Genomic DNA, 56973 nt, shown 5'->3' on the forward strand with positions numbered 1-56973 from the left:
GGCGGGGTGGCTCAGGTTGCGGGGGACGGCGCAAGTACGTCCATGTAGCCTCGGTCGCGCCATCCATGGCGCTCACGCCCCCGCAACCTGAGCCACCCCGCCTTCGACAGTTGGTCGCCGCTGCAGGTAGGTGTCGACCTTGGTAGGTAGATCCACGCCATGCGTGGATGAGACTTTCCGGGGAAGAATTGCCTTGGATCTGACGTGCTCTGCTTGTGGTGGGTGACGACCGTCGGTCGTCACCAGAGCAAGCGCAGCGAGGCGACCCGCTTTTGCTTTTCTTTCTTTTTCCGTGGCTGGACGCACACGGAAACTGTCAGGGGCCGGGCGGGGTGGGCTGCGCAGGGGCGTGAGCCGCATGGATGCGGCGACCGAGCTTACATGGACGTACTTGCAGCGTCCCCTGCGCAGCCCATCCCGCCCGGCCAAGCAAGGCTTCTGCTCTGAAGACGTCCAACCACGAGGGGCTCAGCCGTTCGCGGCCAACTCAACGTCCAGCGCACGCAGGCGATCAACAGTGCCAACATCCGTCCAGAGACCGCGATGATGCTGACCGCTGATCCGCCCCTGCGCCATGAAATGCTTCTGCAACGGCACCACCGAAAACTTCGGTGGCACGCGCTCGCTGCCAGGTGCCTCGCCGATCACCGCGCGCCAATCGGCCACGATCGACGGACGATAGACGCCGATGCCCGCATAGGTCAGGCACGGACCTTCGCGGTCGTGGTGCAGCACGCCGTGCGCGTCCAGCCGGTAGTCGCCGGCGGGGTGCTGTGCCGGGTTGTCGACCAGCACCAGATGCGCTTCGCCGGCCGGTTCACGCGGCAGCGTGGCGAAATCGAAATCGGTCCAGATATCGCCGTTCACCACCAGAAACGGATCGTCCCCCAGCGCCGGCAATGCATTGAGGATGCCGCCACCGGTTTCCAGCGGGGTATCGCCTTCGTGCATGAAATGCAGCTGCAGGCCCCATTGGCGGCCATCGCCCAATGTGGCCGGAAACTGCGCGGCGAGCCAAGCGGTGTTGATCACCACGTCGCGGATGCCGAATGCAGCCAATCGCTCCAGGTGCCACACGATCAGTGGTTTGCCGGCCACTGCCAGCAGCGGCTTGGGCGTGTGCAGGGTCAATGGACGCATGCGCTCGCCCAGGCCGGCGGCGAAAATCAGTGCCTTCATCGACGCGACCTTCAGCGCAGCACGCGCATTGGCGCGGCCAGCTCGGCCAGTGCCGGCTTGATCCGCATTTCCAGCAACTGCTGCAACGGTGCCAGTTCGCGGTAGCGCGGCAGCACTTCATCCAGGTAGGCGATGAAGCGCGGTGCGTCGTCCAGGTAGTGGCCCTTGTTGTCGCGGTAGCGCAGGCGGCAGAACAGGCCGAGGATCTTCACGTGGCGCTGGATGCCCATCCAGTCGGCATCGCGCAGGAAGGTGGCACGGTCGGGTACCGGCAGGCCGGCATCACGCGCGCGCTGGTGATACTGCGACAGCCATTCGTCCACGCGCTGCAGCGGCCAGCTCAGGAAGGCATCCTTGAACAGACTCACCGCGTCGTAGGCGATCGGGCCACGCACCAGATCCTGGAAATCCAGCACGGCCGGGCCGCCGTCCACCGGCATCAGGTTGCGCGGCATGTAGTCGCGGTGGGTCATCAGCTGGGCCTGGCCCAGCGCGTTGTCCATCAGCCGGCGGTGGACCAGCTGCAGGCCTTCGATCTCGCCGCAGTCCAGTTCAAGGCCAAGATGGCGCTGCAGGAACCACTCATCGAACAGGCCGGCATCACGCTGCAGCAGCGCTTCGCCGAACTGGCCGAAATCGGCCGGCACCGGGATGGCCTGCAGGCGCAGCAGCTGCTCGATGGAGCGGCTGAACCACGCGTCGGCATTGCGTTCGTCGAGGATCTTCGCCAGCGTCGGGCCGCCCAGGTCTTCCAGCAGCAGGAAGCCGGCGTCGAGGTCCTGGGCGAGCAGCGCGGGCACGCGCAGGCCGTGATCGTGCAGCAGGCCGCGCATGCGCAGCCACGGCGTGGGGTCTTCCAGCCCCGGCGGAGCGTCCATCACGATGTGGCTGCCGCGCTGGCTGGTGGTGCGCCAGTAGCTGCGCATGCCGGCGTCGACCGAGGCGCGTTCGACCACGGCGTTGCCGTCGTCGAGCTGGGTACGGGCCCACTGCAGGCGCTGTGCGCTGCGCTGGGGATCAGAGGCGGGTTCGGTCATGCAGGCATATCCGGGCGCGCCGGGCGCGCCAACGTCGGGGCAGAATGAAAAAGGAGGTGGCGGCTCAGCGGCGGCCGCTGAACAGGCGCAGGATCGCCAGCACGACGACCGCGCCTACGACCGCGCCGAGGAAGCCGGCCGGTTCACCGGGTGCGTACCAGCCCATGTACTGGCCGAACCAGCCGGCCAGCAGCGCGCCGATGATGCCCAGCACGATGGTCAGCAGGCAGCCCATGCGGTTGTTGCCGGGCATGAAGAAGCGTCCCAGCAGGCCGACGAAGAAGCCGACCAGGATGATGTAGAGCCAGCTGGTGCTGCCAAACAGACCGTTCATGCCATCAGTGCTCTCGAAGGATGGACGCAGCCTAGCAAGGCCGGGCTGCGTCCGTCACTGCGTGCTGGATCAGCAGCAGCCGTGGTCGCCGTTGCGGGTGCCACTGTCGGCGGCCACCGGCGAACCGCTGGTCTCGCCACGCAGGCTTGCCGCGTAGTGCTCGCTGATCACCTTGGACACGCACGAGGTGACCTTCTTGCCCATCGGAATGTGCAGGAACTCGTTCGGGCCGTGGGCGTTGGAGTGCGGGCCGAGCACGCCGGTGATCATGAACTGGGCGCCCGGGAACTTCTCGCCCAGCATGCCCATGAACGGGATCGAGCCGCCTTCGCCCATGTACATCGCCGGCTTGCCGAAGAAGGTCTGGCTGGCATCGTCGATGGCCTTGGTCAGCCACGGTGCCATCGCCGGCGCGTTCCAGCCGGTGGAGGCCTTTTCCAGGTCCAGGGTGACCTGCGCGCCGTTCGGCGGATCGCGCAGCAGCGTTTCCTTCAGCAGCTCGCCGCAGGTCTTGCCATCGGCAGTCGGCGGCAGGCGCAGCGACAGCTTCACCGCGGTATGCGGGCGCAGCACGTTGCCGGCCGATTCCAGCGGCGGCATGCCGCCGATGCCGGTCACCGACAGGGCAGGGCGCCAGGTACGGTTGAGCACCAGTTCGGTCAGGTCGTCGTTCATCGGCTTGAGGCCGTCGACCAGTGGGAATTTCTCGAAGATCGCGGTATCGACCACGTCGGCGGCACGCTTGGCCTGTTCCAGGCGCTCGGCCGGGATCTCCACGTTCATGCCCTCGATCAGGATGCGGCCGGTGTCCTGGTCCTCGATGCGCGACAGCAGCTGGCGCAGCAGGCGGAAGCTGGACGGCACCACGCCGGAGGCATCACCGGAGTGCACGCCTTCGTTGAGCACCTTCACCGAGAAGTTGCCGCCGGTCAGGCCGCGCAGCGAGGTGGTGCACCACAGCTGGTCGTAGTTGGCGCAGCCCGAATCCAGGCAGACCACCAGCGACGGCTTGCCGATGCGGTCAGCCAGGTGGTCGACGTAGGCCGGCAGGTCGTAGCTGCCCGACTCTTCACAGGCTTCGATCAGCACCACGCAGCGGGCGTGCGGCAGGCCCTGGGCCTGCAGCGCCAGCACCGCGGCCAGCGAGCCGAAGATGGCGTAACCGTCATCGGCACCGCCACGGCCATACAGCTTGTCGCCGCGCAGGACCGGAGTCCATGGGCCCAGGTCGTCGTCCCAGCCGGTCATCTCCGGCTGCTTGTCCAGATGGCCGTAGAGCAGGATGGTGTCGTCGCCGGTTTCGGCGCCGGTAGCCGGAATTTCCAGCAGAATCAGCGGGGTACGGCCTTCCAGACGCACCACCTCGACCTTCAGGCCGGGCAGCTCCTGCGCCTTGGCCCAGGTTTCCATCAGGGTGACCGCCTGCTCCATGTAGCCGTTCTGCACCCAATTGGCGTCGAACATCGGCGACTTGTTGGGGATGCGGATGTAGTCGACCAACTGCGGGACGATTTCGCTGTCCCACTTGTCATTGACGAATTGGCCGAGCTTGGCGCTGTCCATCTGAAACTCCGGTTGCATGGCTGATCCGCCCATTCTACGCCTCGGTCAAGGGTAGGGTTTTCCCTACATCACGTCGGGTATTTGGCTGGCTTTTAGAAATCCGTGAACCCGATACGCTGTGTGCATGTGGTGACGGACACTGTTTCGACCGACGGGATTGCCGGTCGGGACGGTCAGAACCACAAGGAGATACACGTCGTGCCTTGGTTTGTCGTGTTGAGGGCGCTGGTGCTGGGAATGTGGATCACGGGAGCGCAAGCTGCCGAGCCGATCGACATCAACCGGGCCGATGCCCAAGCGCTGCAGCAGGGATTGACGATGGTCGGGGCCACCAAGGCAGCGGCGATCGTCGAGCACCGGCGCAGACACGGCCCGTTTCACCGCGTCGAGGACCTGACGCAGGTGAAGGGGATAGGGACATCGATCGTCGAACGGAATCGACGGCGGATCACCGTTGGCAGCAGGATGTTGCCCGCGGATCCGGTACCCGGATCGGTACCGGTGCGAACCGTACCCAGGCGCTGACAACAGGAAACGTCGGGACCGGCAGGATGCAGGTTCATTGGCTACGGACAGGATGCCCGTAACCACCGACCGTCGCAGGGATGCGACACCAATCACCAGGATGGTGGCATCACAGACCTGTGGAAGGGGCTGAGATACAAACAGGACAGACGCGGCCGCGTGCAGGATGCAACGCCGCCCCCGCTTCGCAGGATGCGAGGGGGTGGCAGCAGGCCGACAGGGACGTGACGATTGCCCGGTACGACACATGGCTGTGTCGCCGGGCAATTTCTTTTGGCGCAGCCACCACGCGCCCATGGTGTACGGTGAGGCCTTCGCATGGAATGGAACCTGCTGGATGCACCTCCACCGTTTGACCCTGATGCTCGCCGTTGCCCTGGCACTGCCCTGCGCTGCACACGCGGCCGCCCCCTCCAAGCCGGTCGCGGCGACGGCTTCCGACGTACGCGGTCCGACCGACCTCAAGCCTGGCGAGTACCTGTGGCACCCGGAGGTTTCGCCGGCCGGGCCGATCGTGCTGGTGGTGAGCCTGGATGAGCAGCGAGCCTATGTGTACCGCAACGGCATCGCCATCGGCCTGACCACGATCAGCTCGGGCAAGAGCGGCCATGAGACGCCGACCGGTGTGTTCACCATCCTGCAGAAGGACAAGGACCACCGTTCCAACCTCTACAACAGCGCACCCATGCCGTACATGCAGCGGCTGACCTGGGACGGCATCGCGCTGCACGGCGGCAGCCTGCCCGGGCACCCGGCCTCGCATGGCTGCGTGCGCCTGCCGCAGGCCTTCGCCCAGAAGCTGTTCAGCGAAACCAAGCGCGGCGATACGGTGGTCGTGGCCGATGCCAAGAGCGCGCCGATGACGCTGGCCTATCCGGCGGTGCTGGCACCGGTGAATGCACGCGGGCAGGCCCTGCCGGAAGGCGAGGCCGGCGCCCCGGACAAGGCGTGGTGGGATGATGCGGCCGCCCCCAGCGGGCAGGTCGGCATCCTGGTCAGCCTGCACGACCAGCGCCTGTACGTGCTGCGCGACGGCGTGATGATCGGTGAGTCGCCGTTGAAGGCCGATGCGCTGCCGGCGTTCCAGGGCACCACTCTGTTCGTGATGGGCCAGGGCTACAGCGATACGCCCAGCCCGCTTGACGCACAGCAGCGCCTGCACCAGTGGACGGCCTATCCGCTGCTGGGCCAGGACCGCGCCCAGGCCACGCCGGACCTGCTGGCCACCCCATCGCTGCCGATGGCGTTGCCGGCCGATTTCGCCCGACAGCTGTACCAGGTGCTGGTGCCGGGCACGACCCTGCTGGTCACCTCGCTGCCGGCGGTGCGCCCAAGCGCGGCTGAATCGGGTATGCAGCCGGTCTTGGAATCGGAGCCGCCAGCGTCCACCCTCAAGGGATCCTGAGACCTCCCTGCGTGCCCATGTCCACTTCCCGCTCGTGCTGGCTGGCTGCTGTTGGCCTGTTGGCGACTGTTACCAGTGCGTCGGCATGGGCACAGACGCCTGTTGCCGCGATCAGTGCAGACGACCTCGCTGCACAGCTGGCACGCAGCGCGCCCAAGGCGGACCGCCGGGTGCTGCAGTTGGCCGCCCACGCCATGCGCTGCGCGCTGCAGCGGCCGGAACTGGGTGTTAGCGGCGAACGCCTGAGCGTGATCGACTACTCGCGGCCGTCCACCGAGCCGCGGATGTGGGTCTTCGACCTGGCCCGCCAGCGGCTGTTGTTCGAGGAGTGGGTAGCGCACGGCCGCAACAGCGGCGAGAACCGCACCGAGCATTTCTCCAACCGCGATGGCAGCTTCATGTCCAGCCTCGGCGCGTTCACTGCGCAGGAAACCTACATGGGTGGCAACGGCTATTCGCTGCGCCTGGCGGGGTTGGAGCCGGGTTTCAATGACCGCGCACGCGAGCGCGCCATCGTCATCCACGGGGCGCCGTATGTGAATCCCTCCACCGCACAGTTGCAGGGACGATTGGGGCGCAGTCTCGGCTGTCCTGCGGTGCGGTTGTCGGTGGCCAAGCCGCTGATCGACGCGCTGCGGGGCGGCACGATGGTGTTCGCGTACTACCCCGACCAGGATTGGCTCAAGCACTCGCAGTTGCTGGGTGGCGATTGCGGTACGGCCGCGGGTCTTGCAACGCGTTGATGCGTTGTGGCGCGCGGCATGATGCAATGCGCGCATGAACATCGACTCCCTGCTGCACACCCCGAGCCAGGTGATTTCCAGCCTGGATTACCGCCGCGAACGCTGGCGCAACGGCCTCGGCTGGACCCGCGAGATCCTGCGGTTGCCGGCGCAGGGTGATGACTGGGCGTTGCGCCTGTCAGTGGCCGAAATCGAACAGGACGCTGCGTTTTCCGCGTTCCCCGGTGTCGAGCGCGAACTGGTGCTGCTGCAGGGCAATGGCGTGCGCCTGCGATTCGAGGACGGTCGCGTCTCCGAAGTGCTGCCACCGCATGGGCGCGTGCGTTTTGCCGGCGAGGCCGCGTTGCATGGCGAACTGGTCGACGGCACCACTCACGATTTCAACCTGATGTGGAAGCGCGAGCTGCTGCAGGCCGAACTGCTGCATCGGCCACTGGTCGGCCCGATGTTCTTCTTCTGCGAGCCGGGTGTGGCGTGGGCCCTGCACCTGCTGGGTGGACAGGCCACGTTCGGCGCGGACAGTGGATTGCCTGCGATGCAGAGCGGCGATACCGCATGGTTGGCCGCCGGTGAGCGCCAGCGTCATGCGCTGCAGGGTGGTGGAGAGCTGCTTGCGATACGGGTAAGCGCCGCGGGCGGCTGAGCCATCGTCAGCGCCCGGAGGCAATCATCCACGCATGGCGTGGATCTACTGAAAATGCGGTCGCTGTGCTCCAGTAGATCCACGCCATGCGTGGATGCAGTGGCCGATACCGCAGCATGGTGCGAACCAAGGTGCGCACCCACCAGAAGTCGGTGCGCACCCACCTGGAGACGGTTCGCCTCAATACACATCGCGCCGGTAGCGACAGGCCAGCAGCAGCGCTTCCTTGCCGTCGGCACCGAGCACCTGCTCGATCACCGCATCCACTGCCGGGGCCATGCCCTGCAGGCTGCCGCAGACCAGGATCGTTGCGCCTTCATCGACCCACTGCCGCAGCGTGGATGCTTCGGCCAGCAGGCGATCCTGCACGTAGCGGTGCGCGCCGCCATCACGGCTGAATACCGTATCCAGGCGGGTCAGCGTGCCGTTGGCGAGCATCGCCTGCAGCTCATCGCCGAAGTGGAAATCATGCGCAGCCGAGCGTTCGCCGAACAACAGCCAGGTACGGCCGCTGCCAACATGTGCGCGTTCGTGCAGGTGTGCGCGCAGGCCAGCGATCCCGGTACCGTTACCGATCAGCAGCAGCGGAACGTCGGCGGCGACGCCGTGGAAATTCTCGTTGCGGCGCAGGCGCATCTGCACCGGCTCGCCAATGGCGGCGTGGTCGCACAGCCAGCCACTGCCGACGCCCGGTGTGCCATCGGCACGCAGCTGACGGCGCAGCAGCAGCTCCACCGCGCCGTCGTCCATCACCGAGGCGATGGAGTACTCGCGATGCGGCAGTGGCTGCAGTGCCGCCAACAAGCCAGGCAGGTCGCCCGCAGCAACCAAGGACGGCAGATGCGAGCGGGCGACGCGGGCGAGCAGCGTGTTGCCGTCGTCCAACACGGTATCCGCATCGAAGCCCTGCGCCTGCAGCCAGTCGCGCGTGCTCTGTTCGGCGTGCTGCGGACCGACCTCGGCGATGTCGCCCGCCTGCCAGTGCGCGCTGCTGTCGGTCGGTGGCTGCAGGCGCAGCCAGTAGACAGGACCACCGACGCTGCCGGGGTTGAGGTGGATGCGCTGCAGCAGCGTCCACGGCTGGTACTCGGCCGGTGTCCAATCGGGTAGTTCGCTGGCGTCGCCGCCGAGCTGGCCGAGCAGCTGCTGCCAGTGGCGCAGGGCGGCTGGATCGGCGTTGTCGACTTCAATGGCATCGAACAGCGGATGCGCGCCGTGCTGGCGCAGCCAGTCGTGCAGCTGGTGGCCGAACGCGCAGAAGTGGCCGTAGCTGCGATCACCCAGTGCGAGCACGCCGTACTGCAGGTGGCCCAGAGGCGGCGGCGTGGTCATCACCCGGCGCAGGAAGGGCAGGGCGTGGTCGGGTGCATCGCCTTCGCCGGTGGTGCTGACGATGAACAGTGCACGCGCGCTGCCCGCAAGCAGGGGCGCATCCACGTCGTGCAGGCCACGCAGGCGCACCGGCACGCCGGCCGAGCGCAGGGCCTGCGCACTGCGCTCGGCCAGTTCGCGGGCGAAGCCGGTCTGGCTGGACCAGACCAGCAGCATCGGTTGGTCGCTGCCTTCGGCCGTGTCATCGCGTGGACGGCTGCGCCACCACACCACGGTGCACGCCAGTGAATACAGCGCGGTGGCGGCCAATGCGATGCCCCACTGCCGCGACGGCGGCGCACCCTGCCACCAGGCTTCGCCCAGGTGCAGGCGCAGCAGGGCCCCGCCGATCACTGCCAGCAGGACCAGCACTACGACGTTGCCAAGGGTTGCGCGCGAGAAACGTGTGCTCATGCGGCCTGCTCATCCAGCAGCCGCTGGAAGGCGCTGCTGAGGGTTTCGCGTGGGCCATCGGCGGCGCGTTCGAGGTAGCGCGCGGCCAGCCCTTCGCGCTCTGCCAGCGCGATGCCCGCGTCGCGACCGAGCACGGTCAGTGCGGTGGCCCAGGCGTCAGCGTGCATCGCGTCGTCGGCGACCACGGTGACGGCGGCTGCGACCTGTCGCACCGGCGTGCCGCTGCGTGGGTCGAGGCTGTGACTGTAGGCAACGCCATCGTCCTGATACTGGTGCCAGCGATCGCCGGAGGTGGCCACTGCCTTCCCTTCCAGCGCGAGTACACGCGGTGGCATATCGGTGTGGGCATCTTCTTCCGGCGCCGACTCCACCAGCACGCGCCACGGTTGGCCGTCGGGCTTGCGGCCGTAGCCCGCCAGCTCGCCACCGACTTCAATCAGTGCGGCATCGACACCTTGGCTGCGCAGCCAGGCGGCGACGTGGTCGACACCGAAGCCCTTGGCGATCGCCGAGAGGTCCAGTTCCAGGCCGCCGGGTTGCAGCAGCGCATCGTCCTGCCAGTGCAGGTGTTGCCAGCCGCAGCGTGCACGGGTTGCCTGCAACGTGGTGGCATCGGGGGCACGCCGTGCGCCGGCATGCGCGCCGAAGCCCCACAGCGCCACCAGTGGGCCGATGGTGGGGTCGAAGGCACCACCGCTGGCGGCGGCGATGGCCTGCGCGCAGGCCAGTACATGGAGGGTTTCGGCCGGCAGCACGCAGTAGCGACCCGCGTCGGCGCGGTTGTAGCGGCTCAGGTCAGAGCCCGCTTCCCACGTGCTCATCTGAGCGACCACTTCATCCAGGCGGGCCTGGATGCCCGCATGCAGCGGATGCAGGTCGCGCTGACGCGGTGCCACCAGCGACACGCTCCAGGTGGTGCCCATGGTGGTGCCGCCCAGCCGGGCGATGTCGAGTGCGGTAGAGGTCATGGGCATGCGTGGCGGGCTGCGATACCCGGGCGCGCCGGGTATCGCAGCGATGCGTTTACTGCGGCAGTACTTCCAGCGTGGCGACATAGCTGAGGCGACGCTTGGCGGCTTGCTTGACCGACGTCTTCTTGTCCTCGGTGCCGGTTTCCAGCCAGTACATGCCGGCTTCCGGCCAGGTCACCTTGATCTCGCCCTTGGCGTCGCTGGTCAGTTTCTGCTCGTCCTGCGCATTGCGGTAGCGGGTGCCACCGCGCACGATCTCGAACTCCAGGCCAGCGGTCGGCTTGCCGTCGACCAGTACGCGGAAGGTGGCTTCCTCGCCGGCAAACAGGTCGTTCGGGTGGCCGACGGCCACCAGTTCGATGCCGCGGTTGGTCGGCTTCAGCGCGGTGTCGTTCGGCGCGCCGTTGGTGACGAAGGTCTCCACGCGGCCGACCGACTGGCTCACTTCCAGCTTCTTTGCATCCTTGGGCAGTTCGCCGAAGGTGGCGGCGGTGCCGCGCCAGCGCTTGCGCTCGCCATTCAGTTCATAGGTTGCCGACAGGCCGTCGTTGACCGAGGCGATGCGGTAGGTGCCCTGCTGTTTCAGTTCGACGTCGAACACGCTGCGGTACTTGCCGGTGGACGCGTTCTGCGCCTGCACGGTGCTGCCGTCCGGGGCGGTGATCACCACCGATTCCAGGCGCAGCGGCACGTGGTTGAAATAGAACAGGTCATTGGAGACCGCGCCATCGACGGTGATCCACGGCGCGTTGCCGGCGATCACGGTCTGCGACGGAAGCAGCCAGGCCTTGTGGGCCAGGGCAGAGAAGGGAAGGGCAGCGGCCAGAGCGGCGGCGAGGACGAGCGTGCGCTTCATGCGGAAGACTCCAGTTGGAAGGGGTCGGATCCCTTTCCAAAGGAAAGGGCTCTGACCCCGAGGATATGGCGATGGGGTCAGAGCCCTTCCTGCGGAAGGGATCCGACCCCGCTTGATCAAGGCTTGACGGCCAGGGTGACCTGGCCCAGTTCGGTGGCGCCCTGCGCGCGGCCGTTCTGTGCGGCGGTGGCCGGCCACGTGAAGGGGATCTTCAGCAGTTCACGGCCGCCGACTTCGCGCACCGCTTCCACCACCAGGGTGTAGTTGCCCGGGGCCAGCTGCTTCAGCGCCGGCTGCTTGTCGTTGAACGACAGCGCGTGCTTGCCGGCGGGACGGGTCGGGCCGGTCACGCCGTCCACCGGCACCTGCAGGGTGCGGCCGCTCTTGCGCCACCACTGGCGCAGGTCGGGCAGCCACTTGGTGCCATGGCCTTCGCTGTTGCTGGTCTGCTGGTACCAGACCGACAGGTTGGCGGCGACCTTCTGGTCGGCGCCTTCCAGCCACACTGCCACATACGGGCGGTGGTACTCGGCCACGTTGAGCTTGGGTACTTCGACGTTGATGTCGAGGGTGGTGGCGTAGGCCGGGGAGGTGGCCAGCAGGCCGCTGAGGGCGATGGTCAGGGTGACGCGCATGGGGCGGCTCCGGAGAAACGGATGGAAATCACGGTGGAAGTTCAATGGATCAGCAGCAGGGCGATCAGCAGCGGAATCATCAGGCCCAGGCCGACCAGCGGCCAGGTCATGCGTCGCTGCCGCGCATGCAGGTGCAGCAGGAACAGACCGGTGATGCAGAACACCAGGCAGGCCACGGCGAACACGTCCAGGAACCAGCCCCACGCGGGGCCGGCATTGCGGCCCTTGTGCAGGTCGTTGAGGTAGGACACCGCGCCGCGCGAGGTCGATTCGTACTCGACTGCGCCGGTTTCGCGGTCGATGCTCAGCCAGGCGTCGCCGCCGGGGCGTGGCAGCGACAGGTAGATTTCCTCGGCCGACCATTCGGCGGGTCGGCCGCCGATGGAAATGCCCAGCTGCTCGTCCAGCCATTGCCGGGCCGGGCGCGGGATCGGCGCGTTGCCGTCCTCGCGTGTGCCGAGCTGGCCGCGCACGTCGGCCGGCAGTTCCAGATGCTGGTTCTGCACCTGTGGCTTGGCTTCGATCTTCGCCGCGTGATTCAGCGTGAGCCCGGTCACCGCGAACAGCAGCATGCCGATCAGGCAGACCGCCGAGCTGATCCAGTGCCACTGGTGCAGGGTACGCAGCCAGAAGCCGCGGCTCTGTTGCTGCTGCACGGTGGAAGATGCGGGACGGCTCACGGCACGGTTCGGGACGGATGAATACCGGGCATTACATCATTGATGAGAATTGCTCGCAATTAGATGTCGTTGTGTATCTCTGAAGGGGAGTGCCGGCCGCTGGCCGGCAATCCCATGACACCTGAAAACATCGTGCGGTTGCCGGCCAGCGGCCGGCACTACCACTGGGCAGTAGATCCACGCCATGCGTGGATGGAGCGCCGTCCAGGTTCGGTATGGGCAGTAGATCCACGCCATGCGTGGATGAAGTGGTGCCGACCAAGGTCGGCACCCACCAAGTCAGGGCGGTGTCGACCAAGGTCGGCACCCACCAGAGCGACGATCAGAACTTCGCGTTGAGCGAGATCCAGTAGCTGCGGCGCTGGTCCTTGGTGGCGTAGTCGTCCACGCAGTTGTATTCGCTGGGGCTGGTCAGCAGGCACGACTGCGAGACGAAGTTCTTGTCGAACAGGTTGTTGACCCGCGCGTTGACCGTCAGCCACTGCGTGGCCTTCCAGCTGCCACCGAGGTGGAAGATCGTGTAGTCCTCGTAGTAGCGGGTGTGGCTGGCACCGGCGGCATCGAGGATCGTGTCGCGGTAGCGGTCGTAGCGGCCTTCGCCGATCAACGACAGGCTGATCGCATCGTTGAGCTGCCAGTTGAGGCTGGCGTTGGCCATGTGCTTGGCCGGCATGGTACCGGTGATCGGCAGGCCCTTGCCGGAACCGGCGGTCTGCTCGCTTTTGGTCCAGGTGTAGTTGCCGCGCAGCTGCAGGTTGTCCAGCAGGTCGACGTGGCCGGCCAGTTCCGCGCCACGTGTTTCGGCCTTGTCGATGTTCACGCTCTGGGTGAAGGTGCTGTAGCCCAGCGACGCCCAGCCCGGGCCGATATCCACGCAGTAACCACTGCCGGCTGGTGCGACCTCACAGTTGGGGAACGTGCCGCCGCTGGCGATCTTGTCTTCGAACTTGTTGATGAAACCGGTGACGTTGAAGCCCCAGCGCTGGCCCTCGTAGTACGCAGCCAGCTCGTAGTTGGTGCTGGTTTCCGGCTTCAGGTTGGGCGAACCCACCAGCGGCAGCACGCCCTGGCCACCGAAGCCGGTGATGCCGGGGAACAGCTGGTCCGGCCGCGGGGTCTTGTAGCCGGTGCTGACGCCGCCCTTGAAGGTCCATGCATCGGTGGCATTCCAGACCAGGTAGCCGCGCGGGCTGAGGTGGCTGCCGAAGATGTTGTGGTCGTCGTAGCGCAGGCCGAAGGTGGCGGTCAGGGTGTCGGTCAGCGACCAGTTGTCCTCGGCGAACAGCGCCCACATGCGGTGCTTCTGCTTGGTGTTGCTGCGGTAGCCGGCACCGTCCATGCCGAACACGCCGTCCACCATGTCGGTGTCGTTGTACTGGCCGCCCACGGTCAGCTTGTGCGCGCCGAAGTCCAGGTCGAGCATCGTGTCCAGCACGTAGCCTTCCAGCTCCATGGTGCGCAGCGGACGCGGCAGGAACGCCTGCAGGCGTGCCTGTTCGCTGGCGTTGAGTGTGCCCAGCGCGTTGTTGCGGCCGGCGGCACAGTTGTTGGCGGCACCGGTGCGGCGGCAGACGTCGTTCCACAGGGTCTGCAGGCCGGCGCGCTCGTCCAGGGTCAACGGCAGCGAGCGGCCGAGGTTGCTGCTCTTGCTGTGGGTCAGTGAGGTCTGCCAGGTGCCGAAGCTGTAGCGACCCTGATGGGTCAGCGAGAGCTGGTCGCGCTCATAGCGCTGGTAGGCGGTGTAGCCCACGCGCGGCTGCACCACGCGGCGGGTGACGGTGCCGTTGCCATTCGGGTTCGGGACCACCGCGTTGCCCGCGCGCCACAGGCTGGCCAGGCTGTCGAGCGTGCCGGTCTGGCCCTCGCTGTTGTCGTACTTCTGGCGAGAGACGTCATAGTCCAGCCACAGCTCGTGGTCGTCGTTGACGTGGAAGTTCAGGCGCACGCCGGTGTTCCAGTTGGTGTTGGCCACCGACTTGCCGCCGCCACCAAAACCGATGCTGCGCTCCCACAGCGTGCCGTCGGGCAGGGGCAGTGCATCCCATTCGGGATTGGATGCCTTGGCGTCGTAGTAGCTGCCGCGCACGGCCAGGCCGAGGCGATCCTTGACCAGTGGCCCGCTCAGGTACAGGTCAGTGCTGCGCGCATCGCCGAACTGATCGTCCTGCTGCACGGTGAAGCCCTGGGTGACCGCGCCGTGCCAGCTGTCCTGGTTGCGGCGGGTGATGATGTTGATGACGCCGCCCATCGCATCCGAGCCGTACAGCGTGGACATCGGGCCACGCACCACTTCAATGCGCTCGATCGCATCCAGCGGCGGCAGGTAGGCGAACTGGCCACCACCGAAGTTGTTCGGATACAGCTGGCCGGCGTTGCTCTGGCGACGGCCGTCGATCAGCACCAGGGTGTATTCGGACGGCAGGCCGCGCATGGAGATGGTGGCGCGGCCGTTCTTGTCGGTGGCTTCGAGGCCGACGTCGATGCCCTCGACGTCGCGCAGGGCGTCGACCAGGCTGGTGTAGGGGCGCTTGCTCAGCTCTTCGCGGCTGACCACGCTGATGCTGGCCGGTGCATCGACTACTTTCTGCTCGAAGCCAGCGGCGGTGACCACCACCTTGTCGAGGGTCTGGGGTGCGCCGGAAGCGTCGCCATGGGCGTAGGCGGGAGCCGCGACGGCGGCCAGCACGGCGCTGGTCAACAGATGGCGGGACAGGGACGAACGGACACGATGGCGCTGGGCCATGGCAGATACCTCGAAGGATGTAAGGCAGCGCGATGCCGGGCGCAGTGCGCACACGGCAGGGCAGAGCAGGGACGGCCCGATCAGGGGCGGCTGAGGTGAAGCAGGCAGCGGCGAGCCGATGCAACCGCTCAGGCGGTCACAGCGTGCCGTGGATCAGGCGAGCGGCGGCGCCTGGCCCCGTTGCTGGCGACGCCCGGGCGCATCGGTCCAGGGCATGTCTGGTGCGGCCAACGGCCAGTGCGAACGCGCGCCGGACGGAGCCGACGCGGAGGGAACCAGATCAAGTTCGGTACGCAGCCAGTGGCTGGCCAGCAGCAGTGGCGGCGCCGGCTTGTCGGTGGACTTGGCCGGTGCCGAGGCGCAGCGCCGCAGCTTGGCCGGCGCTTCTTCCTGCAGGGGGGCTTCGCCGCCGCGCTCTTCCAGCGGTTGCTGCAGCGCCTGGGTTGCAGCCGCATGGGCCACCGGCAGCAGCGGCAGGGTGCCCAGCAACAGCGTCAACATCGCCACCCACGCCAGCAGGCTGGCCAGCGCAGGCCGACGGCCGCGCATGGCGGTGCCGAGCTGTACAAGCCGAAGCGGGCGAGGGCGGAACGGGCGACGCAAGCGGAAATCCCTGGCTGGCCGGAACATCCGGCGTCAACGGGGCGTGATTGTAATGAGACCCGTTAGCCGTTGCAAATGAGAATGATTGCCAAGTTGTCGCAGGGGTGGCCTGATCGGCTCAGACCTCGCTCCAGCGTCGCAGCAGGTTGTGGTACACGCCGGTCAGCTGCAGCACCGCGTCGGCATCGCCATCGGTCTGTCGCAGGCGCTCGATGGAAGTATCCATCTCCCACAGCAGGCGCCGCTGCACGTCGTCGCGGATCATGCTCTGCACCCAGAAGAACGAGGCCACGCGCGCACCGCGGGTGACCGGGTTGACCTTGTGCAGGCTGCTGGAGGGATACACGATCAGATCACCGGCAGGCAGTTTCACTTCATGTTCGCCGTAGGTGTCGCTGATGATCAGTTCACCGCCGTCGTACTCGTCCGGGTCGGACAGGAACAGCGTGCAGGAGATGTCCGAGCGCAGCTGCTCGCCGTTGGCCAGGTTCATCACCGCGCCATCGACGTGGAAGCCGTAGGTGCCGCCGCCGCTGTAGCGGTTGAAGCGCGGTGGCAGGTACTTCAACGGCAGCGCGGCGCTGAAGAACAGCGGGCTGCGCTTGAGTGCGGCCAGCACCACGGAGGCCAGCGCGGCCTTCAGCGGTGAGGCATCGGGCAACTGTTCGTTGTGTTTGACCTGCGCACCCTGTGAGCCGACCGTCTCGCGTCCGTCGGTCCAGGCGGCAGCATCCAGCCGCTGGCGGATCTGCGCCACTTCTTCAGGTGCAAGCACGTTGGGGATGTGCAGCAGCATGGCGGTTCCTCATCGATGCGCGGGGGAGACGGGCTCCCCCGCGCCATGACATCAGAAGCGGACGTCCGCGCTGAGCAGGAAGGTGCGCGGGGCGCCCGGGGTGTAACGGTAGCCGCTCTTGTTGATGCTGGCCACGTACTGCTTGTCGAACAGGTTGTAACCGTTCAAGCGCAGCGAGATGGAGTCATTGATCGCCCAGGACACCACGGCGTCATAGACAACGTAGGACTTGGTGAACGACGGGGTACCCACCGCACCGTCGGTGCCACGGTGCATGCCACCGGCATAGCGCACGCCGCCACCGATGGTCAGGCCGAAGGGCAGGGTGTAGCTGGTCCAGCCGGTAAACGTGTCGGCCGGGGTGTAGGTCAGGTTGGTGGTGCCATCGGCGGCTACCTTGGCACCTTCCTTCACCTCGGTGTCGAGGTGGCTGTAGCCGGCGGTGACCGACCAGTTGTCGGTCAGGCGACCGACTGCAGAGAGCTCCACACCCTTGACCCGCTTGCTGCCGGTCTGGGTCGGGTTGCCGGCATCGTCGAGCACAGTGGTGTTGATCTCGTTGTCAACGTCGGTCTGGAACAGCGCCAGATTCACTGCAAGCGCGTCATCCAGGAACGCCCACTTGCTGCCCACTTCGAAGGTTTTGGCCTTCTGCGGGTCGAGCTTGGGGTTGTCGGCGCTGCTGGCCGAGCTGCTCAGCTGGAAGTTCGCGCCGCCAGGAGGCTGTTGCGAGACGGCGTAGTTGGCATAGATGCTGACCGTGTCGCCCACTTTGTACAGTGCACCGAGCTTCCAGTTCAGCAGCGTGTCGGACGCTTCCAGGGTGGGGTTGCGCAGCACGGTGCCGGTTGGATTGCTGCCGCATACCGGGCCACCGCGACCGCCGCACACCGATGCGCTTGCGTACTCGGTCTTGTAGTGGTCGGCGCGCACGCCTGCGGTCAGCAGGAAGCTCTCGCCGAAGGACAGGGTATCGAACAGATAGGCCGAGGAGGTTGTGGTCTTGCCGTGGGCATCGGCGCCATTGTGCGCCCAGGTCAGCCCGCCCACGTTCCAGTCGGGGTTGTACAGATTCGCTGCCGGCCAGGTGGTGCCGCCGGTGGTGGCCTGCCCGTAGCTGTCCAGCTCTTCGCGGGTGAACTCCAGGCCGGTGCTCAGCGCATGGCCGACGCTGCCGGTGTTGAAGTCGGCGCGCAGGTTCAACTGATCGGTGAGGATGGTGTTTCGCTGATCCTTGAAGGTCGGCAGGCTGCGCGCGATCGTGTAGGTCGATAGATCGGCCGGATTGGTGTAGCTGATGTTGCCGGTCGGGCGGCCGTTCGCACCGCGAACGCCGGTACCCATGAAGGCGGTCAGCAGGTAATCCTGTTCGGTGCGGCCCCAACGCGCGGTGTTGGTCAGGCGCAGGGTGTCGCTGAAGTCGTGTTCGAAGCGGAACGTGGCCATCTTCGCGGTCACGTCATCATGGTCTGCACGCGTACCGTAGAAGCTCTCCGGGTTCACCGGATGACCGGCCAGCGCTTCCAGGGTCGGCTGCGCGGTCCAGCCAGGCAGGCCCAGGGTCGGCACGCCGCCATCGGGCACGTTGTCCTGCTTCACGTACAGCAGGTTGAGGTAGTAGCGGGTAGCGGTACCCAAACCGGAGGCCAGCGATGGTGCAATACCCCAGCGCTTGTTCTGCACATGGTCGCGGCCCGGCTGGTCGCTGTCCTGCCACATCGCGTTGACGCGCAGCGCGCTGGTCGCGCCCAGCGCCTGGTTCCAGTCACCGGTGGTGCGTCGCTGCTGGTCGCTGCCCAGCGAAACGCTGGCCGACGTCGCGTCCTGCAGATTGGCCTGCTTGCTGACCAGATTGATCGCACCGGTCGGTGCGGAGCGGCCATTGTCGGTGCCGGCCGGGCCCTTGGTCACTTCCACCTGCTCGATATTGAACACATCGCGCGAGATCGAGCCAAGGTCGCGCACGCCGTCGACGAACAGGCTGTTGGAGGTATCGAAGCCGCGCATGAACAATGCGTCGCCGGTGGTGGTGTTGCCGTTTTCACCGGCATAGAAGGTGCCGACGCCGGGGCTGTTGCGCAGTGCCTCGGTCAGGGTGGTGGCACCCTGCTGGTTGAACAGGTCGCTGGTGATGATCTGGATGGTCTGCGGGGTGTCCTGCAGGCGCTGTGTGAACTTGGGTGAGGCAACCTTGTCAGCCTTGTAGCCGCGAACTGCATGGACGTCGACCTTGTCCAGGGTGCGGGCGTTGTCGGTGGCTTCGGCGTGGGCCAGCGCAGGCAGCGCGGCCAGGCCGAGGCCGGCAGCGAGGCTGGCAGTGGCCAGCGGCAGGGTGCGAAGCGGCGAAGCGTGCTTGCGGCTTTTGATCGGGTTCATGGGCGTCTGCAGAGAAGGGACAGGAAGGGGCCGCCGGCGCTGGACAGCGCGGCAACAGGAAGGGAAAGGGAAATGCAGTCCAGCGGCTGCGCAGCGCGCAGAAAAGTGTCAGGCCAGCTGCGCAGGCGGTGCGTGCGAAGGCGGCTGGCGACGATCGGTCGCGGGCACCGGTGGATCAGGCATCGCCGGTATCGGTGCGTCTGCGGGGGCATGTTCCGGGCGCTGCAGGCACAGCCGCCGCAGTGCCGGCGGTTTGTCGCCCCGGCTTCCTTCTGGTTCGGATTCCGCGCGCTGCATCGCGTGCTCATGCGGCAGCGCATGTGGGGGCGAAGACGGCGCCGCGTCCTGGGCGTAGTTTCCGGGCGCATCACCCGCCGGCGTGCTCCGTCCTTCCTGCAACGCCGACCAGCCCAACCACAGTGTCAGCAGCGCGGCCACAAGCAGTGGCCAACCCCGACGGGCAAGCTGGCACAGCAGGACGGTAGGCGCGGGCGAAGCCATGGCGCAGGCGGAGTCGTAACGAAGATGTTAGTTAGCATAACACCAACGATAATGATTCGCATCTGCGCGAACGGTGAGCGGTTCCGCGTGGCCCGCAGGGCCCCTCAAAGGCCCTCCAGGTGCCCGCCAGTAGATCCACCCCATGGTGGATGCCCTGGACTTCAATCGCGGTCGTCGCGGGTCCACACCGCGTCGTGCTCGCGCTTCACCGGAAACTTCGGCACCGCCGTATAGGCCGGCGCACACAGGGCGCGGCCGTCTCGCACGTCGAAGCGCGCGCCGTGCAGCACGCACTCCACGCTGCCTTCGGTGGTGTTGAACTCGCCCGAGGACAGCTCGAACTCTTCATGCGTGCACTGGTCTTCCAGGGCATACAGTTCGCCGTCGAGGTTGAACACCACGATCGGCGTGCCGGTGACCTCGTCGAAAACGCTCTTCATTTCGCCGGGCAGCAGTTCGGCGCCGGCGCAGACAAAGGTCCAGGCCTCGCTCACGCGGTGGCTCCGGCCAACGGCTTTTCCAGGATCTCGAAGCGCAGGTCGTCGCGCTTGGGAATGCCGAAGCGTTCGTCGCCGTACGGGAACGGCTTCTTGATGCCGGTGCGCTGGTAACCGCGGCGTTCGTAAAAGGCGATCAGTTCGTCGCGCACGTCGATCACCGTCATCTGCATCACCGGCACGTTCCATTCCTGCGCGGCATGGGCTTCGGCGGCGTCCATCAACTGCTTGCCGACGCCACCGCCCTGCTGGCTGGGATCGACCGAGAACATGCCGAAGTAGCCCTTGCCGTCGACATCTGCGACGTGGGCACAGGCCACCAGCTGGCCGTCGCGTTCGGCCAGCAGGATGGTCGAGCGCGGGCGGTCCAGGTCGCCCTGGATGCCTTCGGCGTCGATGCGGGCGCCGTCCAGCAGGTCGGCTTCGGTGGTCCAGCCAACGCGGCTGGCGTCGCCGCGGTAGGCCGAGGTGACCAGGGTGATCAGGGCGGGGATGTCGGCCGACGTGGCGGCGCGGAAGGTCAGGGTGCTCATGCCGCCATTCTAGGTGGGGCTTGGGCGCTCGCAAATGGGTCAGGGTCAGATCCCTTCTGTCGCGCAGAAGGGCTCTGACCCCCGGGCACCGGCTATGCTGCAGCTCACCGCTTTCCCGCAGGAGGCACGAGTGGACAGGCAAGGTGGCGTGGCTGTGAGGGTCGTAACGCTCGGTGTGGTCGTGGTGATGTCCATCCTGCTTGTGCGCCAGGATGTCTCCGTCGCGGGCCGGGACGTTTCCTTCAACAGTTTTGCTTGCCCCAGGTTCAATCCGGCACGTGCACTGCCGGTCGCGCTGGAGGAACTGCGTGCGCACCCGGTCCGCTACCAGGGCCGCGCGGTGAAGGTGCGTGGCGCCTACGTCGATGGCTGGGAAATGTCGGCGCTGCATCCGGGGCCTCCGGTACGTGACCCGTGGGCGGCGGACGGCATCTGGGTGGAGGGCATCGCGCCGATGACGCTGCCGACGGAGCAGGCCGTTGAAATGACCGGGATCGTGTCGGCGGCACGACCGGATGCGCAGAGCGGCAAGGGGCATCTAGGCAAGTGGCCGGTCGAGCTGTGCGTGTCGTCGGTGCGGCGGTTGCAGGAGTGATTGGGTGGTAGGGGTCAGAGCCCTTTGGCGATGCGAAAGGGATCTGACCCCAATCCCCGACGCCGGAACGGGCGACAGCCCGACTGTCAGGCGCGCCGCGTTGGCAGATGCTCGGGGTCAGATCCTCTTGCGCAGCAAAGGGCTCTGACCCCTTGGCTTCCGGAGACGCTCATGCCCAGGCCGCGTCGCATCGATGCACCGGGCTACCCACAACATGTCGTCCAGCGCGGTAACAATCGCCAAGGGGTGTTCCTCGCTGATGGCGACCGCGTCGCCTATCTGCGCCTGCTGTGTCATCACGCAGACCTGCAGCAATGCCGGGTCCACGCCTACGTGCTGATGGGCAACCACGTGCACCTGCTGGTGACGCCCGAGGCAGCCGGCGGGCTGTCGCGGATGATGCAGGCGGTAAATCGTGCCTACGTGCGCCGTGTGAATGATCGGCACGGCCGCACGGGAACTCTGTGGGAGGGGCGTTTTCACTCGACCCTGGTGGACACGGATCGCTACCTGCTTGCCTGCCAGCGGTACATCGAGCTCAATCCGGTGCGTGCGGGGATGGTGGCGCATCCCGGGGACTATCGCTGGTCGAGCTATCGGGCAAACGTGGAGGGCAGGGCGAATGCACTTCTCGTGCCGCATTCGGCGTTCGAGTTGATTGCGGCTGATGTGGATGAGCGGCGCAGGCGCTACGCCGAGTTCATCGAGCAGGGTGTTCCTGCGGGTGATCTGGCGGAGATACGTGGAGCGCTGCAGTCGCAGCGACGATTGGTTGGGGTGCTGATGGGGTCAGAGCCCATTCGCGGTGCGAAAGGGATCTGACCCCGGCTGAGGTCTCAGCCCAGCAACTTCCGCACCTTCGTCAGCGCCACCATGAACCGCTCGATCTCTTCATGCGTGTTGTAGAACGCCAACGACGCACGGCAGGTCGCGGCCACGCCGTAGTACTGCAGCAGCGGATGCGCGCAGTGCTGGCCCGACCGCACGGCCACGCCTTCCAGATCCAGCAGCGTGGCCAGGTCGTGCGCGTGCGCACCGTCGATCAGGAACGACACCACTGCTGCCTTTTCCGGTGCCTCGCCGATGATGCGCAGGCCATCGACCCGGCGCAGCTCTTCGGTGAAGTGCGCCAGCAACTCAGCTTCGCGCGCTTCCACGTGGTCCAGGCCGACGTTCTGCAGATAGTCCGCCGCCACGCCCAGGCCGATGAAGCCGGCGATGTTGGGGGTGCCGGCTTCGAACTTGTGCGGGGCATCGTTGAACACGGTGCCGTCGAAGCTGACTTCCTTGATCATCTCGCCGCCACCCAGGAACGGTGGCATCGCGTCCAGGTGCTCGCGACGCGCCCACAGCGCGCCGGTACCGGTCGGGCCGCACATCTTGTGGCCGGTGATGGCGTAGAAGTCGCAGCCGATCGCGGTGACATCGACCTTGCGGTGCGGTGCGGCCTGCGAGCCGTCGACCACGGTGACGATGCCGCGCTTGCGCGCTTCGCGACAGATCTCGCGCACCGGGTTGATGGTGCCGAGCACGTTGGAGACATGGGCCACGGCCAGCAGCTTGACCTCGGGGGTCATCGCCGCGCGCAGTGCGTCCAGGTCCAGCGCGCCGTCGGGGGTGATCTCGGCCACGCGGATGGTCGCGCCGGTGCGCTGGGCGACCAACTGCCACGGCACGATGTTGGCGTGGTGTTCCATGCGCGAAACCAGGATCACGTCGCCGGCCTTCAGCCGGGGCAGGGCCCAGGAGTAGGCAACGAGATTGATCGCGAAGGTGGTGCCGCTGCACAGCACCAGGTCGTTGCTGCGCACGTTGAGGAAACGCGCCAGCTTGTTGCGCGCGCCCTCGTAGGCGTCGGTGGCCTCGGTACCCAGCGCATGCACGGCACGGCTGACGTTGGCGTTGTAGCGGCGGTAGAACTCGTCCACCGCGCCGATCACCTGCACCGGCTTCTGGCCGGTGTTGGCGTTGTCGAAATAGACCAGCGGCTTGCCGTGCACTTCGCGCATCAGCAGCGGGAAGTCCAGGCGCACGCGCGCCCAGTCGGGGGCGTCGGCGGGTGCTTCGATCGGTCGCGGGGTGGACAGGTTCATGCCACGCCCGCCTCGGCCAGTGCCTTGTCCAGCCGACGTGCCAGCTGCTCGCGCAGCGCTTCCGGCAGCACCTTCAGCGGCTCGTGGCAGAACGCGGCGCTCAGCAGCGCCTGCGCCTGGGCCTGCGGCAGGCCGCGCGAGCGCAGGTAGAACAGCGCGTTGGCGTCGAGCTGGCCGACGGTGGCACCGTGTGCGGCCTTCACTTCGTCGGCGTCGATCACCAGCGTCGGCTGGGTATCGATTTCGGCGTCGGCCGACAGCAGCAGATTCTTGTTGGACAGGTTGGCGTCGGTGCCATCGGCGCCGGCACGGATCTGGATGCCGCCATGGAACACCACGCGGCTGCGATTGGCCGCCACGCCACGCCACTGCAGCTCGGCGCTGGTGTCGCGGGCAATGTGGTCGATGCCCAGGCGGGTATCGACGTGGCGACGGCCGTTGCCGAGCAGCACGCCATTGGCGGTCAACTGGGCGTTGTCGCCTTCCAGACGCACGTTCAGTTCGTGGCGGCTGAGTGCGGCGCCCAGCTCCAGGTCCACGCGGTGGTACTGCGCGTCCTTGGCCAGTACCGCGTCGGTGCGCAGGAAGCTGGTCTGGCGCGCGCTGCCAGCCTGCACGCGGGCGTGCTTGAGCACGGCGTCGTGGGCGACGTGGGCGTGCAGCACGGTGTTGTCCAGATGCGCCGAGTCACCCACGCTGAAGCGATGCTCGACCACGCCCAGGCTGGCGCCCGCACGCAGTTCGATCAGGTGCCGGTGATGCCAGGCCAGGTCGGTGTCGCCGGCGACGCTGGCGAACACCAGCTGCAGCGGCACCTCGACCTGCACGCCGTCGTCCACGCGCAGCACCACGCCTTCATCGGCGAGGGCGGCGTTGAGGCGGGCGAATACTTCGTCACTGCGCTCATAGCGGCGGCCGAGGAAGCGTACGGCATCCTCGCCAGCGGCCAGTGCGGAAGACAGCGTTTCCAGCTGCACGCCGGCCGGCAGGCCCTGCACGTCGCTCAGCGCGTCGTTGAGGCGGCCATTGACGAACACCAGGCGCGGCGCCGGGATGTCCTCCAGCGCGGCGGCATCCAGCAGCGCCGGGGCCAACGGTGCGGCCGCGAAGCTGCGGCGCTCCAGCTGGCGCAGCGAGGTGTACTTCCAGCTTTCGCTGCGTGCGCCGGGCAGGCCGTCGCGCAGCACGCTGTCGAGCACTTCGCGGCGCGCATCGCTGCCGCAGAAGGCCTGGGCCATGGAGTCGAGCAGGGCGCTCATCAGACTGCCGCCTCGGGCACGACCCGGTCCTTCAGGAAGTCATAGCCGTGCGCTTCCAGTTCCAGCGCCAGTTCCGGACCACCGCTCTTGACGATGCGGCCATCGGCCAGCACGTGCACTACGTCCGGCTTGATGTAGTCCAGCAGGCGCTGGTAGTGGGTGATGACCAGGAACGAGCGGTCGGTGCTGCGCAGTGCGTTGACGCCGTCGGCCACGCTCTTCAGCGCATCGATGTCCAGGCCCGAATCGGTTTCGTCCAGGATCGCCAGCTTCGGCTCGAGCACGGCCAGCTGGAAGATCTCGTTGCGCTTCTTCTCGCCACCGGAGAAGCCTTCGTTGACGCCACGGTGCAGCAGTTCGTCCTTCAGGTGCAGCACGGCCAGCTTCTGCCGAACCAGCTTGAGGAACTGCATGGAGTCGAGCTCTTCCTCGCCGCGCGCCTTGCGCTGGGCGTTGAGCGCGGCGCGCAGGAAGTAGGTGTTGTTCACGCCGGGGATTTCCACCGGGTACTGGAACGCCAGGAACAGGCCGGCAGCGGCGCGCGCTTCCGGGTCCTGGTCGAGCAGGTCGACGCCTTCGAACTGCACGCTGCCTTCGGTGACCTCATAGCCGTCACGGCCGGCCAGGACATTGCCCAGGGTGGACTTGCCGGCGCCGTTGGGGCCCATGATGGCGTGCACCTGGCCGGGCTTCACTTCCAGGGACAGGCCCTTGAGGATTTCCTTGTCGCCGATGCGGGCGTGGAGGTTTTCGATCTTCAGCATGGTGGGGGTTTCCGTGGTGCGGGCCGCGGCCCGCCGGTAAAAAGAATGCGTTGTGCGAGGGCAGGGCGGGCGATCAGCCCACCGAGCCTTCCAGCGAGACTTCCAGCAGCTTCTTGGCTTCCACCGCGAACTCCATCGGCAGTTCGCGGAACACCTGCTTGCAGAAGCCGTCGACGATCATCGACACCGCGTCTTCCTGGCTGATGCCACGGGCGCGGCAGTAGAACAGCTGGTCGTCGGAGATCTTCGAGGTGGTGGCCTCGTGCTCGACGGTGGCGCCCGGGTTCTTCACCTCGATGTAGGGGAAGGTGTGGGCGCCGCACTGCTTGCCGATCAGCAGCGAATCGCACTGGGTGTAGTTGCGCGCGCCGTCGGCATTGCGGTCGATCTTCACCAGGCCGCGGTAGGTGTTCTGGCCGCGGCCGGCGCTGATGCCCTTGCTGATGATCTTGCTCTTGGTGCGCTTGCCGACGTGGATCATCTTGGTGCCGGTGTCGGCCTGCTGGCGATGGTGGGTCAGCGCCACCGAGTGGAACTCACCGACCGAGTCGTCGCCCAGCAGCACGCAGGACGGATACTTCCAAGTGATCGCCGAGCCGGTCTCGACCTGGGTCCAGGTGACCTTGCTGCGCGCGCCACGGCATTCGGCACGCTTGGTGACGAAGTTGTAGATGCCGCCGACGCCGTTCTCATCGCCCGGGTACCAGTTCTGCACGGTGGAGTACTTGATCTCTGCATCGTCCAGCGTCACCAGCTCGACCACCGCGGCGTGCAGCTGGTTCTCATCGCGCATCGGCGCGGTGCAGCCTTCCAGGTAGGACACGTACGCCTTCTCTTCGCAGATGATCAGCGTGCGCTCGAACTGGCCGGTGTGGCCGGCGTTGATGCGGAAGTAGGTGCTCAGTTCCATCGGGCAGCGCACGCCCTTGGGGATGAACACGAAGCTGCCATCGGAGAACACCGCCGAATTGAGCGCGGCGAAGTAGTTGTCGCCGACCGGCACCACGGTGCCCAGGTACTGGCGCACCAGTTCCGGGTGTTCCTTGATGGCTTCGGACATCGAGCAGAAGATCACGCCCTTCTCGGCCAGCTCCTTGCGGAAGGTGGTACCGACGGAGACCGAATCGAACACCGCATCCACGGCCACGCCGGCCAGCTTGGCGCGTTCGTGCAGCGGCACGCCCAGCTTGTCGTAGGTGTCCAGCAGTTCCTTCGGCACGTCATCCAGCGAGGCGTACTTCGGGCCCTTCGGCGCGGAGTAGTAGCTGAGCGCCTGCAGGTCGATCGGGGCGATCTGCAGCTTGGCCCAGTTCGGCATCGGCATGGTCAGGAAGTGGCGGTAGGCGTCCAGGCGCCACTGCGTCATCCATTCCGGCTCTTCCTTCTTCGCCGACAGGGCGCGGATGGTGTCCTCGTCCAGGCCGGCGGGAAGGGAGTCCGACTCGATGTCCGTGATGAAGCCGGCCGAATACTTGCGGCCAAGCTGCTCGTGGATCTCGCGGTTGGGGGTGTCGTCGCTGGCGACGGTTTCGATGGTTTCGGTGGCCATGGGGGGCTGCCTACGGATCAGGAGACGACGTCGACAGCGATGGTGCGGCGCTGTTCTTCGTCGACAAGGGGAAGAGGGGGCAGGATCTGCGCCAGGCTGACATCGCGCAGGGCCTCGGAGACCACGTCGTTGATCAGCCGCCAGCTGCTGCGTGCGCCGCACTTGGGCGCCATGCCGCACTGGTGGTGATCGTGGCTGCACTCGGTCAGGGCCAACGGCCCTTCCATGGCTTCGACCACTTCAAACAGCGAGATCTCGATCGATGGACGGGTCAGCCGGTAGCCGCCGCGGACACCGCGCAGGCCTTCGACCAGGCCGGCCTGGGCCAGTGGCTTGAGCACCTTGCTGACGGTGGGCGGCTCCAGACCGGTGAATTCGGCCAGCTCGGTGGCACTGAGCACCTCGCCCGGACGGGCGGCGAGCACGGTCAGTACGACGGTGGCGTAATCGGTGAGCTTGGTGACGCGCAACATGGGATGCGAGTGGTTCTTAAAGCGGACTGAAATTGTACGCTTTTATTCGCCGGCATCCAACCCGGCCATTCAGCGGGCGCTTGGGGCCGGCTGCGGGTCGGCGGCCGCGGGCGGCCGACGGGGCGACATGCTGCGGCATGGGGGTGATTTTCGCAATCACCCGGAATGGGTGAGAATCAACGTTCCTTTCGCTGCAAACGTCTCTTGCCGATGCCCAAGAAGATCCAAGCCCGCAAGTCCGCCATCCACGGCAACGGTGTGTTTTCCGTGGCCCCGATCAAGCAGGGCGAGCGCGTGATCCAGTACAAGGGCCTGCTGCGCAGCCACGGCGATGTCGATGCCGATGACAGTGGCGATGTGGAAAGCGGCCATACCTTCCTGTTCACCCTCAACGACGACTGGGTGATCGATGCCAACTACAAGGGCAACGACGCGCGCTGGATCAACCACAGCTGCGACCCGAACTGCGAGGCGGTGATCGAGGAAAACGAGGACGGTGACACCCGCGGCGACAAGGTGTTCATCGAGGCGCTGCGCGATATCAAGGCGGGCGAAGAACTGACCTACAACTACGGCATCACCTTGGCCGAGCGGCATACGGCCAAGCTGAAGAAGATCTGGGAGTGCCGCTGCGGTTCGCCCAAGTGCACCGGCACGATGCTGCAGCCCAAGCGCTGATCCGGTAGCGCCGGGCCATGCCCGGCGAGCGTGAAGCGCGGGCGGAATGAGAAGCCGCCGGGCATGGCCCGGCGCTACCCGGGCGTTTCTGCACCTGCCGTGCACGGCCGGGTCACCGTGGTTCAATGCGCTTTCGCCCACCCTGTCCGCTCCCCCCTATCTGGAGCACGACATGGCACAGCGTCTTCGCGGCAAGCAGATCGCCATTCTCGCCACGCATGGTTTCGAACAGTCTGAACTGATCGAGCCCAAGCACCTGCTGGAAGCGGAGGGCGCGCGCGTCAGCGTGGTGTCGCCGGCCAAAGAGGCCAGCATCAAGGGCTGGAAGGACAAGGACTGGGGTGATTCGGTCGCCGTGGATCAGCCGCTGGATGGCGCCGACGCCGGCCGCTTCGATGCGCTGGTGCTGCCCGGTGGCGTGATCAATCCGGATACCCTGCGCACCAACGAAGCAGTACTGGATTTCATCCGCAGCATGGCCGAGGCCGGCAAGCCGGTGGCGGCGATCTGCCACGGCCCCTGGCTGCTGATCAACAGCGGGCTGGCGGAGGGGCACGAGGTAACCTCGTGGCCGTCGCTGCAGCAGGACCTGGCCAATGCCGGCGCGCGCTGGCGCGATGCGGAAGTGGTGGTGGACGGCAACCTGATCACCAGCCGCAAGCCCGAGGACATTCCGGCCTTCAGCGAGGCGGTGGTGAAAGCGCTGGCGGCGTGATGTTTTGATGCGGTAGCGCCGGGCCGTGCCCGGCGAGCGCGAAGCGCGGAAATGGCAGAAGCCGCCGGGCATGGCCCGGCGCTACCGTATCTGGCGGGGGCTTATTTGCCGAGCACGCCGGCCGGCACCAGGTTGCCCAGATTCTGGTTGAAGGTCACCACCAGCTTGCCGTTCTTCACCTGCGCTGACTGCACCTGCAGGGCACCGAGCAGGCCGGCCACGGCCGGGTCCAGCTTGTAGATCGGTTCGCGCTGGGCGTAGTCGCTCAGCCATGCGTTCAGCAGGCCGCGGGTGCGCGAGTCGAGACGGCCGCCCTGGTTGGCCGGGGTGAAATCATCTACGGTCGGCTGCTGCAGGTGGAAACCCTGGGTCTGCGCGTCATAGCGCAGGCCGCTGCTGAGCTTCACCGTGCCCAGCTTGGCCGGGTTGCCGCCCGCAGTGGCCAGCGCCACATCCATGCCCAGGTTCAATCGTTCGCCTGCCGGCAGGCTCAGCTGCGGGTGGCTCATGGTCAGCGCGATCAGGCCGCCCAGTGCGTCCTGGGTGCGCGGGAAGCTGCCGTCCAGATACTGCTGCACGTCGCTGGCGCCAACCGCCAGTTCACGACCGGAGATCGAAGGGGCGGCCTGGGCGCCGATCGCGGCAGCAATCAGCACGGTCGAGGCGGCAAGGCGGGTCATCAGGGAACGCAGGCGCATGGCGGTGACCGGAAGAAGGATCGAAGAGGCCTACAGAGTAGCTTTGCCCGCTGAATCGCGGGTACACACCGCTGCAACGGTTCAGTCCAGCGTTGGCTGCAGGCTGGCCGACTGGATCTGCCAGGCGCGGCCGTCGGCACTGGGCTGCACGCGGTACCAGCCGTGATAGCGGAAGGTTCCGCTGGCGGTCACCGCGCGGATCTTCACCGGCACTTCCAGCAGGCGCGGTGGCTGCGCATCGTCGCGTGGCAGCGCCACATCACTGTCCAGGCGCAGGTTGCGCACGTCGGGCAGCAGGCGCAGTACGGCGTCGTCAGCATGACGCGGGTCGGCCGGGGCATAGGTCCACGCCGCATCGCTGCGCGCCTTGTTCTGGTTGAGCAGATCGAGCATGTAGCGGTTGAGCATCGCTGCGGGCGATTCGCTGCCGATGGCAACGGCGCCGTACAGCGGGTCAATGGCGATCGCGTCGACGGTCGCAGATTCCGGGGCCGTGTTCGTCGTAGGCACGGCAGGGGCGGCTGCGGCGGCGGCTGAGTCCGACGTGGTGGAGTCGGCTGGAGGGGTCGGGTTGGAACACCCCACCGCAAGCAACGGGATCAGCAGGTAAAGAGAACCGCGCATGTCTGCCTCCTCCCCGAGGCGACCTGGAAGGCGGCAGTGTAGCGGCGGGGGCCGGCTCAGCGCGAAGAGGGAAGCTGCTCCAGCGCATCCAATGCCGGCAGCACCTGTGCGGAAATCGCTGCCAGTGCATGGCCGTCGGTGTCTGCATGGCGCTGCACGATGTCACGCAGCAGCTGGGTGGCCACCACCAGCGTGGCACGTTCGTCGCCGCTCAGGCCTGCCGTGCGCGGGGCTGATTCCAGCAGTCGCATCAGGTCGCGGCTGGCACGGTGTTCCAGTTCGATGGTGCAGCGCCCGGTGCACTGGTGCCCGTCCTTTTCGATCGGGGTCACCGAGATCCGGTAGCGGGTGGAGGGGCTGGCCATGGGGGTGCTCGCGCTGGTGGGGAGGAATGTGTCCACCATAGGCAAGGCATTGGCCGGCGGCGATGGCCGGGGCTGCACGCAGTGTTCCACCCGGTTCGTTCCTGCACTGGAAAAACAGCGGCGCGGCCATGGGCGGCGGGCCTGTGCGGGTGATTGCGTGGGCGCGGGAAACGCTGTGTTGCGGGGTCGCAGGGGGCGGCATCCACGCGTGGCGTGGATCCACTGGAGAGCGGGCAAAAAAAACGGGACGGCCAAGGCCGTCCCGCCAGGTATCCGCTGCAGGGCGCGCGCTTAGAGCGCAGCGTCCTTGAGCTTCTTCAGCGGGCGAACCTTGAGCTTGGTGGTGGCCGGCTTGGCGGCGAACCACTGCTCTTCCTTGGTGAACGGGTTGATGCCCTTGCGCTTCGGCTTGGCTGCCACATTGACGGTGCTGATCTTCAGCAGGCCCGGCAGGGTGAACGAGCCGGCGCCCTTCTTGTGCACCGAAGCGGCGACAGCGCCTTCCAGCGAGGCCAGCACAGCGCGGACGTCCTTGGCGACAACGCCGGAGACTTCAGCGATGTGTGCAACCAGGCCCGACTTGGTCAGCACTTCCTTGATCGGCTTCGGAGCGGCCGGCTTGGCGGCGGCAGCCTTCGTCGCGACTTTCTTCACTGCCTTCTTCGGGGCAGCCTTCTTAGCGGTCTTTGCCATGGTTTCCTGTTCCGTGAACGGTTGGTTGTTTGGTCGGCGCCGAACCCCGTCGGCAAGCGCAATGTAGGGCAACTCTTGGGCGCCGCCAATAGCCTGGAGCGCTGAAAGTGCATGTTTTTTCATATCCAGGCCGATTCAGTACATGGCCGGTCGTGCGGGAAATGGGTGTCGTGGTGCACTGCACCGCAGTGTCCGTGTTTGCGGTCGTGTTGGCGAAATGACTGAAAACAAGGGAAAAATCGCCGGGTTGGTGGCGAAGAAGTGTCCACTCGCTGGCTCGGGACAGGCGCGGCGCATGCGGCGGAGCGACGCAGGGCTAACGCGGCGCGTGCCAGGGTATCGGTTCATCGCAGCCACAACGGAGCAGGACATGGGAATCTCGCGACACGCTACCGCGCATTGGGAAGGCGACCTGAAGTCGGGCAAGGGCCAGTTGAGCACGCCACAAAGCGGCCTGCTGGACAAAACCCGCTACGGCTTCAACAGCCGTTTCGGTGATGAAAAGGGCACCAATCCCGAAGAGCTGATCGCCGCCGCGCACGCCGGTTGTTTCACCATGGCGCTGTCGGCCAAGCTGGGCGAAGCCGGTTTCACCCCGACCTCGCTGGATACCGAAGCCAAGGTCGACCTGTCGATGGAAGGCGGCCCGCAGCTGTCGCAGATCCGGCTGAAAGTGAAGGCGGTGGTGCCGGGAATCGATGCGACGCAGTTCCGCGCGATCGCCGATGACGCCAAGCAGAACTGCCCGGTTTCCAAGGCACTGAGCGCAGTGCCGATCAGTCTGGAAGCCGAGCTGGGCTGAGAGTCGGTAGCGCCGGGCCATGCCCGGCGAGCGCAGCGGAAAGACGCCGGGCATGGCCCGGCGCTACCCCGCGTGCGGGCAATCACCAGTCGATGGTGCCGGTGATCACCGTCTGCACCTGGCCACCGGACCAGACCTCGCCGTCTTCGTCGACCAGCAGGGTCAGGCGCGCATCGTGGCCGACTTCGCGGCCTTGGCTGACTTCGAAGGGCTGGCGGCCGCGCGGCAGGGCATCACGCAGATCCAGCCAGGCCGCCAGTACGGCGTTGGCCGCGCCTGAAGCAGCATCCTCGAAGCGGCGTCCATTGCCGACGAAGGCGCGCACGGCCAGGTCGTAACCGTCGCTGCCATCGGCAAAGGCATAGGCGAACACCCCCATGCTGTCGGTCGATTCAGCCAGCGTGGCGATCGCGTCCCAATCGGGGCGCAGGGCGCGCAACGCGGCTTCGTCCGCAACCTGCACGCCCCACCAGCTTCGACCGCCCTGCATGCGCGCAGGTGGCAGCGTACCCAGCGGCCAGCCCTGCAGGGCGGGCTGCAGGCGCGGATCGTCGGCAACCGCGGTCTCGGCCAGCTGTGCACGCGGCGTACGGATCGCGATGCGCTGCTGGGCGCCTTCGCCGGTCACGCGCAGTGGCAACGCCCCGGCGATCCCGTCCTGTACCAGTACTCCGTCAACCGGCACGGCGATGCCTGCCTGCAGCACCGCGTGGGCAGTGCCGACGCTGGGATGGCCCGCGAACGGCACTTCCTTCTGCGGGCTGAACATGCGCAGCCGATAGCTGCTGCCGGGCGCCTGTGGCGGGAACACGAAGGTGGTTTCGGGCAGGCGGGTCCAGCGGGCGATGGCCTGCATTGCCGCATCGTCCAGGCCTTCGGCATCGAGCACGACAGCCAGCGGATTGCCGGCGCCCGGGCGCGGGGAAAACACATCCAGCTGCAGGAAACGGCGTGCGGACATCAGGCGGGAACTCCAGGAAACAGGCCGCATAGGGTAGCGCGGGGCCATGCCCCCGCGAGCGCGCAGCGCGGCAGGCCGGCGGGCGTGGCCCGGCGCTACCAGCGGATGTGGCCGTCGATCACCGGCTGCACCTGGCCACCGATCCATACCGTGCCCTGCGCATCGACGGTGACCTGGACGCGGCCGTCGCGGCCGACCTCGCGGCCCTGGCTGGCCATGTAGCTCCCGTTCTTGCCGGGCAGGGCATTGCGCTGCCGCAGCCAGGCGCCGATCAGCGCGTTGACGCTGCCGGTCACCGGATCCTCGGGCACGTTGGGGGCATCCGCAGGGCAGAACGCACGCACCACCAGATCATGGTCGGCACCGGGTTCGAGCGCGAACACGGCTACGCCGAGCGCATCGGTGGCCATGCTCCAGTCGCGCAGGGCCGCCATGTCCGGTACCAGCGTGCGCACGGCGTCGGCATCGCGCAGCGGCAGCAGCCACCAGCGCGGGCCGTTGTCCCAGAGTTCGGCGCCCTGGCCCTCGGCGATGACGGCGCGCAGCGCTTCCGGGACGGCGCCCGATGCTGTCGGCAGCAGGCGCGCCGCTGGGCTGGCCAGCCGGATGGTGGGCGCGTTGGCCGGGCCGGTGATCTGCACCGGCAGCAGGCCGGCCGCGCACTGCTGTACCAGGGCCCCGTCGCGTGGCTGCAGCAGGCCGCAGGTGACCGCGGCCCAGGCGGCACCCACGCTGGGATGGCCGGCAAAGGGCAGCTCGCTGGCGGGGGTGAAGATGCGGATGTGGTAGTCGGCGCCGGCATCGGTGGGGCGCAGGAAGAACACGGTCTCGGACAGGTTCAGCCAGACAGCAAGGGCCTGCATGCGGTCGGTGGACAGCCCATCCGCGTCGAACACGACACCGAGCGGGTTGCCGGTACCGGGGTGATGGGCGAAGACATCGAGCTGCAGGTAGCGGTAGGCGGTCATTGACGGGTGTATTGGGCTTAGAATCGAAGGTTCCGCCCCCAAGGGCGGCTTCCCCACATTACACATAGCCTATCCATGTCAGCTTCCCCCCTTGTCGATCGTTGGATCGTACTGAAGTTCGGCGGCACCTCGGTGTCGCGTCGCCACCGCTGGGACACGATCGGGAAGCTGGCGAAAAAACGGGCGGAAGAGACTGGCGCGCGCGTGCTGGTGGTGGTTTCGGCACTGTCCGGGGTCACCAACGAACTGACCGCGATTGCCGATGGCGCGCCGGACAGCCGCGATCGCGTGGCGGCGCTGGTCGAGCGCCACCAGGGCTTCCTGGAAGAACTGGGCCTGGGCGCCGAGGTGCTGGCCGAGCGGCTGGCCGCGCTGCAGGGCCTGCTGGACGACCCGCGTGCGCCGAGCCGACCGCTGGACTGGCAGGCCGAAGTGCTGGGCCAGGGTGAACTGCTGTCATCCAGCCTGGGCGCGGCCTATCTGCGTGCCAGCGGCCTGGATTTCGGCTGGATGGATGCGCGCCAGTGGCTGGACGCGCTGCCGCCGCAGCCGAACCAGAGCGACTGGTCGCAGCGCCTGTCGGTGAACTGCCAGTGGCGTGCCGATGCGGAATGGGCGCAGCGCTTCCGCGCGCAGCCCACGCGCCTGCTGATCACCCAGGGCTTCATCTCGCGTCATGCCGACGGTGGCACGGCCATTCTCGGCCGCGGCGGTTCGGATACGTCGGCGGCCTACTTCGGTGCGCTGCTCGGCGCCAGCCGCGTGGAGATCTGGACCGATGTGCCGGGCATGTTCAGCGCCAATCCCAAGGACGTGCCGGACGCGCGCCTGCTGACCCGCCTGGACTATTACGAAGCGCAGGAAATCGCGACCACCGGTGCCAAGGTGCTGCACCCGCGCTCGATCAAGCCCTGCCGCGATGCCGGCGTGCCGATGGCGATCCTCGATACCGAGCGCCCCGAACTGCCGGGTACCAGCATCGACGGCAACGCCGCGCCGGTGCCGGGGGTGAAGGCGATCAGCCGCCGCAACGGCATCGTGCTGGTGTCGATGGAAGGCATCGGCATGTGGCAGCAGGTCGGCTTCCTCGCCGATGTATTCGGCCTGTTCAAGAAGCACGGCCTGTCGGTGGACCTGATCGGTTCGGCCGAGACCAACGTCACCGTGTCGCTGGACCCGTCCGAGAACCTGGTCAACACCGATGTGCTGGCCGCACTGTCGGCCGACCTGTCGCAGATCTGCAAGGTCAAGGTGATCGTGCCGTGCGCGGCGATCACCCTGGTCGGCTTGGGCATGCGCTCGCTGCTGCACAAGCTGTCGGACGTGTGGGCGACTTTCGGTCGTGAGCGCGTACACATGATTTCGCAGTCGTCCAACGACCTGAACCTGACCTTCGTCATCGACGAGGCCGATGCCGATGGCCTGCTGCCGATCCTGCACGCCGAACTGATCGACAGCGGCGCGATGCCGGTGGAAGAGACCGAAGTGTTCGGCCCGCGCTGGCGCGAAATCGCCGGCACCGTGCGCCCGCGCGGTACGCCGTGGTGGCGCGGCCAGCGTGCGCACCTGCTGCAGCTGGCCGATGCCGGCACGCCGCGCTACGTCTATCACCTGCCGACGGTACGGGCGCGTGCCCGTGCGCTGGCGGCGATCAAGCCGATCGACCAGCGCTACTACGCGATCAAGGCCAACAGCCATCCGGCCATCCTGCAGCTGCTGGAAGCCGAAGGTTTCGGCCTGGAATGCGTGTCGCACGGCGAGCTGAAGCATGTGTTCCAGGCTATTCCGGAACTGTCGCCCAAGCGCGTGCTGTTCACCCCCAGCTTCTGCCCGCGCAGCGAGTACGAAGCGGCGTTCGCGCTGGGCGTGACCGTCACTGTCGACAACGTCGAAGCCCTGCAACGCTGGCCGGACCTGTTCCGCAACCGCGAGCTGTGGCTGCGCGTGGACCTGGGCCGTGGCGAAGGCCACCACGCCAAGGTCCGCACCGGCGGCAAGGAATCCAAGTTCGGCCTGCCGATCGCGCGCGTGGACGAGTTCGTGCGCGCGGCCACCGAGCTGGGCACCCGCGTGGTCGGCTTGCATGCGCACCTTGGCAGCGGCGTGGAAACCGCCCAGCACTGGCGCCTGATGTGCGATGAGCTGGCCGGTTTCGCGCGCCGTATCGGCAGCGTGCAGACCATCGACATCGGTGGTGGCCTGCCGATTCCGTACAGCGACGAAGACGAGCCGTTCGACCTGGATGCCTGGGCCGAGGGCCTGGCCGAGGTCAAGGCGCTGCACCCGGCGTTCCGCCTGGCGATCGAGCCGGGCCGCTTCCTGGTGGCTGAATCGGGCGTGCTGCTGACCCACGCCACCCAGGTGGTGGAGAAGGACGGCGTGCGCCGTGTCGGCCTGGATGCCGGCATGAACACGCTGATGCGTCCGGCCCTGTACGACGCCTGGCACGACATCGAAAACCTCAGCCGCCAGGGCGGTTACGCCGAAGCAGCGTTCGATGTGGTCGGCCCGATCTGCGAATCCAGCGATGTGTTCGGCAAGCGCCGCAAGCTGCCGGTGTCGACCGCGCCGGACGATGTGATGCTGATCGCCGACGCCGGTGCCTACGGCTATGTGATGTCCAACACCTACAACCAACGGGCGATGCCGCGCGAGGACGTGATCGAATGATCGCCGCCTTCCGCGCCCTGCACCCGCCCACCGACACGTCCCGCGCCTGCGCGCGGGCACGTGCCTGACCGTGCTTGAACTGGATTCACCATGACTGCTTTCGATAAACACCAGGTTTCCCGCTTCCGCTTCGTCCGCTGCGAATTCGCAGCGGACACCGGCGTGGCCAAGCTGGTCTACGCCTTCGATGACGGCCCGGAAATGGTGGAAACCGTTACCGTGCCCGGCGCCCCGTTCGTGCTGGAGCCGGCGCGTGCCGATGCCGTGCAGCGCGCGCTGCGGCTGCTGCACCTGATTGCCGGTGTGAGCTACTACAAGGCCGGTGTGCCCGATACGGTCAGCATCGACAGCTACAGCATCGATGCCGATACCGCGGCGCTGGTGGAGAACATCTACCTCAACGGCCTGGGTGAGTTCGCCTACCGCAACGGCCTGAACCTGCGTGGGCGCTTCCGCCTGCCGGCGCAGGGCGAAACGGTGCAGGCACCGGTGCTGGGCCTGCGGGCGCATGCGCTGGTGGCCATCGGTGGCGGCAAGGATTCGCTGGTCAGCATCGAAGCGCTGCGTCGCGCCGGCGTGGACGAGACGGTGACCTGGATTGGTGGTTCGCAGTTGATCCGTGCCTGTGCCGAGCGCACCGGGCTGCCGACATTGAACCTCGGCCGCGCGCTGGCGCCGGAGCTGTTCGAGCTCAACCGCCAGGGCGCATGGAACGGCCACATCCCGGTCACCGCGGTCAACTCGGCGATCATGGTGCTGGCTGCAGTGCTGCAGGGCGTGGACCAGGTGGTGTTCTCCAACGAACGTTCGGCCAGCTACGGCAGCCAGATTCCGGGCACCGGCGAGGTCAACCACCAGTGGTCGAAGGGTTGGGCGTTCGAGCAGGCCTTCGGCATGTACGTGCAGAAACAGGTGGCCGCTGATCTGCAGTACTACTCGCTGCTGCGGCCGATGTCGGAGCTGGCGGTGGCCCGCCAGTTCGCCAAGAGCGATTTCTACGACGCGCATTTCTCCAGCTGCAACCGCAACTTCCACATCCTTGGCGAGCGCCCGGTAAACCGCTGGTGCGGCGTCTGCCCGAAGTGCCACTTCGTGTTCCTGGCGCTGGCCCCGTTCATGCCGAAAACCCGCCTGGTGCGCATCTTCGGCCGCAACCTGCTGGATGACATCGAGCAGGCCGGTGGCTTCGACGCGCTTCTGGAATTCCAGGACCACAAGCCGTTCGAATGCGTGGGCGAAGGCCGCGAATCGCGTGCGGCGATGGCGACCCTGGCGCAGCGCCCGGAGTGGAAGGAAGACGCGCTGGTGAAGCGTTTCTGCAATGAAATCCGGCCGCAGCTGGATGCGGCCGAACTGGAGCTGGCACCGTTGATGCAGCTGCAGGGCGAACATCGTATTCCGGCGACGCTGTGGGAACGGGTGCGTGAAGATTTCGCAGCTTGAAGGCAAGCGCGTAGCGCTGTGGGGCTGGGGACGTGAAGGGCGTGCTGCGTTTGCAGTGCTGCGCGCGCGCCTGCCGTCGCTTGGCCTGAGCCTGTTCTGCCCGGCCAGCGAGGTCGAGGCGGCGCGTGCGGAAACACGGGGCGCGCTGGATGTACGCGGCGAACCTTCGGCCGATGCACTGGCTTCATTCGACGTGGTGATCAAGTCGCCCGGGATCAGCCCGTATCTGCCGATCGCGTTGGCGGCGGCTGGGCAGGGCACCGTCTTCATTGGTGGCACGGCGTTGTGGTTTGCCGAACACGCCGATGCCGATGGCACCGTGCGCGACACGATCTGCGTGACCGGCACCAAGGGCAAGAGCACCACCACCGCGCTGGTCGCGCACCTGCTGCGCGCAGCGGGGCATCGCACCGGTCTGGTCGGCAACATCGGCCTGCCGCTGCTGGAAGTGCTGGACCCGCAACCGGCGCCCGCTTACTGGGCGGTGGAGCTGTCCAGCTACCAGACCGGCGAGGTCGCACGTAGTGGTGCGCGCCCGCAGGTAGCCGTGGTGCTGAACCTGTTCCCGGAACACCTGGACTGGCACGGCAGCGAACAGCGCTACATCGAAGACAAGCTGCAGTTGGTGACCGGGGCCGCGCCGCGCGTTGCCGTGCTCAATGCCGCAGACCCGCACTTGGCCGCGCTGACGCTGCCCGCCAGCGAGGTGGTCTGGTTCAACCAGCCGCAGGGCTGGCATATGCGCGGCGACATCGTGCATCGCGGCGAGCAGGCGGTGTTCGATACCCGCAACACGCCACTGCCGGGCCGCCACAACCGCGGCAATCTGTGCGCGGTGCTGGCTGCGCTGGAGGCGCTGGGCCTGGATGCGGTGACGCTGGCGCCGGCCGTGCAGGATTTCCGGCCGCTGCCGAATCGCCTGCAGCGGATTGGCGAGGCCGATGGCCTCACCTACGTCAACGATTCGATCAGCACTACGCCGCATGCCAGCCTGGCGGCGCTGGAGTGTTTCGCCGGCCAGCGCATCGCGCTGCTGGTGGGCGGGCATGATCGCGGCCTGGACTGGACCGACTTCATGCAGCACATGGCGCACGACGTGCCGCCGGTGGAGATCGTGACCATGGGCAGCAACGGACCGCGCATCCACGCGATGCTGCAGCCGTTGGCCGACGCCGGCCGTTTCGGCCTGCATGCGGCTGCGAATCTGCCCGACGCGATGGCGCTGGCGCGTCGCGCCTTGGGCGAGCAGGGTGGGGTGGTGCTGCTGTCGCCGGGGGCGCCGAGCTATGGCGCCTACCGCGATTACGTTGCACGTGGGCGGCATTTCGCCGAACTGGCCGGGTTCGACCCGGACACGATCAGCGCGATTCCAGGGATCGGGATCGGCTGACGGTAGTGCCGGCCGCTGGCCGGCAACCCGGGGTGCCGCATCCACGCATGGCGTGGATCTACTGTAGAGCCGAGCCCACGCTCGGCTGCCTTCATTCGTCTTCGTTGATGAACGCGTAATCGCGATCAATCAACTGCTGCAGGTACGCATCAAAGCTGGGGGCGATCACCGCGTAGCTGTCCGGGTCGTGCAGATAGCGCACCACCTGGCCAACGTTGCCGCCGGGTGCGGGATCGAAATCCAGGTACAGCATCGAGGTGCCGCCGTTGTTCATGCAGTGCGAGAAGCACAGGCGACGGCTCATCGGCAGGTCGGCATCGATGCCGGCACCGAGGATCTCCGGTTCTTCATCCAGCCATTCTTCGTAGATGGAGCGGATGCTGTCGTCCCACTGCTGCTGGTCTTCGAAGATCTGCGCCACCGAGCGCAGGTAGTACGGATAGTCGCCGACGTCCGAGCCCAGCATCAGCACGCAGACCTCGCCCTTCGGGTACTGGCGGAAGTGCGTGCCGTCCACGCGCGACAGCAGCTCGACCAGGCTGGCGGGAACCTGCGGCCACTGCGCGCGCAGGCGTTGCAGATCGGCGTCGCTGGCGCCTTCGGTCCATGCCCATTGCGGGGCATCGTCCTCGGGCAAGCGCGGGGTCAGGCCAGACAGAAAGCGATCAACAAGGTTCATGCAGAGAGGGGACGGAGGGGATCAGGTCGTATCCAACCACACCTGCGTCACGCAGCCAATGCAGAATGCGACGCGGGAGGGGCGATTACGGCTTAATCCCCTCCGTCCCCTTTTTTCTGGAGCAGGCGCATGAAACGTTGGCGTTGCGGCGTGGCGATGGTACTGGGGCTGGCGGCGATGCCAGCGTGGGCGGCGATGAAGACGCAGCCGGTGGAGTGGAAGCACCAGGGCACGACCTTCAGTGGGGTGCTGGTCTATGACGATGGCGACAACGACAAGCGCCCGGGCCTGGTGATGGTGCCGAACTGGAAGGGCGTGAACGAATCGGCCATCGAGAAGGCCAAGCAGCTGGCTGGCGATGACTACGTGGTGCTGGTGGCCGATGTGTACGGCAAGGGCGTGCGACCGAAGACCGATGCCGAGGCCGGTCCGGTGGCGACCAAGCTGCGCAATGACCGGCCGCTGCTGCGGGCGCGGGCGCTGGAGGCGGTCAACGTGCTGAAGGCGCAGGCGGGCAAGGCACCGCTGGACGCCAGCCGGATCGGCGCGGTGGGCTTCTGCTTCGGTGGCACCACGGTGCTGGAACTGGCCCGTGCCGGTGCGCCGCTGGCGGGCGTGGTCAGCCTGCATGGCGGGCTCGGGTCGCCCTTGCCGGCGCAGGCCGGTGGCAGCCATCCGTCGGTGCTGGTGTTGAATGGCGCCGACGACAAGAGCGTGACCGCGGAGGATATCGGCAGCTTCCAGAAGGAAATGGATGCGGCCAAGGTGGACTGGGAGTTCACCAACTACAGCGGTGCGGTGCACTGCTTTGCCGAGCGTGATGCCAACAGCCCGCCGGGCTGCCAGTACAACGAGCGTGCGGCGAAGCGTGCCTGGAAGGCGCTGGATGAGTTCTTCGAGGAGCGCTTCATGTAGTGCCGACCAACGGTCGGCACCCACGGATATTTCCGTGCCGACCAACGGTCGGCACCCATCTGCCCTGGTAGGTGCCGACCGTTGGTCGGCACTCCTTCATCAATGCGAACGCTGTACCGCGTAGCGGGCCAGGCCGCGCAGGGCGGCGACGGCATCGTTGTCGGCCAGGCCGTCGAGCGCGCGCTCGGCGGTTTCCGCATATTCCTCGGCGCGGCGGCGGCTGTATTCCAGGCCACCGGTGGCCTGGATCGCAGCCAGCACTTCCGGCATCGCCGAGGCGTCGCCGTTCTGCACGATCTCGCGCAGGCGCTGGCGGGTGGCCTCGTCCGAATGCGCCATCGCGTGGATCAGCGGCAGCGTGGCCTTGCCCTCGGCCAGGTCATCACCGAGGTTCTTGCCCAGCTCGTCGGCGTTGGCCGAGTAATCCAGCACGTCATCGGCGATCTGGAAGGCGTAGCCCAGATGCATGCCGTAGTCGTACAGGGCCTGCTGGGTGGCTTCATCGACGCCGCTGGCCAGTGCACCCAGGCGGGTACCGGCGGCGAACAGCACCGCGGTCTTGCGCTCGATCACGCGCAGGTAGGCCGCTTCGTCGGTGTCCGGGTTGTGCACGTGCAGCAGCTGCAGCACTTCGCCTTCGGCGATGCGGTTGGTGGTGTCGGCCAGGATCTGCATCACCGACATCCGGTCCAGCTCGACCATCAGCTGGAAGCTGCGCGAGTACAGGAAGTCGCCCACCAGCACACTCGGCGCGTTGCCCCACAGCGCATTGGCGGTGCTGCGGCCGCGGCGCAGGCTGGATTCGTCCACCACGTCGTCGTGCAGCAGGGTGGAGGTGTGGATGAACTCGATGATCGCGGCCAGCTGGTGGTGCTCGGGGCCGGCGCCGCCGACCGCATGGCCGGCCAGCATCACCAGCATCGGCCGCAGGCGTTTGCCGCCCGCGGAAATGATGTGGTCGGCGATCTGGTTGATCAGCACCACATCCGAGGACAGCCGGCGGCGGATCAGGGCATCGACGGCAGCCATGTCGGCTGCGGCAAGCGACTGGATCTGGGACAGGCCCAGGGCGGGACGGGTGTCTTCAGTGATGGTCATGCGATCAGGCTTTCAGGCTCATCCCTGATTATAGGCGTTGCCTGTGAATTGGGGAGGAAACCGGTTCCCAGGCCGCCGCCCGATGCCGCCGACCACGGTGTCCGGCGTGAATACGTATGCAGGCGGCGCCATCGTCGTGGGCCGCCGCTAAGCTTGCGGGAGTTGGTTTTCAGCCCGCTTGCAGCGGGTCCCGCATGCCCGGAGGGGGGCTGTCGATGTCGCACTATCCATGGTGGCGCGGAGCCGTCATCTACCAGATCTACCCGCGCAGTTTCCTCGACGCCAACGGCGACGGGGTGGGCGACCTGCCGGGCATCATCCAGCGCCTGGACCATATCGCCGCGCTGGGCGTGGATGCGATCTGGATCTCGCCGTTCTTCCGATCGCCGATGGCCGACTTCGGCTATGACATCGCCGACTACCGCGATGTCGATCCGCTGTTCGGCAGCCTGGACGACTTCGACCGGCTGCTGGCCAAGGCGCATGGTCTTGGCCTGAAGGTGATGATCGACCAGGTGCTCAGCCATACCTCGATCGACCATGCCTGGTTCCGCGAGAGCCGGCAGGACCGCCACAATCCGAAGGCGGACTGGTATGTGTGGGTGGATCCGCGCGAGGACGGCACCCCGCCCAACAACTGGCTGTCGCTGTTCGGCGGCGGCGCCTGGCAGTGGGAACCGCGCCGCGAGCAGTACTACCTGCACAACTTCCTGGTGGACCAGCCGGACCTGAATTTCCATCACCCGGAGGTGCAGCAGGCGACCCTGGACAACGTGCGCTTCTGGCTGGACCGCGGCGTGGATGGCTTCCGCCTGGATGCGATCAACTTCTGCTTCCATGACGCGCAGCTGCGCGACAACCCGCCCAAGCCGGCCGACAAGCGCGTCGGCCGCGGCTTCAGCGCGGACAACCCGTACGCCTACCAATACCACTATTACAACAACACCCAGCCGGAGAACCTGCCGTTCCTGGAGCAGCTGCGCGCCCTGCTGGACGAGTACCCGGGGGCGGTGAGCCTGGGCGAGATCTCTTCGGAGGACTCGCTGGCGACCACCGCCGAATACACCCAGGACGGCCGCCTGCACATGGGTTACAGCTTCGAGCTGCTGGTCAACGACTACAGCGCGGCCTACATCCGCGACACGGTGTCGCGCCTGGAAGCGGCGATGACCCAGGGCTGGCCGTGCTGGGCCGTGTCCAACCACGATGTGGAGCGGGCGGTCAGCCGCTGGGGTGGGCATCCGGCCGACCCGCGCCTGGCGCGGATGCTGGTGGCGCTGCTGTGCTCACTGCGCGGCTCGGTCTGCCTGTACCAGGGCGAGGAGTTGGGCCTGGCCGAGGCCGAGGTGCCGTTCGAGGCGCTGCAGGACCCCTACGGCATCACCTTCTGGCCGAACTTCAAGGGCCGCGACGGCTGCCGCACGCCGTTGCCGTGGATCGACGCGCCGCTGGCCGGCTTCACCACGGGCAAGCCGTGGCTGCCGATCCCGGCCGAGCACCAGGCGGCGGCCGTGGCGGTGCAGGCGCAGGATCCGCAGTCGGTGCTGTCGGCCTTCCGCGGCTTCCTGGCCTGGCGCCGCACCCAGCCAGCCCTGCTGCACGGTGACATCCGGTTCCTGGACAGTGCCGAACCAGTGCTACTGTTCGAGCGTATGCTTGCAGATGAAACTCTCCTGCTGGCCTTCAACCTGTCGGCCGAAGCGGTGACCCATCCGCTGCCGGCGGGTACCTGGCAGCAGGTGGCCGTACCGGGCCCGGATGCGGGCACGGTGCAGGGCAACGAACTCCAGCTGCCGCCGCGCGCGGTGTATTGCGCACGACGCAGCTGACCGATTTCTCCGGTGGCGGTACTTGCGGGGACGGGGCCGAAGCGCCCCGTCCCTTTTTTGTGGGCGCGGTTGCGGTGCAGGGCATCCACGCATGGCGTGGATCTACTGGAGAGGCGATGTTCCGGCGATCGGCATCCACGCATGGCGTGGATCTACTGGAGAGGCGATGTTCCGGCGATCGGCATCCACGCATGGCGTGGATCTACTGGAGAGGTGATGTTCCGGTGATTGGCATCCACGCGTGGCGTGGATCTACCGGGGCCGTGCGGCGGTGATCGGCATCCACGCATGGCGTGGATCTACTGGAGAGGCGATGTTCCGGCGATCGGCATCCACGCATGGCGTGGATCTACTGGGCCGTGTGGCGGTGATCGGCATCTACGCATGGCGTGGGTCCACCGGAGGCGACGTCGCGGTGATCGGCATCCGCACGTGGCAACGGTGCACCGATGTCAGTAGATCCACGCCATGCGTGGATGGGCCTTGCCGATCATCTGTCGGCACGCGCGCAAAAGAAAACCCGCTGCCTGCGCAGCGGGTTTTCGATGGGTTGCCGGCCAGCGGCCGGCGCTACCGTGCAGGTCAGAACTTGTAGTTCACGCCCAGCATGTAGGTGCGGCCCCACTCGATGTACTCCAGCGGACGATCCCGGGTGCCGGCGTAGGTACGGTACGGCTCGTTGGTCAGGTTGCTTCCCTGCAGCAGCAGGGTCAGCCCGCGCAGGCTGCTGCTGTCGCTGAAGGTGTAGCTGATCTGCGCATCGGTCACGTTCTCGCCCACCACGTAGCGCAGGGTGCGGTTGCCGTTGAAGTTGCCGATCTCGCCGATGAAGTCCGAACGACGACGCTGGCTGACGCGTGCTTCAAAGCCACTGCGCTCGTAATAGGCAGTGAAGTTGTACACACGCTTGGACAGGCCGGGCAGGCTGATCGGGTCGGTGCCGACGCTGGATGCGCTTTCCGGATCGAGGATCTGGATGTCGCTCTTGTTGAAGGTCGCGCTGGCCTGCACGCCGAAGCCACGCAGGCTGTCGGTCAGCATGTCCAGCGGGAACGACGCGGTCAGCTCCAGGCCCTTCAGCGTACCGCCCTTGCCGTTCACCGGGGTCGAGAACGTGCCGGTCGGCAGCACCGGCACCACCATGCCCGGCGGCGGCACATAGTTGCCCAGCAGCCCGGTGAAGTCGTAGTTGTCCACCGACTGCGTGTAGACGTAGCTCTTCAGGTCCTTGTAGAAGATCGCGGCGGCCACGTAGGCCTTCTCGCCGAAGTACTTCTCGTAGGACAGGTCGAGCGCGGTAGCGCGCCACGGATCCAGCAGCGGGTTGCCGCCACTGCCGCCGGGGCGGCCGGTACCGGTATCCACGCCGAACTCCAGGCCGGCCCGCATCTGGTCCACGCGCGGGCGGGCGACCTGCTTGGCTGCAGCAAAGCGCAGGGTCTGCTCGTGCGGGAACATGAAGGCCAGGTTCAAGCTCGGCAGCCAGTCGTTGTACTTGCGGCCATCGGAGTACGGCTGGATGTTGTTGCCGGCCGCCTGCGAGCTGTCCCAGTAGCGTGAGTCCGAGCTCTGGTCGGTGTGCTGCATCTGCACGCCGATGTTGCCGCGCACGCCGACGACGCCGATGTCGGTGTTGATGTTCAGGCGCGCCCAGGCGGTGGTGATCTTTTCCTGCACCGTCCACGACTTGGGAATCAGGTAGTCGAGGTTGTCGACCGGATTGAAGGTCATGTAGCGACCGACTGCCCCCGGCACGTTCCAGGCCGGGATGGTGCCCAGGCCGGCGAAGCCGAGGTTGACCGGGCGGTACTGCAGATCCGACGCGATGTTGGCGTCGCCCTGCGCGCCCAGCAGGATGTTGCCTTCAGACTGGGTTTTCACCTTGCGGCGATCGGCGTAGTTCACGCCGATATCGAGGTCCGGTGCCCAGGACGCCATTGCTTCCGGCAGCGCGATGGTCGCGGCCAGCTTGCCGCCCTTCAGGCGGTCTTCCACCTTCGGCACCTTGCCGTAACCAGAACCGTAGATGGTGTTGGTCAGGAACAGCGCGTCCGGGTTGGAGTAGTTCAGGCCCGGGCTGATCTGCGAGAAGCCATCCTGGCGGAACTGCACGCCGACCGTATCCAGCTGCGGCATCGGGGTCAGCTGCAGGTTGTTTTCCAGGTTCAGCTCGTCACGGGTGGCCTTGGAATAGTTCAGGTCGGCGACCAGCTTGACGCTGCCGAAGGTGAACTCGTTGTTCCAGCCGAACGCATCGATCTTGTCCTTGCGCTTGTTGTACATGCCGCGCACCAGCGGGTACACGCCACTGGCGGTGCCACCGGTGAAGGTGCCATTGGCATTGACCTGCGGATTGCTGACCAGCAGCCCCGGGGTGTAGTTGCCGTTGTAGTTGCTGAGGTTGAGCTCGAACTGGTTGGCGGTGTCGATCTGCTCCGCCTCGGTATGGAACGCGTCGAAGGTGCTGGTCCAGCTGTTGTTCGGCCGGAACTGGATCGTGGCCATCACACCGTCACGCTTGTTGTTGCCGGTGCGGCGCAGTGCCTTGATGCCGTCGGTGAAGTAGGTGCCAGCGGCAACACCCGGGCGGTTGCCGTTGGTGGTGTGCTCGGTGGTCCACGGTTCGTACAGGCCGACCTGGTTTTCCTGGATCGGCATGTCGCTGTGCGCGTAGCCGATGGCGATGCCGAGCGTCTTGTCCAGGAACTGGTCGATGTAGCTGGCGCTGAAGCGGTTGCCGTACGGATCGGTGTCGGCGGCGCGGCCCAGCGAACTCTTCTGGTAGCGGCCGCTGATCGCGATGACACGGTCTGGGAAGCTGAGCGGACGTGCGGTCTGCATGTCGATGGTGCCCGACAGGCCCTGGCCGACCAGCGCCGCATCCGGGGTCTTGTACACGGTCACGCCGTTGACCAGCTCGGACGGGTACTGGTCGAACTCGACGCCACGGTTGTCGCCGGTACTGACCACTTCACGGCCGTTGAGCAGGGTGGTGGCGAAATCCGGCGACAGGCCGCGCACGCTGATCACCTGCGCACGACCGGCCACACGCTGCGCGGCGAGGCCGGGCAGGCGCGAGATCGATTCGGCGATGCTGACATCGGGCAGCTTGCCGATGTCTTCGGCGGAAATCGCTTCGACCACCGAGGTGGCGTCCTGCTTGGTGGCGATGGCGCTTTCGATGCCGCGACGGATGCCGGTGACCTGCACGGTATCCAGGTTGGTGGCGGCAGTGCCGGTCGGCGGGGTGGTGGTCTGCGTGGACTGTGCTGCTGCCAGCGACGGCGTCAGTACGACGGCCAACGCGATGCTCAGCGCACTGCGCTTGTGGTTCAACATTTTCCCCTCCCAGGCAATGTTGTAGTGCGATTCGTGGTCGTCCCGATGCTGTCGAGGACGTGCGACGCGGTGGCCGCTGTCGTCGCCGCTATGGTAGGCAGCGCGTTCTTCGTGGGAATCACCCTGCATACGTATTCAATGGCGTTTGCAGGGTTGTAATCGCTTTCAGGTGCATCGTTCCGTAGAGCCGAGCCCACGCTCGGCTGCGTTCCGGTGCTGCGCACCGCCGCCCGAGCACGGGCTCGGGCGCTACATGGGCGCGCAGGCCGGCAAGCGTTCAGTGGACCGGTGTAAATCGGATTGCCTGCCCGCCGCCCGGCGCCAGCACCAGGGTGAGTGAATCGTTGCTGCTGACCTCGCGGGTGTCGCGCTTGAAGGCGAAGGGATTGCTGCGGAAATCCGCGCCGTCGCCATCGCGGTAGATCTCGGCGCGGTAACGCACGCCCGGCTCCAGGAAGCCCAGCGACACCGGCAGCACGCGGCCGTTCTCATCGGTGATGCTGCCGAGGAACCAGTCGCGGCTGTTGCGGTCGCGGCGCACGATCGTCACATAGTCGCCGACCTCGCCATCGAGCACGCGGCTCTGCTCCCAGTCCACCGCGACGTCCTCGATGAAGCGGAACGCGTCGCGGTGCTGCAGGTAGTGCTCGGGCAGATCCGCGGCCATCTGGATCGGGCTGTACAGCACCACGTACAGGGCCAGCTGGCGGGCCAGCGTGCTGGGGATGGCCTGGCCACCGCGGCCCTTCAGGCTGAGGATGCCGGGGGTGTAATCCATCGGCCCGGCCAGCATGCGGGTGAACACCAGGTTGACCTCATGCTCGGGCGGGTTCGGTGGCTGGCCCCAGGCGTTGTATTCCATCCCGCGCGCGCCTTCGCGCGAGATCCAGTTCGGGTAGGTGCGACGCAGCCCGGTGTCCTTGATCGGCTCGTGCGGATTCACCGCCAGGTGCCGGCGCGCGGCTTCCTGCACCACCTTCAGGTGATGACGGGCCATGAACTGCCCGTCGTGCCACTCGCGCCACAGCGGGCCGCCTGCTGGATTGCGGCGATCGACCTGGCCGTCGTCGCAGACGTAGCCGGTCTTGAACTGATCCACGCCCAGCCGCGCATACAGGTCCAGCGCAGCATCCAACTGGTCTTCGTAGTGTTCGATCGCGCAGCCCGTTTCATGGTGGCCGATCAGGTGCACGCCCTTCTTCAACCCGTACGCCGACAGTGCTTCGATGTCGAAATCCGGCGTGGCGCGGGTGAAGTCGAAGTCGTAACCGTTGCCGACCCAGTTGCCGTCCCAGCCCGGATTCCAGCCTTCCACCAGCACACCACGGAAACCGTGCGCGGCGGCGAAATCGATGACCTTCCGCGTTTTCGCGGTGGTGGCGGCATGCTTCGGTCCGGTCGCCCAGCTCTCGTTGTCCAGGTGCATCGACCACCACACCCCCAGGTACTTGGCCGGCTTCACCCAGCTCACATCGCCCAGCGCATTGGGCTCGTTGAGGTTGAGGATCAGGTCGGACTCGACCAGCCCGCCGGCGCGGTCGGCAATCTGCAGGGTGCGCCATGGCGTGGCGAAGGGCAGGGCGCGGCGTACCTTCCAGCCTTCGGCCGAAGGCGAAAGCTGCGCGCGCAGGCGCTGGCCCTCGGTGCGGCGCAGCCACATGCCGGCGTAGTCGACCAGGGCCGCTTCATGGATGGCCACGTGCAGGCCGTCGTGGCTGCGCAGGGTCATCGGCGTGTGCACCAGCGGCACTTCGCGCAGCGGCGTGCGCTGGTACAGGTATTCGTAGTGGATCGGTTCGCCAGCGGGTATCCACCAGGCGGTGGACTCCGGTGCGATGGCGAACTCGGTCAGTTCGTCATCGATGATCGCTTCGCGCAGGTTTGGTTGCTCGGGAAACACGTAGCGGAACCCCAGGCCGTCGTCGTAGACGCGGAACACCACGTCCAGCCGGCGCTTGCTGCCGGTGGTTTCGGCCAGATGCACGGTCAGTTCGTTGAAGTGGTTGCGGGTGAGGCGGCGCTCGCCCCACGGCTGCTCCCAGCGGTCGTCGACACTGCGGCGTTCCTGCGCCAGCAGGCTGAAGTCGCGGTCGAGGCGACCATCCCGTAGTTCAAAACCCAGCTTCGAATCGGCCACCACGGTCTGGCCGAGACGCTCGACGCGGTAGCGTGCGGTGCCGCCGTCCAGCACCAGGCTGACCTTCAATACCTTGTCCGGTGATTCGACGCTGGCGATCTGCGGTGCAGCCGCCTGTGCCAGCGTGGCCAATCCCAACAGGGCCAGGCCGAAGGCGTGCGCGATCACTGCGCGTACCGTTGTGGGTGACGTCGGCATTTCCCCTCCCAAGGCGCCGTTGACAGACCCGGACCATAAGCCAGCGCAGCAGGTGCGCCGGTGCCGCGCGCCATGAATACGTATGCAGCTGGACGCAGCCGACAGCCCCGCGTCTACCATGGGGCCAGGGCACCTTGAGGGAGGTGCCGCGCCCGCACGCCGGCAACGGCAGTGCGGACCCACAACGGTGCAGAGAGGGAGGGAGGTCGACGGGCGCAAGCCGGTCTGCCGCTTCGATGCTGAAGATCATTTGCCTGACCGCTGCCCTGGGGGCAGCGCTGGGGACGACCGCGCACGCGGCCGACCTGACATTCGACGGCCGCCAGGCGCGTGCCGAAGCCGCTGCCAATGGCAGCTTCGTGCTGCATGCGCGCACACCGGAAGGGCGCGGCGAGGTGCGCATCGCCGCCGCGCCCATGCGCAGCCAGACCGGCAGCGTGATGTTCGACGCGCTGTTCGCATTGGCCCAGCAGGAAATGGACCAGGACCGGGTGGACGCCATCCGCGATCCGGCCTTCGATGAAGGCCGTCCGGTACCCTGCGAGTGCTTCCAGACCGGCGCGCGCTGGCCGTACGTGTGGACGCGCGACGTCAGCTTCGCTGCCGACCTGGCGCTGGCCAAGCTGGACCCGAAGCGCACCCGGCAGTCGCTGCAGTTCAAGTTGTCGGCGGCGCGCGACGGGCATACGCCCGGCCTGTTCGTGGCCCAGGACACCGGCTCCGGCGGCAGCTGGCCGATCAGCAGCGACCGCGTGGTGTGGTTCCTGGCCGCACGCCACCTGCTGGATGACCCTGCGTTTGCCGAGCAGGTCTGGCAGGCGCTGCAGGGCACGCTGGCGCAGGATCGAGCGATGGTGTTCGACGCGCAGATGGGCCTGTATCGCGGCGAGACCTCGTTCCTCGACTGGCGCGAGCAGACCTATCCGGACTGGACACGCGAGGACGTGCGCTTCATCGGCGACTCCTACGCACTGTCCACCAACGTGCTGCATTACCAGGCGCTGCGCCTGGCGCAGCAGATGGCCGCGCAGCTGGGCGACGAACGCAGCGAGCAGTACAAGGCCTGGGCCGACGCACTGGCGGTGCAGATCGACGCGCGTTTCTGGCGCGAAGACATGGGCCAGTACATGAGTTACATCGGCGAAGCGGCGCACCCGGTGCCGTACGCCAAGATCGATCTGCTCGGCCTGTCGCTGGGCATCCTCGCCGATGTGCTGCCTGCTGAGCGTGCGCGCCGTGCGCTGGCGGGTTATCCGATGGGTGCTGCCGGCAGCCCGGTGGTGTGGCCGCAGGAGGCGCAGCAGCCGATCTACCACAACCGCGCGATCTGGCCGTTCGTCAGCGCCTACTCGCTGCGCGCGGCGCGCAAGGTGGACGATGCGCCGCGCATCGCCGCGGAGATCCGCTCGTTGATGCAGGGGGCGGCGTTGGCCGGATCCAACATGGAGAACTACGAGCTGGTGACCCAGGCCGTGCACGTGGACGAAGGTGCCTTGAGCGGCCCGGTGGTCAACTCCGAGCGCCAGCTGTGGTCGGTGGCCGGCTATCTGTCGATGGTGACCGAGGGTGTGTTCGGCGTGCAGGACGACGGTCGCGTGCAGCCCAAGCTGCCGGCCGAGCTGGTGCCGGAGCTGTTCGGAAAGCAGAAGCGGATCAGCCTGGAGTCGGGTGGCAAGCGCTATGTGCTGGAGCGCCCGAAGCAGGTGGGCGCTGGCTTGCTGGTCGCGGGCAAGACGCGCACGCGTGGTGCCACGACGACCGTGCAGCTGGTCGCCGCGCCGGCAGCGGCGAGCCATGATGTGCTGCGCGCCGATGCCAATGCACGTGCGCCGGCCACGCCGCTGGCGCCGCAGGCAAAGCGCAACGGCAAGGGCTGGACCGTCGCGGTCGCCGCCGGCCAGGTGCTGTGGCAGGACGGTGTCGCGGCCACTGCCGCCAAGGGCGTGGTGCGCATCGGCGATGATGGCCTGCAGCACTGCTTGAGCCTGACCCGTCGCGAAGGTGTGCTGGAATCACTGCACAGTCCGATGGTCTGCGTCGGCCCGCAGCAGGTGCTGCGTGGCAGCAGGCAGTGGCAGTTCAACGCCGCCAAGGCGGGCCACGTGCGCCTGCGCCTGCAGTACAGCAACCCGAACGGTCCCATCAACACCGGTGTGACCGCGGCGGTGGAGCAGCTGGCCGTGCAGTGCAAGGGCCAGCCGCCGCAGCGGCACACGGTGGCTCTGCCGCACAGCGTGGCGGCGCAGGATTCGACCGCTGCAACCTTCGTGGTGCCCAAGGGCCGCTGCACGGTGACCCTGGAAGAGGGCTTCAACATGAGCGCGCTGCAGCACTTCGCGCACTACACCGGCGGCAAGGGCGGGCGTGATGGCGTGCTCAACCAGGCCCAGATACAGGCGCTGAAGATGGCGCCGGTGGCGGCAACAGAGGACGCACGATGAGTCGTCCTGCAAAGCCGCAGTTGTCGTTCTGGCAGATCTGGAACATGTGCTTCGGCTTCCTTGGCATCCAGTTCGGTTTCGCCCTGCAGAACGCCAACGCCAGCCGCATCTTCGAAACACTGGGTGCGGACATGGAGGCGGTACCGGGACTGTGGATCGCCGCGCCGCTGACCGGCCTGCTGGTGCAGCCGGTGATCGGCTACCTGTCCGACCGCACCTGGACGCGCTGGGGACGGCGCCGCCCGTTCTTCATGATCGGCGCGGTGCTGACCACGCTGGCCCTGCTGGTGATGCCGAACTCGCCGACGCTGTGGATCGCGGCCGGCACGCTGTGGGTGCTGGACGCCTCGATCAACGTATCGATGGAGCCGTTCCGCGCCTTCGTCGGCGACCAGCTGGCCCCGCGGCAGCGGCCGGCCGGCTATGCGATGCAGAGCTTCTTCATCGGCGTCGGCGCGATCGTTGCCAGCTTCCTGCCCTTCATCCTGGCCCACTTCGGCGTTGCCAACACGGCAGCGGCGGGCGAGGTGCCCGATACCGTGCGCTATGCGTTCTACTTCGGCGCGGTGGTGCTGCTGGCGGCGATCACCTGGACGGTGGTCAGCACACGTGAGTATTCGCCCGACGAGCTGGCCAGCTTCGATGACGCCGAACCGCCGGCGCATCACGCCGGCACTGCGGTCACCGGCCCCGCGCCATGGGCGCAGGTTGCGCTGAGGCTGGGGCTCGGCGTGCTGCTGGCGGCGCTGATCGCGTGGCGCCAGGGCGACAAGATGCTGTACGTGCTGGCCGGCCTGTGCGCGGGCTACGGCGCACTGCTGGCGGCGGCGCGGGTACTGCCGGGCACGCACATGCTGGCAGCCATCGTCGGCGACCTGCGCGCGATGCCGATCACCATGCGTCGTCTAGCCTGGGTGCAGTTCTTCTCGTGGTTTGCTCTGTTCGCGATGTGGATCTTCACCACGCGCGCAGTGGCCGGCATGCACTTCGGTTCCACCGACGTCGAATCGGCGGCCTACAACGAAGGCGCCAACTGGGTGGGCGTGCTGTTCGGTGCCTACAACGGCTTCGCCGCACTGGCCGCGCTGCTGATCCCGCCGATGGTGCGGGCGATCGGGCTGCGTTGGAGCCATCTGGTCAACCTGTGGCTGGGCGGGGCAGGGCTGATCTCGATGATGTTCATCGACGATCCGCAATGGCTGCTGCTGTCGATGGTCGGCGTGGGTTTTGCCTGGGCCTCGATCCTGTCGTTGCCCTATGCGCTGCTGTCGGACAGCGTGCCGGCGGCGAAGATGGGTGTGTACATGGGTATCTTCAATTTCTTCATCGTGATCCCGCAGCTGGTCGCGGCCAGTGCGCTCGGTTTCGCCCTGCGCGCATGGCTGGGAGGCCAGCCGATGCATGTACTGGTGCTGGGTGGCTGCAGTCTGTTGATTGCCGGCCTGTGCGTGTTGCGGGTTCCGTCCCGTCCGGAGGTGGTGTGATGCGTGGTGCCCTGTCTGTTGCTGTATCCCTTGTGCTGTTCACTGGCCACGCCGCGGCTGCGCCACGTCCGTCCTATGTCGGCACCACCGAACCGTTCGCCAGCGACGCGGTGTATTTCGTGGTCACCGACCGCTTCGTCAACGGCGATCCGTCCAACGATCACCGCGACCAGGGCGGCAAGCACCGCACGTTCGATATCCCGGTGCCGTGCCCGGACAAGGTGGACGGCAACATCGGCTATCTCGGTGGTGACTTCCGCGGCGTGCTCGACAATGCCGATTACATCCGCAACCTCGGTTTCGGTGCGGTATGGATCACCCCCATCGTCGACAACCCGGATGAAGCGTTCACCGGCAGCAAACCGATCAGCTGCACCAGCACCCTGACAGACCGTGGCAAGACCGGCTACCACGGTTACTGGGGGATCAACTTCTACAAACTCGATGAACACCTGCCGAGCAGGGACCTGGACTTTGCCGGGTTGACCAAGGGCCTGCACGGCGCCGGCCTGAAGGTGGTGCTGGACATTGTCGGCAATCACGGGTCGCCGGCCTGGACCATGCCGAAGCGGCAGCCGCAGTTCGGCCAGATCTTCGACAAGGACGGCACGCTGATCGCCGACCACCAGAACCTGCCGCCGCAGAAGCTGGACCCGAAGCACAATCCGCTGCACGCGTTCTACAACAACATCGGTCCGGTCGACAGCAAGGACGGCTCGATTTTCGACGGCAACCTGGCCGAGCTGAGCGACTTCAACCAGGACAACCCGGCAGTGATGGATTACCTGGTGGGGGCCTACCTGCAGTGGACCGCGCAGGGCGTGGATGCGCTGCGCATCGACACCATCGGCTGGCTGCCGCATCCGTGGTGGCACGAGTTCGTCAACCGCATCCGCGCGCAGCACCCGGGCATGTTCATGTTCGGCGAAGCGTTCGACTACAACGCGGCCAGCATCGCCGAACACACCTGGCCGGCCAACGCCAATGTCAGCGTGCTCGACTTCCCGCTGCGCGGCGCGCTGGAACAGACCTTCGGCACCGCCGGCAAGGGGTTTGAAACCCTGTCCGAGCCACTGCACCTGACCGGTGGCCCGTACGCCAACCCGTACGAGCTGATGAGCTTCTACGACAACCATGACATGCCGCGCCTGCAGGCCAGCGACAACGGCTTCATCGACGCGCACAACTGGCTGTTCACCGCGCGTGGCATTCCGGTGGTCTATTACGGTTCGGAAACCGGCTTCATGCGTGGCCGTGCGGAACATGCCGGCAACCGCGCCTACTTCGGCCAGCCGCGGGTGGATGCCGCCCCGCAGAGCCCGATCTTCGCGCCGCTGCAACGCATCGCCAAGCTGCGTGAAGCCACGCCCGCACTGCAGCGCGGCCTGCAGGTGAACGAACGTCTGCAGGGCGATGAAGCGGTGTTCTTCCGCGTGCTGCAGCACGCCGACGTAGCGCAGACTGCGCTGGTGCTGTTGAACAAGGGCGATGCCGCGAAGACCTTCAACGTGGACCGCTACCTGCAGGCCGGCACCTGGCGGGACGCGCTGGACGGCGGCGAGGTGAAAGTGACGGGGGCGCTGAAGGCTGACGTGCCTGCGCACGGGGTGAAGGTGTTCGTACTGGATGCGGACGTGGAGCAGCCGGCGTTGCAGGCCGAGCTGGACAAGGCCGTGGCCGATCAGCAGGCGCGCGACCAGCGGTTGAAGCGCTGAGAGGTCCGGGCCGGGCGGTTGTAGAGCCGAGCCCACGCTCGGCTGCCGCCATCCACAGTCCGTGGAAGCGCAGCCGAGCGTGGGCTCGGCTCTACAATAGGCCCCTTACCTCCCTGTTGCAGCCGCCATGACCGACCTTGCCCCGCAGACCCCGATCGAAACCCTGCTCAAGGCCGCGATGGACGGAACAGTGCCGATCCGCGCGTTCATGGAGGCCTTCGTCGCCTCCGATGTGGTGCTGCTGACCGGCAGCCTGGTCACCCCCGATGGCAGCGGCTTCGATCCGCTGCTGTTCGACAAGCAGGGCACCCTGCACGTAGCCGTGTTCACCGATCCGGCGCGGGTGGGCATCTACAGCCAGCAGGCCGAGCATCAGGTCCGCTGGCTGATGCTCGACGTGTTGCGTCGCGTGCCGGGCGGTTACGGTGTGGTGATCAATCCGGGTACCACGCTGGGCTTTGAGATCTCGCCCAGCGGCGTCGGCGAGATCCTGAAGGATTTCGCGCAGGGCTGACCGTTCTGTAGCGCCGGGCCGTCGCTCGTCTGCTTCCAATTGAAGGCCGTACGTGATCCTCTTGCACGACATAGGGATCGAGGCTTCGCCATGGAATTCAGGGTGCTACCCGCTGACGCGCCGGAAAGGCTGCAGCTGGCACAGTGGTACAACGCGCAATGGGGCCGGGACGCCGGCGTGTCGCTGGAGCAGGAACTGCAGCGGCTCAACCAGCCGCAGGATGCGGAAGGCTTTCCGCACCTGATCACCGCATTCGATGGCGCCCAGGTGGCAGGCGCGGTGCAGCTCAAGCGCCGGGAGATGCAGGGCTTGCCGCAGTACGAGCATTGGCTGGGCAGCGTGTTCGTGGCCGACAGTCATCGTGGCCGCGGGCTGGCCAGCGGATTGGTCGAACAGGCTGCGGCGCAGGCGGTGCGGATGGGCGTCTCGCATCTGTACCTGCAGACCGAAGCCCTGGATGGCGGCCTCTACGCGCGGATGGGCTGGACGCCCCTGCAGGAAGCCGACAACCACGGCTGTCGCGTACTGGTGATGGTACGGGAGCTGGGCGCATGACCGCCGCTTCGATACACCATTCCCGCCTGGCGCTGGTCTTCCTGATCGGCGCCATCGTCGCAGCACTCATCGCCATGCCATTGCTGCGCGCGGTCGGTTTCGTGCAGTGGCCGGTGTTCGTCATCGCCTGGCTGATCAACCTGGGGGCGGCCTGGCATCTGGGGCAGTGGGCGCGGCAGCAGGGCCGTTCGGAGTTTGCCTTCATGTTGCTGGCTGCACTCGGCACCGTGGCGTCGATCGTGATCTACGTGCTGCTGGCGGTGCTGGGGCCGAAGGCCGGTTCGCAGAGCCCCGCAGCGTAGCCGAGGGCGTCAACGGGGCAGCACGGCATCCACGCATGGCGTGGATGCGTTCCAGTAGATCCACGCCATGCGTGGATGCTTCCGCAAACGATGCCGGCCCGAAGGCCGGCACCATCACGCGTGTTACATCGTCACCTTGCGCCGGTTGTCCTCGCTCACCCGGTCGATCAGCTTGTTGTACGGATCGAAGCCCGCCTCATCCGGCCTGGCATCCACCGTCACCGTGATCTTCGGCTCGGCCGTGGTGATGTGGTGGCGCTGCAGGTACAGCACCTTCTGGTCATGTTCCTTGCCGGACGGACCATTGGCGAACACACCAATCTCCACCCAGTCATCCATCGTGCCGGCGGTCTCCTTGCCCTTGCCATCGGCGTACTGCTTGCTGGCATGCAGGTCCAGGGTCACGTCGTAGCGTCCGTCGGCACGCTTGCGCGCGCTGGCGGCCAACAACCGGTTGTCGTAGAAGCTCATCTTCTCGAACAGGTCGGTGACCAGCTGCTGGCGGTCGGCGGGCGTTTCGGCGCGAATGTAGGCCAGCAGCTCCCGCGAGGTGGTGTACGGCGGCTGCTGGTAGCCCTTGTCCTGCAGGAAATGCTTCAGGGCACGGTTCAACGCCTCCTCG

The 56973-nt window shown here is 66.8% G+C and carries 51 protein-coding genes (1 of these 51 only partly in view); 20 read left to right on the plus strand and 31 right to left on the minus strand.

Translation table 11 applies throughout. The features are described 5' to 3' along the window. Window positions 1-468: 468 nt before the first annotated feature. From murU to H3005_RS01355, 4 genes are all read right to left on the minus strand, one after another. Window positions 469-1179, minus strand: a complete 711-nt coding sequence (murU, locus tag H3005_RS01340; protein ID WP_191077452.1) for an N-acetylmuramate alpha-1-phosphate uridylyltransferase MurU — start codon at window positions 1177-1179, stop codon at window positions 469-471. Between the two features lie 11 nt (window positions 1180-1190). Then, window positions 1191-2216 (minus strand): phosphotransferase, encoded by a 1026-nt coding sequence (locus H3005_RS01345; RefSeq protein ID WP_100551745.1) that lies wholly within the window; start codon window positions 2214-2216, stop codon window positions 1191-1193. 64 nt (window positions 2217-2280) lie between these two features. Then, window positions 2281-2550, minus strand: coding sequence for a GlsB/YeaQ/YmgE family stress response membrane protein (locus H3005_RS01350; RefSeq protein ID WP_089239335.1), 270 nt, complete (start codon window positions 2548-2550; stop codon window positions 2281-2283). A gap of 69 nt (window positions 2551-2619) precedes the next feature. After that, window positions 2620-4113 carry a M20 family metallopeptidase gene (locus H3005_RS01355; RefSeq protein WP_191077453.1) on the minus strand — a complete coding sequence of 498 codons (1494 nt, stop codon included), beginning with the start codon at window positions 4111-4113 and terminating at the stop codon, window positions 2620-2622. Between the two features lie 102 nt (window positions 4114-4215). Between H3005_RS01355 and H3005_RS01360 the strand changes: the two genes are divergently transcribed. From H3005_RS01360 to H3005_RS01375, 4 genes are all read left to right on the plus strand, one after another. Next, a complete protein-coding gene (locus H3005_RS01360; protein ID WP_243381677.1) occupies window positions 4216-4638 on the plus strand; it encodes a helix-hairpin-helix domain-containing protein in 423 nt (140 codons plus the stop codon). 337 nt (window positions 4639-4975) lie between these two features. Next, window positions 4976-6043, plus strand: a complete 1068-nt coding sequence (locus tag H3005_RS01365) for a L,D-transpeptidase (RefSeq protein WP_100554059.1) — start codon at window positions 4976-4978, stop codon at window positions 6041-6043. A gap of 17 nt (window positions 6044-6060) precedes the next feature. Continuing rightward, the gene (locus H3005_RS01370; protein ID WP_191077454.1) at window positions 6061-6786 is read left to right on the plus strand and encodes a murein L,D-transpeptidase catalytic domain family protein; all 726 of its coding nucleotides are present in this window, start codon (window positions 6061-6063) and stop codon (window positions 6784-6786) included. A gap of 34 nt (window positions 6787-6820) precedes the next feature. Then, window positions 6821-7429, plus strand: a complete 609-nt coding sequence (locus H3005_RS01375) for a HutD family protein (protein WP_191077455.1) — start codon at window positions 6821-6823, stop codon at window positions 7427-7429. A 180-nt stretch (window positions 7430-7609) separates the two neighbouring features. Here H3005_RS01375 and H3005_RS01380 read toward each other — a convergent pair whose 3' ends face one another. The 11 genes from H3005_RS01380 to H3005_RS01430 form a co-directional block, all read right to left on the minus strand. Then, the gene (locus H3005_RS01380; protein WP_191077456.1) at window positions 7610-9214 is read right to left on the minus strand and encodes a sulfite reductase subunit alpha; all 1605 of its coding nucleotides are present in this window, start codon (window positions 9212-9214) and stop codon (window positions 7610-7612) included. Continuing rightward, window positions 9211-10182 (minus strand): FAD:protein FMN transferase, encoded by a 972-nt coding sequence (locus H3005_RS01385; RefSeq protein WP_191077457.1) that lies wholly within the window; start codon window positions 10180-10182, stop codon window positions 9211-9213. The genes H3005_RS01380 and H3005_RS01385 overlap by 4 nt, the downstream gene beginning before the upstream one ends. Window positions 10183-10237: 55 nt before the next feature. Then, a complete protein-coding gene (locus tag H3005_RS01390) occupies window positions 10238-11041 on the minus strand; it encodes a DUF4198 domain-containing protein (protein ID WP_089239348.1) in 804 nt (267 codons plus the stop codon). Between the two features lie 116 nt (window positions 11042-11157). Next, window positions 11158-11676, minus strand: coding sequence for a DUF2271 domain-containing protein (locus H3005_RS01395; protein WP_032975835.1), 519 nt, complete (start codon window positions 11674-11676; stop codon window positions 11158-11160). A gap of 41 nt (window positions 11677-11717) precedes the next feature. After that, window positions 11718-12356 carry a PepSY-associated TM helix domain-containing protein gene (locus H3005_RS01400; RefSeq protein WP_100551751.1) on the minus strand — a complete coding sequence of 213 codons (639 nt, stop codon included), beginning with the start codon at window positions 12354-12356 and terminating at the stop codon, window positions 11718-11720. A 322-nt stretch (window positions 12357-12678) separates the two neighbouring features. Beyond that, window positions 12679-15099 carry a TonB-dependent receptor gene (locus H3005_RS01405; RefSeq protein WP_191077458.1) on the minus strand — a complete coding sequence of 807 codons (2421 nt, stop codon included), beginning with the start codon at window positions 15097-15099 and terminating at the stop codon, window positions 12679-12681. 153 nt (window positions 15100-15252) lie between these two features. Further along, window positions 15253-15648, minus strand: a complete 396-nt coding sequence (locus tag H3005_RS01410) for a hypothetical protein (protein WP_100551753.1) — start codon at window positions 15646-15648, stop codon at window positions 15253-15255. 172 nt (window positions 15649-15820) lie between these two features. Beyond that, entirely contained in the window at window positions 15821-16498 is a 678-nt protein-coding gene (locus H3005_RS01415) for a Fe2+-dependent dioxygenase (protein WP_191077459.1), read from the minus strand. 51 nt (window positions 16499-16549) lie between these two features. Next, window positions 16550-18874 (minus strand): catecholate siderophore receptor Fiu, encoded by a 2325-nt coding sequence (locus tag H3005_RS01420; RefSeq protein WP_191077460.1) that lies wholly within the window; start codon window positions 18872-18874, stop codon window positions 16550-16552. A 662-nt stretch (window positions 18875-19536) separates the two neighbouring features. Continuing rightward, window positions 19537-19869 carry a non-heme iron oxygenase ferredoxin subunit gene (locus tag H3005_RS01425; protein WP_088101588.1) on the minus strand — a complete coding sequence of 111 codons (333 nt, stop codon included), beginning with the start codon at window positions 19867-19869 and terminating at the stop codon, window positions 19537-19539. After that, window positions 19866-20405 carry a GNAT family N-acetyltransferase gene (locus tag H3005_RS01430; protein WP_100551757.1) on the minus strand — a complete coding sequence of 180 codons (540 nt, stop codon included), beginning with the start codon at window positions 20403-20405 and terminating at the stop codon, window positions 19866-19868. Before H3005_RS01430 ends, H3005_RS01425 begins: the two co-directional genes overlap by 4 nt. Before the next feature lie 187 nt (window positions 20406-20592). Here H3005_RS01430 and H3005_RS01435 point away from each other — a divergent pair, with 187 nt between their 5' ends. Then, window positions 20593-21000: a hypothetical protein gene (locus H3005_RS01435; RefSeq protein ID WP_191077461.1), complete on the plus strand. Its 408-nt coding sequence runs from the start codon at window positions 20593-20595 to the stop codon at window positions 20998-21000. Window positions 21001-21171: 171 nt separating this feature from the next. After that, a complete protein-coding gene (locus H3005_RS01440) occupies window positions 21172-21822 on the plus strand; it encodes a transposase (RefSeq protein WP_191077462.1) in 651 nt (216 codons plus the stop codon). Between the two features lie 14 nt (window positions 21823-21836). Here the strand turns inward: H3005_RS01440 and H3005_RS01445 are convergent, their stop codons facing one another. From H3005_RS01445 to H3005_RS01465, 5 genes are all read right to left on the minus strand, one after another. After that, window positions 21837-23093 (minus strand): cysteine desulfurase, encoded by a 1257-nt coding sequence (locus H3005_RS01445; RefSeq protein ID WP_100551760.1) that lies wholly within the window; start codon window positions 23091-23093, stop codon window positions 21837-21839. Further along, window positions 23090-24352 (minus strand): Fe-S cluster assembly protein SufD, encoded by a 1263-nt coding sequence (gene sufD / locus H3005_RS01450; protein ID WP_191077463.1) that lies wholly within the window; start codon window positions 24350-24352, stop codon window positions 23090-23092. Before sufD ends, H3005_RS01445 begins: the two co-directional genes overlap by 4 nt. Continuing rightward, the gene (sufC, locus tag H3005_RS01455) at window positions 24352-25116 is read right to left on the minus strand and encodes a Fe-S cluster assembly ATPase SufC (RefSeq protein ID WP_191077464.1); all 765 of its coding nucleotides are present in this window, start codon (window positions 25114-25116) and stop codon (window positions 24352-24354) included. Before sufC ends, sufD begins: the two co-directional genes overlap by 1 nt. Window positions 25117-25189: 73 nt before the next feature. Further along, window positions 25190-26665 (minus strand): Fe-S cluster assembly protein SufB, encoded by a 1476-nt coding sequence (gene sufB / locus H3005_RS01460; protein WP_099819294.1) that lies wholly within the window; start codon window positions 26663-26665, stop codon window positions 25190-25192. Window positions 26666-26682: 17 nt separating this feature from the next. Next, complete coding sequence (locus H3005_RS01465; protein WP_025873978.1) at window positions 26683-27138, minus strand: SUF system Fe-S cluster assembly regulator; 456 nt, start codon at window positions 27136-27138, stop codon at window positions 26683-26685. Between the two features lie 210 nt (window positions 27139-27348). On the opposite strand from H3005_RS01465, the gene H3005_RS01470 reads away from it, so the two are divergent. Both H3005_RS01470 and H3005_RS01475 read left to right on the plus strand, forming a co-directional pair. Further along, window positions 27349-27816 (plus strand): SET domain-containing protein-lysine N-methyltransferase, encoded by a 468-nt coding sequence (locus tag H3005_RS01470; protein ID WP_100551764.1) that lies wholly within the window; start codon window positions 27349-27351, stop codon window positions 27814-27816. Window positions 27817-27988: 172 nt separating this feature from the next. Beyond that, a complete protein-coding gene (locus tag H3005_RS01475; protein ID WP_191077465.1) occupies window positions 27989-28531 on the plus strand; it encodes a type 1 glutamine amidotransferase domain-containing protein in 543 nt (180 codons plus the stop codon). Window positions 28532-28632: 101 nt separating this feature from the next. Here the strand turns inward: H3005_RS01475 and H3005_RS01480 are convergent, their stop codons facing one another. From H3005_RS01480 to H3005_RS01495, 4 genes are all read right to left on the minus strand, one after another. After that, window positions 28633-29229, minus strand: a complete 597-nt coding sequence (locus H3005_RS01480; RefSeq protein WP_089239378.1) for a DUF1439 domain-containing protein — start codon at window positions 29227-29229, stop codon at window positions 28633-28635. An 81-nt stretch (window positions 29230-29310) separates the two neighbouring features. Further along, window positions 29311-29853, minus strand: coding sequence for a hypothetical protein (locus tag H3005_RS01485; RefSeq protein WP_191077466.1), 543 nt, complete (start codon window positions 29851-29853; stop codon window positions 29311-29313). A 56-nt stretch (window positions 29854-29909) separates the two neighbouring features. Then, window positions 29910-30218 (minus strand): DUF3861 family protein, encoded by a 309-nt coding sequence (locus H3005_RS01490; RefSeq protein WP_089239382.1) that lies wholly within the window; start codon window positions 30216-30218, stop codon window positions 29910-29912. 291 nt (window positions 30219-30509) lie between these two features. Beyond that, complete coding sequence (locus H3005_RS01495) at window positions 30510-30911, minus strand: HU family DNA-binding protein (protein WP_089239384.1); 402 nt, start codon at window positions 30909-30911, stop codon at window positions 30510-30512. A gap of 370 nt (window positions 30912-31281) precedes the next feature. On the opposite strand from H3005_RS01495, the gene H3005_RS01500 reads away from it, so the two are divergent. Further along, window positions 31282-31713, plus strand: coding sequence for an OsmC family protein (locus tag H3005_RS01500; protein ID WP_019659396.1), 432 nt, complete (start codon window positions 31282-31284; stop codon window positions 31711-31713). Window positions 31714-31795: 82 nt separating this feature from the next. Here H3005_RS01500 and H3005_RS01505 read toward each other — a convergent pair whose 3' ends face one another. Together H3005_RS01505 and H3005_RS01510 are read right to left on the minus strand one after the other, a co-directional pair. Then, window positions 31796-32674 (minus strand): PhzF family phenazine biosynthesis protein, encoded by an 879-nt coding sequence (locus H3005_RS01505; RefSeq protein WP_191077467.1) that lies wholly within the window; start codon window positions 32672-32674, stop codon window positions 31796-31798. 95 nt (window positions 32675-32769) lie between these two features. Then, window positions 32770-33642 carry a PhzF family phenazine biosynthesis protein gene (locus H3005_RS01510; protein ID WP_191077468.1) on the minus strand — a complete coding sequence of 291 codons (873 nt, stop codon included), beginning with the start codon at window positions 33640-33642 and terminating at the stop codon, window positions 32770-32772. A gap of 75 nt (window positions 33643-33717) precedes the next feature. Here H3005_RS01510 and H3005_RS01515 point away from each other — a divergent pair, with 75 nt between their 5' ends. The 3 genes from H3005_RS01515 (at window position 33718) to murD (ending at window position 39145) form a co-directional block, all read left to right on the plus strand. Beyond that, window positions 33718-36312 carry a bifunctional aspartate kinase/diaminopimelate decarboxylase gene (locus H3005_RS01515; RefSeq protein ID WP_191077469.1) on the plus strand — a complete coding sequence of 865 codons (2595 nt, stop codon included), beginning with the start codon at window positions 33718-33720 and terminating at the stop codon, window positions 36310-36312. Window positions 36313-36402: 90 nt separating this feature from the next. Continuing rightward, on the plus strand, window positions 36403-37755 hold the full coding sequence (murL, locus tag H3005_RS01520) for a UDP-N-acetyl-alpha-D-muramoyl-L-alanyl-L-glutamate epimerase (protein ID WP_191077470.1): 1353 nt from the start codon (window positions 36403-36405) through the stop codon (window positions 37753-37755). Further along, entirely contained in the window at window positions 37736-39145 is a 1410-nt protein-coding gene (murD, locus tag H3005_RS01525; RefSeq protein ID WP_191077471.1) for a UDP-N-acetylmuramoyl-L-alanine--D-glutamate ligase, read from the plus strand. The genes murL and murD overlap by 20 nt, the downstream gene beginning before the upstream one ends. Window positions 39146-39236: 91 nt before the next feature. Here the strand turns inward: murD and H3005_RS01530 are convergent, their stop codons facing one another. Next, window positions 39237-39824 (minus strand): SMI1/KNR4 family protein, encoded by a 588-nt coding sequence (locus tag H3005_RS01530; protein ID WP_191077472.1) that lies wholly within the window; start codon window positions 39822-39824, stop codon window positions 39237-39239. Window positions 39825-39953: 129 nt separating this feature from the next. On the opposite strand from H3005_RS01530, the gene H3005_RS01535 reads away from it, so the two are divergent. Next, window positions 39954-40739, plus strand: coding sequence for a dienelactone hydrolase family protein (locus H3005_RS01535; RefSeq protein ID WP_191077473.1), 786 nt, complete (start codon window positions 39954-39956; stop codon window positions 40737-40739). 99 nt (window positions 40740-40838) lie between these two features. Here the strand turns inward: H3005_RS01535 and H3005_RS01540 are convergent, their stop codons facing one another. After that, entirely contained in the window at window positions 40839-41837 is a 999-nt protein-coding gene (locus H3005_RS01540) for a polyprenyl synthetase family protein (RefSeq protein WP_100551775.1), read from the minus strand. Between the two features lie 215 nt (window positions 41838-42052). Between H3005_RS01540 and H3005_RS01545 the strand changes: the two genes are divergently transcribed. Further along, window positions 42053-43666, plus strand: coding sequence for an alpha-glucosidase family protein (locus tag H3005_RS01545; protein WP_100551776.1), 1614 nt, complete (start codon window positions 42053-42055; stop codon window positions 43664-43666). Between the two features lie 582 nt (window positions 43667-44248). On the opposite strand, the gene H3005_RS01550 is transcribed toward H3005_RS01545, so the two are convergent. Together H3005_RS01550 and H3005_RS01555 are read right to left on the minus strand one after the other, a co-directional pair. Then, a complete protein-coding gene (locus H3005_RS01550; protein WP_191077474.1) occupies window positions 44249-47005 on the minus strand; it encodes a TonB-dependent receptor in 2757 nt (918 codons plus the stop codon). A gap of 277 nt (window positions 47006-47282) precedes the next feature. Further along, window positions 47283-49340, minus strand: a complete 2058-nt coding sequence (locus tag H3005_RS01555) for a glycoside hydrolase family 97 protein (protein WP_100551777.1) — start codon at window positions 49338-49340, stop codon at window positions 47283-47285. 236 nt (window positions 49341-49576) lie between these two features. Between H3005_RS01555 and H3005_RS01560 the strand changes: the two genes are divergently transcribed. The 6 genes from H3005_RS01560 to H3005_RS01585 all read left to right on the plus strand — a co-directional run bounded on the left by H3005_RS01560 (window position 49577) and on the right by H3005_RS01585 (window position 56351). Then, complete coding sequence (locus H3005_RS01560) at window positions 49577-51781, plus strand: Six-hairpin glycosidase-like protein (RefSeq protein WP_191077475.1); 2205 nt, start codon at window positions 49577-49579, stop codon at window positions 51779-51781. Then, window positions 51778-53265 (plus strand): MFS transporter, encoded by a 1488-nt coding sequence (locus H3005_RS01565; protein WP_100551779.1) that lies wholly within the window; start codon window positions 51778-51780, stop codon window positions 53263-53265. Before H3005_RS01560 ends, H3005_RS01565 begins: the two co-directional genes overlap by 4 nt. Next, window positions 53265-54980, plus strand: coding sequence for an alpha-amylase family glycosyl hydrolase (locus H3005_RS01570; protein WP_100551780.1), 1716 nt, complete (start codon window positions 53265-53267; stop codon window positions 54978-54980). The genes H3005_RS01565 and H3005_RS01570 overlap by 1 nt, the downstream gene beginning before the upstream one ends. A gap of 127 nt (window positions 54981-55107) precedes the next feature. Next, a complete protein-coding gene (locus H3005_RS01575; protein WP_100551781.1) occupies window positions 55108-55494 on the plus strand; it encodes an SseB family protein in 387 nt (128 codons plus the stop codon). 90 nt (window positions 55495-55584) lie between these two features. Continuing rightward, on the plus strand, window positions 55585-56049 hold the full coding sequence (locus H3005_RS01580; RefSeq protein WP_100551782.1) for a GNAT family N-acetyltransferase: 465 nt from the start codon (window positions 55585-55587) through the stop codon (window positions 56047-56049). Further along, window positions 56046-56351, plus strand: a complete 306-nt coding sequence (locus H3005_RS01585; RefSeq protein WP_191077476.1) for a hypothetical protein — start codon at window positions 56046-56048, stop codon at window positions 56349-56351. Before H3005_RS01580 ends, H3005_RS01585 begins: the two co-directional genes overlap by 4 nt. A 123-nt stretch (window positions 56352-56474) precedes the next feature. Here the strand turns inward: H3005_RS01585 and H3005_RS01590 are convergent, their stop codons facing one another. After that, window positions 56475-56973 carry the final stretch of a M1 family aminopeptidase gene (locus tag H3005_RS01590; RefSeq protein WP_100551783.1) on the minus strand. The gene runs 3086 nt beyond the window's last position, so only the last 499 of its 3585 coding nucleotides appear in the window; its start codon lies beyond the right edge, outside the window; the stop codon is at window positions 56475-56477.

This window comes from Stenotrophomonas sp. Br8, from assembly GCF_014763005.1.
Classification (GTDB): domain Bacteria; phylum Pseudomonadota; class Gammaproteobacteria; order Xanthomonadales; family Xanthomonadaceae; genus Stenotrophomonas; species Stenotrophomonas lactitubi.

Coding starts and splice junctions, on each gene's coding strand:
- H3005_RS01505 (WP_191077467.1), bottom strand. CDS start 32,674: ATGTCCGCACGCCGTTTCCTGCAGCTGGATGTGTTTTCCCCGCGCCCG.
- murL (WP_191077470.1), top strand. CDS start 36,403: ATGACTGCTTTCGATAAACACCAGGTTTCCCGCTTCCGCTTCGTCCGC.
- H3005_RS01430 (WP_100551757.1), bottom strand. CDS start 20,405: ATGAGCACCCTGACCTTCCGCGCCGCCACGTCGGCCGACATCCCCGCC.
- H3005_RS01485 (WP_191077466.1), bottom strand. CDS start 29,853: ATGCGCGGTTCTCTTTACCTGCTGATCCCGTTGCTTGCGGTGGGGTGT.
- sufB (WP_099819294.1), bottom strand. CDS start 26,665: ATGGCCACCGAAACCATCGAAACCGTCGCCAGCGACGACACCCCCAAC.
- H3005_RS01375 (WP_191077455.1), top strand. CDS start 6,821: ATGAACATCGACTCCCTGCTGCACACCCCGAGCCAGGTGATTTCCAGC.
- H3005_RS01345 (WP_100551745.1), bottom strand. CDS start 2,216: ATGACCGAACCCGCCTCTGATCCCCAGCGCAGCGCACAGCGCCTGCAG.
- H3005_RS01570 (WP_100551780.1), top strand. CDS start 53,265: ATGCGTGGTGCCCTGTCTGTTGCTGTATCCCTTGTGCTGTTCACTGGC.
- H3005_RS01385 (WP_191077457.1), bottom strand. CDS start 10,182: ATGACCTCTACCGCACTCGACATCGCCCGGCTGGGCGGCACCACCATG.
- H3005_RS01355 (WP_191077453.1), bottom strand. CDS start 4,113: ATGGACAGCGCCAAGCTCGGCCAATTCGTCAATGACAAGTGGGACAGC.
- H3005_RS01475 (WP_191077465.1), top strand. CDS start 27,989: ATGGCACAGCGTCTTCGCGGCAAGCAGATCGCCATTCTCGCCACGCAT.
- H3005_RS01435 (WP_191077461.1), top strand. CDS start 20,593: ATGTCCATCCTGCTTGTGCGCCAGGATGTCTCCGTCGCGGGCCGGGAC.
- H3005_RS01415 (WP_191077459.1), bottom strand. CDS start 16,498: ATGCTGCTGCACATCCCCAACGTGCTTGCACCTGAAGAAGTGGCGCAG.
- H3005_RS01405 (WP_191077458.1), bottom strand. CDS start 15,099: ATGGCCCAGCGCCATCGTGTCCGTTCGTCCCTGTCCCGCCATCTGTTG.
- H3005_RS01575 (WP_100551781.1), top strand. CDS start 55,108: ATGACCGACCTTGCCCCGCAGACCCCGATCGAAACCCTGCTCAAGGCC.
- sufD (WP_191077463.1), bottom strand. CDS start 24,352: ATGAGCGCCCTGCTCGACTCCATGGCCCAGGCCTTCTGCGGCAGCGAT.
- H3005_RS01555 (WP_100551777.1), bottom strand. CDS start 49,340: ATGCCGACGTCACCCACAACGGTACGCGCAGTGATCGCGCACGCCTTC.
- H3005_RS01420 (WP_191077460.1), bottom strand. CDS start 18,874: ATGAACCCGATCAAAAGCCGCAAGCACGCTTCGCCGCTTCGCACCCTG.
- H3005_RS01545 (WP_100551776.1), top strand. CDS start 42,053: ATGTCGCACTATCCATGGTGGCGCGGAGCCGTCATCTACCAGATCTAC.
- H3005_RS01440 (WP_191077462.1), top strand. CDS start 21,172: ATGCCCAGGCCGCGTCGCATCGATGCACCGGGCTACCCACAACATGTC.
- H3005_RS01580 (WP_100551782.1), top strand. CDS start 55,585: ATGGAATTCAGGGTGCTACCCGCTGACGCGCCGGAAAGGCTGCAGCTG.
- H3005_RS01365 (WP_100554059.1), top strand. CDS start 4,976: ATGCACCTCCACCGTTTGACCCTGATGCTCGCCGTTGCCCTGGCACTG.
- H3005_RS01410 (WP_100551753.1), bottom strand. CDS start 15,648: ATGCGCGGCCGTCGGCCTGCGCTGGCCAGCCTGCTGGCGTGGGTGGCG.
- H3005_RS01530 (WP_191077472.1), bottom strand. CDS start 39,824: ATGAACCTTGTTGATCGCTTTCTGTCTGGCCTGACCCCGCGCTTGCCC.
- sufC (WP_191077464.1), bottom strand. CDS start 25,116: ATGCTGAAGATCGAAAACCTCCACGCCCGCATCGGCGACAAGGAAATC.
- H3005_RS01390 (WP_089239348.1), bottom strand. CDS start 11,041: ATGAAGCGCACGCTCGTCCTCGCCGCCGCTCTGGCCGCTGCCCTTCCC.
- H3005_RS01560 (WP_191077475.1), top strand. CDS start 49,577: ATGCTGAAGATCATTTGCCTGACCGCTGCCCTGGGGGCAGCGCTGGGG.
- H3005_RS01585 (WP_191077476.1), top strand. CDS start 56,046: ATGACCGCCGCTTCGATACACCATTCCCGCCTGGCGCTGGTCTTCCTG.
- H3005_RS01510 (WP_191077468.1), bottom strand. CDS start 33,642: ATGACCGCCTACCGCTACCTGCAGCTCGATGTCTTCGCCCATCACCCC.
- H3005_RS01500 (WP_019659396.1), top strand. CDS start 31,282: ATGGGAATCTCGCGACACGCTACCGCGCATTGGGAAGGCGACCTGAAG.
- H3005_RS01350 (WP_089239335.1), bottom strand. CDS start 2,550: ATGAACGGTCTGTTTGGCAGCACCAGCTGGCTCTACATCATCCTGGTC.
- H3005_RS01470 (WP_100551764.1), top strand. CDS start 27,349: ATGCCCAAGAAGATCCAAGCCCGCAAGTCCGCCATCCACGGCAACGGT.
- H3005_RS01535 (WP_191077473.1), top strand. CDS start 39,954: ATGAAACGTTGGCGTTGCGGCGTGGCGATGGTACTGGGGCTGGCGGCG.
- H3005_RS01565 (WP_100551779.1), top strand. CDS start 51,778: ATGAGTCGTCCTGCAAAGCCGCAGTTGTCGTTCTGGCAGATCTGGAAC.
- H3005_RS01395 (WP_032975835.1), bottom strand. CDS start 11,676: ATGCGCGTCACCCTGACCATCGCCCTCAGCGGCCTGCTGGCCACCTCC.
- H3005_RS01540 (WP_100551775.1), bottom strand. CDS start 41,837: ATGACCATCACTGAAGACACCCGTCCCGCCCTGGGCCTGTCCCAGATC.
- H3005_RS01380 (WP_191077456.1), bottom strand. CDS start 9,214: ATGAGCACACGTTTCTCGCGCGCAACCCTTGGCAACGTCGTAGTGCTG.
- H3005_RS01515 (WP_191077469.1), top strand. CDS start 33,718: ATGTCAGCTTCCCCCCTTGTCGATCGTTGGATCGTACTGAAGTTCGGC.
- H3005_RS01465 (WP_025873978.1), bottom strand. CDS start 27,138: ATGTTGCGCGTCACCAAGCTCACCGATTACGCCACCGTCGTACTGACC.
- murU (WP_191077452.1), bottom strand. CDS start 1,179: ATGAAGGCACTGATTTTCGCCGCCGGCCTGGGCGAGCGCATGCGTCCA.
- H3005_RS01370 (WP_191077454.1), top strand. CDS start 6,061: ATGTCCACTTCCCGCTCGTGCTGGCTGGCTGCTGTTGGCCTGTTGGCG.
- H3005_RS01490 (WP_089239382.1), bottom strand. CDS start 30,218: ATGGCCAGCCCCTCCACCCGCTACCGGATCTCGGTGACCCCGATCGAA.
- H3005_RS01445 (WP_100551760.1), bottom strand. CDS start 23,093: ATGAACCTGTCCACCCCGCGACCGATCGAAGCACCCGCCGACGCCCCC.
- H3005_RS01480 (WP_089239378.1), bottom strand. CDS start 29,229: ATGCGCCTGCGTTCCCTGATGACCCGCCTTGCCGCCTCGACCGTGCTG.
- H3005_RS01550 (WP_191077474.1), bottom strand. CDS start 47,005: ATGTTGAACCACAAGCGCAGTGCGCTGAGCATCGCGTTGGCCGTCGTA.
- H3005_RS01495 (WP_089239384.1), bottom strand. CDS start 30,911: ATGGCAAAGACCGCTAAGAAGGCTGCCCCGAAGAAGGCAGTGAAGAAA.